The 56,554-nt window shown below is 44.4% G+C and carries 58 protein-coding genes and 1 riboswitch (1 of these 59 cut by a window edge); of the genes, 25 read left to right on the top strand and 33 right to left on the bottom strand.

Features of this window, described 5'->3' with window-relative positions; all coding sequences use genetic code 11:
• From cysN to cysC, 3 genes are all read left to right on the top strand, one after another.
• On the top strand, positions 1–127 hold the 3' end of the coding sequence (gene cysN / locus AB6E08_RS08305; protein ID WP_004735272.1) for a sulfate adenylyltransferase subunit CysN. The gene continues 1,304 nt to the left of window position 1, outside the view; only the last 127 of its 1,431 coding nucleotides appear in the window; the start codon falls outside the window, past its left edge; its stop codon occupies positions 125–127.
• Positions 128–192: 65 nt separating this feature from the next.
• Complete coding sequence (locus AB6E08_RS08300; RefSeq protein WP_017080873.1) at positions 193–1,917, top strand: SLC13 family permease; 1,725 nt, start codon at positions 193–195, stop codon at positions 1,915–1,917.
• Between the two features lie 24 nt (positions 1,918–1,941).
• Positions 1,942–2,562, top strand: a complete 621-nt coding sequence (gene cysC, locus AB6E08_RS08295; protein ID WP_017100019.1) for an adenylyl-sulfate kinase — start codon at positions 1,942–1,944, stop codon at positions 2,560–2,562.
• Between the two features lie 167 nt (positions 2,563–2,729).
• Here the strand turns inward: cysC and AB6E08_RS08290 are convergent, their stop codons facing one another.
• From AB6E08_RS08290 to AB6E08_RS08260, 7 genes are all read right to left on the bottom strand, one after another.
• Positions 2,730–3,638 (bottom strand): TIGR03899 family protein, encoded by a 909-nt coding sequence (locus AB6E08_RS08290; protein WP_017100020.1) that lies wholly within the window; start codon positions 3,636–3,638, stop codon positions 2,730–2,732.
• Between the two features lie 351 nt (positions 3,639–3,989).
• The gene (locus AB6E08_RS08285) at positions 3,990–4,505 is read right to left on the bottom strand and encodes a DUF3299 domain-containing protein (RefSeq protein WP_009847763.1); all 516 of its coding nucleotides are present in this window, start codon (positions 4,503–4,505) and stop codon (positions 3,990–3,992) included.
• A gap of 14 nt (positions 4,506–4,519) precedes the next feature.
• Entirely contained in the window at positions 4,520–5,779 is a 1,260-nt protein-coding gene (locus AB6E08_RS08280; protein WP_009847762.1) for an ABC transporter permease, read from the bottom strand.
• Entirely contained in the window at positions 5,776–6,492 is a 717-nt protein-coding gene (locus AB6E08_RS08275) for an ABC transporter ATP-binding protein (RefSeq protein ID WP_017100021.1), read from the bottom strand. The genes AB6E08_RS08280 and AB6E08_RS08275 overlap by 4 nt, the downstream gene beginning before the upstream one ends.
• 139 nt (positions 6,493–6,631) lie before the next feature.
• A complete protein-coding gene (locus AB6E08_RS08270; RefSeq protein WP_371692652.1) occupies positions 6,632–7,456 on the bottom strand; it encodes a DUF2796 domain-containing protein in 825 nt (274 codons plus the stop codon).
• 41 nt (positions 7,457–7,497) lie between these two features.
• The gene (locus tag AB6E08_RS08265) at positions 7,498–7,788 is read right to left on the bottom strand and encodes a DUF2607 domain-containing protein (protein ID WP_012604884.1); all 291 of its coding nucleotides are present in this window, start codon (positions 7,786–7,788) and stop codon (positions 7,498–7,500) included.
• A gap of 90 nt (positions 7,789–7,878) precedes the next feature.
• Positions 7,879–8,430 carry a YtfJ family protein gene (locus AB6E08_RS08260; RefSeq protein WP_009847759.1) on the bottom strand — a complete coding sequence of 184 codons (552 nt, stop codon included), beginning with the start codon at positions 8,428–8,430 and terminating at the stop codon, positions 7,879–7,881.
• A 252-nt stretch (positions 8,431–8,682) separates the two neighbouring features.
• Between AB6E08_RS08260 and AB6E08_RS08255 the strand changes: the two genes are divergently transcribed.
• Positions 8,683–8,883 (top strand): DUF1107 family protein, encoded by a 201-nt coding sequence (locus AB6E08_RS08255; RefSeq protein WP_004735283.1) that lies wholly within the window; start codon positions 8,683–8,685, stop codon positions 8,881–8,883.
• A 271-nt stretch (positions 8,884–9,154) separates the two neighbouring features.
• Here the strand turns inward: AB6E08_RS08255 and msrA are convergent, their stop codons facing one another.
• Positions 9,155–9,784 (bottom strand): peptide-methionine (S)-S-oxide reductase MsrA, encoded by a 630-nt coding sequence (gene msrA / locus AB6E08_RS08250; protein WP_017100023.1) that lies wholly within the window; start codon positions 9,782–9,784, stop codon positions 9,155–9,157.
• A 212-nt stretch (positions 9,785–9,996) separates the two neighbouring features.
• Here msrA and AB6E08_RS08245 point away from each other — a divergent pair, with 212 nt between their 5' ends.
• From AB6E08_RS08245 to AB6E08_RS08235, 3 genes are read left to right on the top strand one after another with little or no spacing between them, the layout of a single operon-like run.
• Entirely contained in the window at positions 9,997–11,709 is a 1,713-nt protein-coding gene (locus AB6E08_RS08245) for an autotransporter assembly complex family protein (protein ID WP_017100024.1), read from the top strand.
• A complete protein-coding gene (locus tag AB6E08_RS08240; RefSeq protein ID WP_102250213.1) occupies positions 11,706–15,464 on the top strand; it encodes a translocation/assembly module TamB domain-containing protein in 3,759 nt (1,252 codons plus the stop codon). The genes AB6E08_RS08245 and AB6E08_RS08240 overlap by 4 nt, the downstream gene beginning before the upstream one ends.
• 48 nt (positions 15,465–15,512) lie before the next feature.
• Positions 15,513–15,866, top strand: a complete 354-nt coding sequence (locus AB6E08_RS08235; protein WP_017100026.1) for a gamma-glutamylcyclotransferase — start codon at positions 15,513–15,515, stop codon at positions 15,864–15,866.
• A 106-nt stretch (positions 15,867–15,972) separates the two neighbouring features.
• Here the strand turns inward: AB6E08_RS08235 and fbp are convergent, their stop codons facing one another.
• The gene (gene fbp, locus AB6E08_RS08230; protein WP_009847754.1) at positions 15,973–16,983 is read right to left on the bottom strand and encodes a class 1 fructose-bisphosphatase; all 1,011 of its coding nucleotides are present in this window, start codon (positions 16,981–16,983) and stop codon (positions 15,973–15,975) included.
• A gap of 268 nt (positions 16,984–17,251) precedes the next feature.
• On the opposite strand from fbp, the gene mpl reads away from it, so the two are divergent.
• The 5 genes from mpl to thiQ all read left to right on the top strand — a co-directional run bounded on the left by mpl (position 17,252) and on the right by thiQ (position 22,883).
• Positions 17,252–18,610 carry a UDP-N-acetylmuramate:L-alanyl-gamma-D-glutamyl-meso-diaminopimelate ligase gene (gene mpl / locus AB6E08_RS08225; protein WP_372067245.1) on the top strand — a complete coding sequence of 453 codons (1,359 nt, stop codon included), beginning with the start codon at positions 17,252–17,254 and terminating at the stop codon, positions 18,608–18,610.
• A gap of 37 nt (positions 18,611–18,647) precedes the next feature.
• Positions 18,648–19,271 (top strand): flavin prenyltransferase UbiX, encoded by a 624-nt coding sequence (locus AB6E08_RS08220; RefSeq protein WP_372067242.1) that lies wholly within the window; start codon positions 18,648–18,650, stop codon positions 19,269–19,271.
• Between the two features lie 43 nt (positions 19,272–19,314).
• Positions 19,315–19,434: riboswitch (TPP riboswitch) on the top strand.
• Between the two features lie 53 nt (positions 19,435–19,487).
• Positions 19,488–20,480 carry a thiamine ABC transporter substrate binding subunit gene (gene thiB / locus AB6E08_RS08215; RefSeq protein ID WP_372067240.1) on the top strand — a complete coding sequence of 331 codons (993 nt, stop codon included), beginning with the start codon at positions 19,488–19,490 and terminating at the stop codon, positions 20,478–20,480.
• 85 nt (positions 20,481–20,565) lie between these two features.
• Positions 20,566–22,179 carry a thiamine/thiamine pyrophosphate ABC transporter permease ThiP gene (thiP, locus tag AB6E08_RS08210; protein ID WP_017100030.1) on the top strand — a complete coding sequence of 538 codons (1,614 nt, stop codon included), beginning with the start codon at positions 20,566–20,568 and terminating at the stop codon, positions 22,177–22,179.
• Positions 22,179–22,883 carry a thiamine ABC transporter ATP-binding protein gene (gene thiQ, locus AB6E08_RS08205; protein WP_029225386.1) on the top strand — a complete coding sequence of 235 codons (705 nt, stop codon included), beginning with the start codon at positions 22,179–22,181 and terminating at the stop codon, positions 22,881–22,883. The genes thiP and thiQ overlap by 1 nt, the downstream gene beginning before the upstream one ends.
• Before the next feature lie 126 nt (positions 22,884–23,009).
• Here the strand turns inward: thiQ and yjgA are convergent, their stop codons facing one another.
• Positions 23,010–23,534 (bottom strand): ribosome biogenesis factor YjgA, encoded by a 525-nt coding sequence (gene yjgA, locus AB6E08_RS08200; RefSeq protein ID WP_009847748.1) that lies wholly within the window; start codon positions 23,532–23,534, stop codon positions 23,010–23,012.
• 118 nt (positions 23,535–23,652) lie between these two features.
• On the opposite strand from yjgA, the gene pmbA reads away from it, so the two are divergent.
• Positions 23,653–24,996: a metalloprotease PmbA gene (gene pmbA / locus AB6E08_RS08195; RefSeq protein WP_372067234.1), complete on the top strand. Its 1,344-nt coding sequence runs from the start codon at positions 23,653–23,655 to the stop codon at positions 24,994–24,996.
• A gap of 97 nt (positions 24,997–25,093) precedes the next feature.
• On the opposite strand, the gene mgtE is transcribed toward pmbA, so the two are convergent.
• The 12 genes from mgtE to AB6E08_RS08135 form a co-directional block, all read right to left on the bottom strand.
• Positions 25,094–26,449: a magnesium transporter gene (gene mgtE, locus AB6E08_RS08190; RefSeq protein ID WP_012604872.1), complete on the bottom strand. Its 1,356-nt coding sequence runs from the start codon at positions 26,447–26,449 to the stop codon at positions 25,094–25,096.
• 148 nt (positions 26,450–26,597) lie between these two features.
• Positions 26,598–26,873: an HPr family phosphocarrier protein gene (locus AB6E08_RS08185; protein WP_009847745.1), complete on the bottom strand. Its 276-nt coding sequence runs from the start codon at positions 26,871–26,873 to the stop codon at positions 26,598–26,600.
• Between the two features lie 2 nt (positions 26,874–26,875).
• Complete coding sequence (gene rapZ, locus AB6E08_RS08180; protein ID WP_017097544.1) at positions 26,876–27,745, bottom strand: RNase adapter RapZ; 870 nt, start codon at positions 27,743–27,745, stop codon at positions 26,876–26,878.
• 4 nt (positions 27,746–27,749) lie between these two features.
• Entirely contained in the window at positions 27,750–28,208 is a 459-nt protein-coding gene (gene ptsN / locus AB6E08_RS08175; protein ID WP_009847743.1) for a PTS IIA-like nitrogen regulatory protein PtsN, read from the bottom strand.
• 1 nt (position 28,209) lies between these two features.
• The gene (hpf, locus tag AB6E08_RS08170; protein ID WP_009847742.1) at positions 28,210–28,497 is read right to left on the bottom strand and encodes a ribosome hibernation promoting factor; all 288 of its coding nucleotides are present in this window, start codon (positions 28,495–28,497) and stop codon (positions 28,210–28,212) included.
• Positions 28,498–28,587: 90 nt separating this feature from the next.
• Positions 28,588–30,048: an RNA polymerase factor sigma-54 gene (locus AB6E08_RS08165; protein WP_372067229.1), complete on the bottom strand. Its 1,461-nt coding sequence runs from the start codon at positions 30,046–30,048 to the stop codon at positions 28,588–28,590.
• A gap of 54 nt (positions 30,049–30,102) precedes the next feature.
• Positions 30,103–30,828 (bottom strand): LPS export ABC transporter ATP-binding protein, encoded by a 726-nt coding sequence (lptB, locus tag AB6E08_RS08160; protein WP_009847740.1) that lies wholly within the window; start codon positions 30,826–30,828, stop codon positions 30,103–30,105.
• Between the two features lie 2 nt (positions 30,829–30,830).
• A complete protein-coding gene (lptA, locus tag AB6E08_RS08155; RefSeq protein WP_009847739.1) occupies positions 30,831–31,325 on the bottom strand; it encodes a lipopolysaccharide transport periplasmic protein LptA in 495 nt (164 codons plus the stop codon).
• Positions 31,306–31,869 carry an LPS export ABC transporter periplasmic protein LptC gene (gene lptC, locus AB6E08_RS08150; RefSeq protein ID WP_012604869.1) on the bottom strand — a complete coding sequence of 188 codons (564 nt, stop codon included), beginning with the start codon at positions 31,867–31,869 and terminating at the stop codon, positions 31,306–31,308. Before lptC ends, lptA begins: the two co-directional genes overlap by 20 nt.
• Positions 31,866–32,423: a 3-deoxy-manno-octulosonate-8-phosphatase KdsC gene (gene kdsC / locus AB6E08_RS08145; RefSeq protein ID WP_017100035.1), complete on the bottom strand. Its 558-nt coding sequence runs from the start codon at positions 32,421–32,423 to the stop codon at positions 31,866–31,868. Before kdsC ends, lptC begins: the two co-directional genes overlap by 4 nt.
• Positions 32,423–33,394 (bottom strand): arabinose-5-phosphate isomerase KdsD, encoded by a 972-nt coding sequence (gene kdsD, locus AB6E08_RS08140; RefSeq protein ID WP_372067224.1) that lies wholly within the window; start codon positions 33,392–33,394, stop codon positions 32,423–32,425. The genes kdsC and kdsD overlap by 1 nt, the downstream gene beginning before the upstream one ends.
• A 34-nt stretch (positions 33,395–33,428) precedes the next feature.
• Positions 33,429–34,394, bottom strand: a complete 966-nt coding sequence (locus AB6E08_RS08135; RefSeq protein ID WP_004735309.1) for a calcium/sodium antiporter — start codon at positions 34,392–34,394, stop codon at positions 33,429–33,431.
• A gap of 265 nt (positions 34,395–34,659) precedes the next feature.
• On the opposite strand from AB6E08_RS08135, the gene mlaF reads away from it, so the two are divergent.
• The 8 genes from mlaF (at position 34,660) to AB6E08_RS08095 (ending at position 40,155) form a co-directional block, all read left to right on the top strand.
• On the top strand, positions 34,660–35,454 hold the full coding sequence (mlaF, locus tag AB6E08_RS08130) for a phospholipid ABC transporter ATP-binding protein MlaF (RefSeq protein WP_102495610.1): 795 nt from the start codon (positions 34,660–34,662) through the stop codon (positions 35,452–35,454).
• 1 nt (position 35,455) lies between these two features.
• Complete coding sequence (mlaE, locus tag AB6E08_RS08125; protein ID WP_004735312.1) at positions 35,456–36,235, top strand: lipid asymmetry maintenance ABC transporter permease subunit MlaE; 780 nt, start codon at positions 35,456–35,458, stop codon at positions 36,233–36,235.
• A gap of 2 nt (positions 36,236–36,237) precedes the next feature.
• Positions 36,238–36,729, top strand: a complete 492-nt coding sequence (gene mlaD, locus AB6E08_RS08120) for an outer membrane lipid asymmetry maintenance protein MlaD (protein ID WP_017078788.1) — start codon at positions 36,238–36,240, stop codon at positions 36,727–36,729.
• Positions 36,730–36,799: 70 nt separating this feature from the next.
• Entirely contained in the window at positions 36,800–37,429 is a 630-nt protein-coding gene (locus tag AB6E08_RS08115) for a phospholipid-binding protein MlaC (protein ID WP_133151841.1), read from the top strand.
• Entirely contained in the window at positions 37,429–37,737 is a 309-nt protein-coding gene (locus AB6E08_RS08110) for a lipid asymmetry maintenance protein MlaB (RefSeq protein WP_004735315.1), read from the top strand. The genes AB6E08_RS08115 and AB6E08_RS08110 overlap by 1 nt, the downstream gene beginning before the upstream one ends.
• A 13-nt stretch (positions 37,738–37,750) precedes the next feature.
• Positions 37,751–38,005, top strand: coding sequence for a BolA family iron metabolism protein IbaG (gene ibaG / locus AB6E08_RS08105; protein ID WP_004735316.1), 255 nt, complete (start codon positions 37,751–37,753; stop codon positions 38,003–38,005).
• 8 nt (positions 38,006–38,013) lie between these two features.
• Positions 38,014–39,279 carry a UDP-N-acetylglucosamine 1-carboxyvinyltransferase gene (gene murA / locus AB6E08_RS08100; protein WP_004735317.1) on the top strand — a complete coding sequence of 422 codons (1,266 nt, stop codon included), beginning with the start codon at positions 38,014–38,016 and terminating at the stop codon, positions 39,277–39,279.
• A gap of 150 nt (positions 39,280–39,429) precedes the next feature.
• Positions 39,430–40,155 carry a 1-acylglycerol-3-phosphate O-acyltransferase gene (locus tag AB6E08_RS08095; RefSeq protein ID WP_029222177.1) on the top strand — a complete coding sequence of 242 codons (726 nt, stop codon included), beginning with the start codon at positions 39,430–39,432 and terminating at the stop codon, positions 40,153–40,155.
• A 123-nt stretch (positions 40,156–40,278) separates the two neighbouring features.
• Here AB6E08_RS08095 and AB6E08_RS08090 read toward each other — a convergent pair whose 3' ends face one another.
• The 5 genes from AB6E08_RS08090 to arcA all read right to left on the bottom strand — a co-directional run bounded on the left by AB6E08_RS08090 (position 40,279) and on the right by arcA (position 44,876).
• Positions 40,279–40,668: a RidA family protein gene (locus tag AB6E08_RS08090; RefSeq protein WP_004735319.1), complete on the bottom strand. Its 390-nt coding sequence runs from the start codon at positions 40,666–40,668 to the stop codon at positions 40,279–40,281.
• A 135-nt stretch (positions 40,669–40,803) separates the two neighbouring features.
• Positions 40,804–41,265: an aspartate carbamoyltransferase regulatory subunit gene (gene pyrI / locus AB6E08_RS08085; protein ID WP_004735320.1), complete on the bottom strand. Its 462-nt coding sequence runs from the start codon at positions 41,263–41,265 to the stop codon at positions 40,804–40,806.
• Positions 41,266–41,277: 12 nt separating this feature from the next.
• Positions 41,278–42,207 (bottom strand): aspartate carbamoyltransferase, encoded by a 930-nt coding sequence (gene pyrB / locus AB6E08_RS08080; protein WP_372067218.1) that lies wholly within the window; start codon positions 42,205–42,207, stop codon positions 41,278–41,280.
• A 287-nt stretch (positions 42,208–42,494) separates the two neighbouring features.
• Positions 42,495–43,499, bottom strand: coding sequence for an ornithine carbamoyltransferase (locus AB6E08_RS08075; RefSeq protein WP_372067215.1), 1,005 nt, complete (start codon positions 43,497–43,499; stop codon positions 42,495–42,497).
• Between the two features lie 156 nt (positions 43,500–43,655).
• Positions 43,656–44,876, bottom strand: coding sequence for an arginine deiminase (gene arcA, locus AB6E08_RS08070; protein ID WP_017096063.1), 1,221 nt, complete (start codon positions 44,874–44,876; stop codon positions 43,656–43,658).
• Positions 44,877–45,453: 577 nt separating this feature from the next.
• On the opposite strand from arcA, the gene rraB reads away from it, so the two are divergent.
• Together rraB and AB6E08_RS08060 are read left to right on the top strand one after the other, a co-directional pair.
• On the top strand, positions 45,454–45,870 hold the full coding sequence (gene rraB / locus AB6E08_RS08065; protein WP_004735324.1) for a ribonuclease E inhibitor RraB: 417 nt from the start codon (positions 45,454–45,456) through the stop codon (positions 45,868–45,870).
• Positions 45,871–45,994: 124 nt separating this feature from the next.
• Positions 45,995–46,792, top strand: a complete 798-nt coding sequence (locus tag AB6E08_RS08060) for a glycosyl hydrolase 2 galactose-binding domain-containing protein (protein WP_099165094.1) — start codon at positions 45,995–45,997, stop codon at positions 46,790–46,792.
• Positions 46,793–46,886: 94 nt separating this feature from the next.
• Here the strand turns inward: AB6E08_RS08060 and AB6E08_RS08055 are convergent, their stop codons facing one another.
• The 5 genes from AB6E08_RS08055 to pepA all read right to left on the bottom strand — a co-directional run bounded on the left by AB6E08_RS08055 (position 46,887) and on the right by pepA (position 53,543).
• Complete coding sequence (locus tag AB6E08_RS08055; RefSeq protein WP_372067210.1) at positions 46,887–47,792, bottom strand: GNAT family N-acetyltransferase; 906 nt, start codon at positions 47,790–47,792, stop codon at positions 46,887–46,889.
• Positions 47,793–47,871: 79 nt separating this feature from the next.
• A complete protein-coding gene (locus tag AB6E08_RS08050; RefSeq protein WP_017103683.1) occupies positions 47,872–48,276 on the bottom strand; it encodes a DUF2061 domain-containing protein in 405 nt (134 codons plus the stop codon).
• Positions 48,277–48,496: 220 nt separating this feature from the next.
• On the bottom strand, positions 48,497–51,370 hold the full coding sequence (locus AB6E08_RS08045) for a valine--tRNA ligase (RefSeq protein ID WP_372067207.1): 2,874 nt from the start codon (positions 51,368–51,370) through the stop codon (positions 48,497–48,499).
• A gap of 103 nt (positions 51,371–51,473) precedes the next feature.
• Positions 51,474–51,923, bottom strand: coding sequence for a DNA polymerase III subunit chi (locus tag AB6E08_RS08040; protein WP_009847719.1), 450 nt, complete (start codon positions 51,921–51,923; stop codon positions 51,474–51,476).
• 99 nt (positions 51,924–52,022) lie between these two features.
• Positions 52,023–53,543: a leucyl aminopeptidase gene (pepA, locus tag AB6E08_RS08035; RefSeq protein WP_017097529.1), complete on the bottom strand. Its 1,521-nt coding sequence runs from the start codon at positions 53,541–53,543 to the stop codon at positions 52,023–52,025.
• Positions 53,544–53,734: 191 nt separating this feature from the next.
• Between pepA and lptF the strand changes: the two genes are divergently transcribed.
• Both lptF and lptG read left to right on the top strand, forming a co-directional pair.
• Positions 53,735–54,835, top strand: coding sequence for an LPS export ABC transporter permease LptF (lptF, locus tag AB6E08_RS08030; protein ID WP_009847716.1), 1,101 nt, complete (start codon positions 53,735–53,737; stop codon positions 54,833–54,835).
• A gap of 3 nt (positions 54,836–54,838) precedes the next feature.
• The gene (lptG, locus tag AB6E08_RS08025; RefSeq protein ID WP_017097528.1) at positions 54,839–55,909 is read left to right on the top strand and encodes an LPS export ABC transporter permease LptG; all 1,071 of its coding nucleotides are present in this window, start codon (positions 54,839–54,841) and stop codon (positions 55,907–55,909) included.
• A gap of 63 nt (positions 55,910–55,972) precedes the next feature.
• Here lptG and AB6E08_RS08020 read toward each other — a convergent pair whose 3' ends face one another.
• Positions 55,973–56,449, bottom strand: coding sequence for an RDD family protein (locus AB6E08_RS08020; protein WP_012604849.1), 477 nt, complete (start codon positions 56,447–56,449; stop codon positions 55,973–55,975).
• Between the last annotated feature and the right edge of the window lie 105 nt (positions 56,450–56,554).

Below are 56,554 nucleotides of genomic sequence, written 5' to 3'. Positions count from 1 at the left end.
CCGTTTGGACTCTGTTGAACAGCAAGTCGGTAACTTCTCTGCATTTGAACTTGAGTTCAACGCTCTAGTTCGTAAGCACTTCCCTCATTGGGATGCCAAAGATCTAAGCCAACTACTGAAGTCATAAACGACCAAGTAACAGCTTATTGAATCAGGCGGAAACCGATTGTTTCCGCCATAAAGGACGGGTATATGTGGCAACAAGGATTTGTATTAGCGATTTTGCTCGGCATCATTACTTGCCTGCTCGTTACCCGTATTAAGCCAAGCTTTATCTTTGCTGGCGCGGCTTTTATTGCTTTTATGGCTGGTATGATCGACTTGTCGAGCCTAGCCAATAACTTCACTAACTCCTCGTTACTGACTTTAATTCTTCTGATCCTCGCATCAAGTGCGTTGGAGAAAACTCGCTTAATCAGCTGGGTTAGCCGCAATATCTCTGAAGGTAGGCTAGGTACCGTGGTTGCGAAGTTGGGTATTTCCACAGCGCTACTTTCTTCTTTTACTAATAACACAGCGGTGGTTGTCTCTTTGATCGGTGCGATCAAACGCAATCAACAGCACGCGCCATCTAAGTTACTTATCCCTTTGTCATACGCTGCCATTTTAGGCGGAACCCTGACATTGATCGGCACTTCAACCAATTTGATCATCAATAGTTTTGTTGAAGATGCGGGATTGCCAAGCTTAAACTTTTTCACACCAACCTTGATCGGTTTAGCGGTCTTGGTGGGTGGTGTTTTGATTCTTATCCCTCTGAGTTACTTCTTACCAAGCTACGATGATGGGTCGCAGGACGATCTGCCTTACTTTCTAGAGGCGCGAGTTGAACCTGGCTCACCGTTAGTTGGCCGCAGTGTTAGCGAAAATAATCTCAGAGCTTTGAGAAAATTGTTCTTAGCCGAAGTGATTCGCGACGGTAAGACCACGGCTTCGATTGACCCTGATTTTATTCTTCAAGCTCGTGACCGGTTGCTGTTTTGTGGCGACGTTGAAAGCGTAGCGACACTACAAGAAATTCAAGGGTTGACCCTGTTTGGCCAGCATCACCTTAACGGCCAGAGCTTTGTTGAAGTGGTGGTGAGTTCGTCGGCAAGCTTCTGTAATAAAACCCTCAAAACAAGCCAGTTTAGAGACCGTTTCGATGCAGTTGTAGTTGCTATTCGTCGTGGCCATGAGCGCCTTGAAGGTGGGCTAGGGAATATCACATTGACCGCTGGTGATACCTTGATTTTGGTTCCCGGTAAACGCTTTGAAGAACAGCGCCAGCAACACAACAAAGAGTTTGTGTTGATGAATGACTTGGACTCGAGTGCCAAGCTTGATGCCGATAAATCGACGTTTGTGTTGCTCGGCTTTGCCAGTGTGATTGGGTTATCGCTCGCTGATGTAGTCCCTATTATTAAAGGGCTAGCGGGATTTTTATTATTGCTAGTGGCATTTGGTGTAGTACAACTTGGTGAGCTTCGCCGCCGCTTCCCCGTCGATATTGTCGTGATCGTTGGTTCGGCACTCTCTATTGCTCAACTGATGATTTCATCTGGGTTGTCTGAGCGAATGGGGCTGATGTTTATGGAAGCCTTTAATGGCTGGGGCGTGTTTGGAGCGCTAGTCGCGACCTATTTCATGACGTTGGTCCTGACTGAGTTGGTGACCAATAATGCGGCCGCGGCACTCTCGTTCCCAATTGGCTACAGTATGGCTGTCGGTTATGGCGTTGACCCAATGCCGTTTATTATGGCGGTTCTGTTTGGTGCCAGTGCCAGTTTTATTTCGCCATACGGCTACCAAACCAACTTACTTGTTTATAGCGTAGGTAATTACCACCTTACGGATTATCTGCGCATCGGCATCCCAATCTCGATTGTTTATTCGGGTTTGGTGCTGACCCTAATTCCTTATTTTTTCCCATTTTAATGCTGTTTATTTAAAGGACTAATTATGACCGCAGTACTCAAACCAAAAGATGAGAATGTTGTGTGGCATCAACACTCGATTGATAAAACATTCCGCTCTGATCTGAAATCACAAAAGCCAGCCGTGCTCTGGTTCACGGGATTATCTGGTTCTGGGAAGTCGACAGTCGCTGGAGCATTAGAAAATCGCTTGGCACAGCTTGGTTACCATACTTACTTATTGGATGGCGATAATGTGCGTCATGGGTTATGTAGCGACCTTGGCTTCTCTGAGCAGGATCGCCGAGAGAATATCCGTCGTATTGGTGAACTTGCTAAATTGATGGCGGATGCGGGTTTGATTGTATTGTCAGCGTTTATTTCTCCACATCAAGCGGAGAGACAGTTGGTGCGTGATTTATTGCCGGAAGGTGAGTTTCTTGAGGTGTTCGTCAATACACCACTTGAGGTTTGCGAACAGCGTGACCCTAAAGGCCTGTATAAGAAAGCACGTGCTGGAGAGATCCCGAACTTCACTGGTATCAGTTCAGCTTACGAAGCGCCTCAGAGCCCTGAGATAGATCTACCCGCGGGCGAAAAGACACTCGATGAACTGGTCGAATTGTGTATTGAGGCTTTAGAGAAGCGTAATATTTTATCCAATTGAGATCGATGGTATGACTAAGGCTACTCTCCTGTTTATCTGCTTAATTCACTGCGGATAAATAGTGCAGCCTTGGTTTTCCGAGACAAGAACCTTATCCTCTAGATTCTCTTCACTCTTATCAATACTCTTCACAGCGTACACCGTCTATTTTTTACAGTATCGATTGTCTAGACGGTGTAGTTCACACTGCTTTTAACTTCTGTTTGAACCGTAAATTTTTGGCTCAATAGCGCAATCAGCTGGTCGTAATACTGCGTGTTAGGCTTGTTGCCAAGTAAGTTGCAAAGCTCATTGCCTGTTGGACTGAATCGGTAGTAAATCAGCTTTACCCCTTTTGATAATGGTGCCAGTGACATGCCCTTACCTTGATAAGTTAAGTGCAGAGCAGGATCGAAATCAATCTCTCCAGATTCTAGTTCTGTGCCCAGAATAATCCCGAGTTCAATCAAGTGGAGCAAGCTAGAGTAGGGAAGGTTGTGTCCACCAAGATTGATGGTGTTGGTGGTGTCCCTTTTACCAAAGCTGAAGATTCCAGCATGGGATTTAAAGCCGAGTAACAGTTTTCTGCTGTTATCACTACCAAAGCTACAACCAAGTGACGCTGCTCTTTGCAGGGTGAGCGCTTCTTTTGGTGTCATGTCTTTTAAGATCTGCAGCGCTTTCATCGAAGTCGAGCCTGGGTTGGTGACTTCTCGTTTCAGTACTTGAGCCCATAGCCTCTGCATCGATGTATTGTGGATCTCTTGTGCCATATCGAAGAAACGGTATAGCCAGTCCTGATCAGGATCTCCAGCCGCTTCATCCTTACATGAAGAGTGTGCCAACTTTAGAATCTGTTCTAGGTTCTTTTGGCGAAGCTCTCTACGTTTTTTCTCTCGTAATAGTGCCCGTTCGATAAGCGTACTCTCAGCTTTATCGTTTGGCTTTGCACTATGACCAATTAAGGAATCGAGGCCGAAGCTTTGTGCGATGTGCCGCATTCTGCTTGCACTATCGGCAATATGAGGCTTTTTCTCATGCTTTTGCTGTGTATCGCTAGCATGCTCAATGATCACTGGCTGTTTGGTTTCTGACATAAGAGTACCCTAAGGAAACGACTTAACTGTCTAAAATGTAACTCTTTATCTTATTGGTGGCTAGATTTTGCGTGCAGAGTTGAAGGTTTCAACAAAATTTTACTTTTGCTAATGATAATAAAATGTTAAATTTGTTGTAATTCTCAAGGAGGAGTTATGAATCAAGTCAATGATAACAAGCTGAAGAAACAGCTTAGTATAGGGTTATTACTCGCTACTTACGTCGCTGTTCTAGCGTACTTGTCTAATTACATCGCATAATTTAGAATAAAATTATCGTTATTAAACTGTTATTGAATGATCTCACTCGTTCAGTGACGGCAGCTCATCCGTGAGCCACCCTTCTAATGACTACATGTCGTCATATTCTTCAATCGCAGTACCTTCAATAAGATAACCGGTTTGAGCTAAGTCGTGGCTTATTGACTCGGTTTTTAGTGTACCTACTAAATAAATCACATCCCATAGCTGCTGGATTGGAGCGCCTTGTGGGAACTTCACGTAGATGATTTGGTTCGGCGGCGGTGGCGGTACGTGGATACATGCGCCAAAGTACGGTACTAACAGAAACTCAGTGATCATGTTCTCATCGCCTTCCAATGGAATCACAAAGCCAGGAATCTTGACTGTGCTGCCATTCAGCTCTGGGCGAACAGCGCCAAGTGTCGATTGTTGAGGTTTGTCCATACTGTCGTGGTTAACCATAGGCATACCAAATGAGTCGAGTTGTGCTCGCTCTGACTCTGGAATCAAGTCAATCCAATCGAGTGTTAATACCGATTCGTCAGTCTGAGTGGTTTCAGCGTGAGCTGTGCTGATAAATGGGAACATAAGTAACCCAAGTATCAGTAGGAATTTGCGTTGCATCGTAGGTTCCTATTTTAGATTCGGATAGTCATGCCATCAGACAATGACTGACGGTAAGCTCTGAAAGCGGGAATAAAGCCAATAATGATTCCGGCAACTTGCACCAACATAAGCAGTTTCCACTCATGGGGTGTGATTGCGGATACCGATATGTTGATACCATAACTTTGTTGCACAATAGGAGCAACTACTGCGATTAGCGCAAACAACACGGCAACACCCAATGTGATACCGAGGAAGGTTAGGGCACTTGCTTCACTGATCAGTAAACCGAACACATGACGAGGCCTTGCTCCCATCGCGCGCAGAATGGCCATCTCTCGACGTCTTTCTTGCAAGCTAGTGAGTAGACTACTCAGCATCCCTAACAGTCCCGCGATTACCACAAACCCTGAAACAATCAGTAGTGCTTGCTCTGCTACGGCCATCATTCCCCACAATTCGTGAAGCGCAATACCTGGCATAATGGCGCTCAAAGGTTCTTGGCGGTAGTTATTGATTTCTCGTTGCAGTGCAAAGGTTTGGATCTTCGATTTAAGGCCAACCATCATCGCGGTAATCTGCTTTGGTTGGAAGTCACGTTGCTTTAGCGCTTCAGCATTCGGTGTGTGGCCTAGGTTAGCCCCCGATTCCCAACCAACGTGAATCGCTTCAATGGCCTCTAACGAAACATGCACCGTTTTATCTACTGGTGTGCCGGTTGGCGCGAGTATTCCGACAATGGTGAAGGGCAGGTTGTCGTGGCGACTGAAGGCGACATCACTGATACCGTGCGCCAGAATGATGTGATCGCCAATCTTGTAATCTAACTTCTTCGCGACATCGGCACCAATCACGACATCAAATAGCTGATTGAACTCTTTGCCTTGTTGAAAAGTAAGTGGTTGCTTACTTCCATAGCGATAATTATCAAAGTAACTATGGTTCGTGCCCATTACACGAAAGCCTTTATGTGAATCTCCCAATGAGATGGGTATCGCCCACTTTACAGCATTATGTTGGCTAAATTCTTGATAGCTTTTCCAGTCGATGTTGTTGGTTGCATTACCAATCCTAAATACCGAATAAAGCAGTAGGTTTACCTGACCAGAGCGGCCACCAACAATAAGGTCGGTACCTGAAATCGTATTAGCAAAACTGCTCTTTGCTTCGGTTCTTACACGTTCAACACCGAGTAATAGAATCACTGATACTGCCACGGTGAGAATCGTCAGAATAGCGGTGGCTTTACGGTTGAGTACGCTTTTTAGGGCTAAGTGAGTAATTACTTTCATACGACAACCTTAGCTTGGTTAACGGTTTTTAAATCTATGGTTCGAGTGAACAGCTTTTCTAATGTTGGATCGTGACTGACAAATATCAGAGTAGACCCGGCTTGATTTGCTTGCTCTAGTAACAATTCGATGAAGGCTTCTCGGTTGTCATGATCCAAAGCCGAGGTTGGCTCGTCGGCAATAATGATTTTCGGTCGGCCGATCAAAGCGCGAGCGGCAGCAACACGTTGTTGTTGACCAATGCTCAACTCGGTAACAGGCTTGTCCATTAGAGCTTGAGGTAGCTTTAATCTGAGCAACAACTCTTGAGCGGTTGCTTGCAGGCTGTTCTGACTTTCAGTGACTTGCTGCTTACGAATCTTAGAAAACTGGCAAGGAAGCGTCACATTGTCGATCACTGACAAGTAAGGAAGCAGATTAAATTGTTGGAATATATAGCCAATATGATCGGCTCTGAACTTGTCCCTCTGACGAGGTGTTAGCTGTGTGAGGTCTTGGCCAAGGATTGAAACTTCACCTTGTTCAGCTTGGTTGATTCCGGTCAGTAACCCTAGCAATGTTGACTTTCCACAACCACTAGGCCCTTTGATGAAAAGGTGCTCTTGGGCTTGGATATGCAGTGAGGGGATCTCTAGCGTTGGGGGTAATTCAGGCTTCCAACGAAAGCTGATATTTTCGAGTTTGACCACAAGTGATGAACTGTCAAAAGACATATTAGCTCCAATGATTAAAGCGGTGTATTTACTGGACAGCTACTAGAAAAATAAATTCCCAGAACACACCGATTTGCACAACCAAGTAAGTGACTACTTACTTGGCTGCGTATCTACGTTTAATTCAATCTAATACTGATTAGAATCGAAAACTAATACGATCTGCGTTAAGCACTTCTTGAATTTGAGCGCTGTCAGTTAGAAGGTTTACCGTCATTGATTTTGTGTTGCTGAACTTAGAGAACCATTGAGTGCTCACGGTATCTAGCTTCGCAATATCTGAACATTGGTAATGGTACTCGACAGTGAATTCGCCGTGCCCACCTTCTGAATGGTCATGGCCTTCATGGTCATCATGATCGTGTTCAGCATGGTCATGGCCTTTGTGGTCATCATGGTCGTGTTCAGCATGGTCATGGCTTTTGTGGTCATCATGGTCGTGTTCTGCGTGATCATGACCGTTGTGGTCGTCATGGTCGTGTTCAGCATGGTCATGGCCTTTGTGGTCGTCATGATCGTGTTCAGCATGGTCATGGCCTTTGTGGTCGTCATGATCGTGTTCAGCGTGGTCATGGCCTTTGTGGTCATCATGGTCGTGTTCAGCGTGTTCAGCGTGGTCATGGCCTTCATGGTCATCATGATCGCCTTCCAAGGTGTTCGTCACCGACTTGAACTTCAGAGTACAGCTTGCATTTTTGAAACCAAATAGCTCATCTGGCTTGTTTAATTGCGCAATCGCTTGTTCAAATACTTTCTTTTGCTCAGCAGTTTCTGGAGCATGTTCAAAGCCAACCACATCAGCGCCGGGAGCTGTTACTTCAACAAGTAGTTCTTGCCCATCTTGAGCGATGTTCACCTCAACTTTACCGTGCACGTGTGCTTCGTGAGAGCGGAATTCTTCGTTAGCTAGAACATTAGTAGAGACAGTCATACCGATAACAACGGCTAGAATAGTAGGTTTCATGTTTTTTTCCTGAATAAAGGTTAATTAAAAAGTAGTGGTAATTAAGAAATCTTTACAGGAGGTGAACGTGCTAAATAAGCGAAATACAGGCGCTGTAACGAAACGACTGACTCTGTGATAGCGACAGTAAATTCCGAATGGAACTCTGGGATCTGTGGAAGTGAATGCGCCGTTATGAACTGATTTATCGAAAACAGCTCACAATGATGTGAAGAGTGATGATGTGGGTCGATATCCACAATATGTGTCGCTGCTAACACGCTCAACATGAGCATCAGCCCAAGCAAGAAGCCTGTTTTACGTTTCACATTATTAGGTGTGTTTTTCCACATCAGGATGATTAACCACAGAATTAAAAAAGGATACTGTTATAATATAACAATATCCTTTGGTCAGGTCTCGAAAAAGACGCGAATATCTTATTAAAGGCTCGCTTTAATCAACTCAATAACTTGAGTGACTTCTGAGTCGTTTAATGCCCCTTCTTTAACAAACAATATTTTACCTTGCTTGTCTTGAACGATAATCGCTGAGCTCTCTTCTTTTAAAGCCCATGATGACGCTACGGTTCCGTCTTCATCTAGCACCATAGAAGACCATGGAAATTCTTCTTTGCTACTTTCTGCTGACGATTTAACAAAAGACCCAGTCCCCCAAATCGCATCATCTTGGTTGATGATGGTAGTGGTTTGGTAGCTGTCTTCTGCGAATTTCGATGCTGTAATTGCTGCCATCAGTTGTGCGTTGAGCTCTTTCGAGCTGCTACGGCCAGCAATAGCTTGAACGACGCGAACTTTACCTAGAAGATCATTGGTTGCCCAAGCTTGATATCCAGTATTTCCGTCGTTTAGTACGATTTCACCATAGTTGCTAACATCGACAGCAGGCAGAGTTGCACCGACTGATAGATTATGAGCATTGGCGAAAAGTGGAGAGGCTGCGGCTAAAAAAGCCAGTAGAGTTTTGTTTTTCATTATATTTTTGTTCCGCTTATTGGTTTGCTCTGGAAGTATAATATGAAATTTGAAAAATGCCTCTTTAACTTTTTTATCGTACGGTGTAGAAATAAGTTGCAGGCTTGTTACCAAAAGGTATAATGCATCAATATCGAGATGAACAATAGATTATCTTGCTGTTTGCTAAAGGAATTAGCGATTTAATGTGCTTTGAATACGTTGGTGTTCAGGTACGTGGCTGTAGTACTCAAATGGAATTGAGGTTGTATTATGTTAAGAAAATTTTCTACTTACCGTCCACATCAGGTGGCGCGTTTCGTTAAAGTCCTGTTCAAAGGCCAGTTTGCTATAGAGGGTATCGGAGAGTTTCGCTTCGACCAAGGCAAGGTGCTTCTTCCTGAAGTTTCAGACAAACAAAAGCTAACGATTTTTAAAGAGGTTAACGGCACCATTGCTGCGCTGCCGGTGTAACTGACTGTTATAGATTTGCATTTCGTCAAATAGATTTCCATTAAAAAAGGGCTTCCTAGCGGAAGCCCTTTTTTAATGGATGTTGTTCTAGTTTGTATGCCTAATACCAATCGTAGTAAATAACTGTTCATCCTAGCTGGTTAAAACACTCGATAACATCGTTAGAAATTTTGATTGTAGAATAACTACTTATCAAAAATTTCTGCCTTGTTCTCAAGCATTTTTCCTGCGCTATTTATGATCACTTACTTACTGTGATTGGTATAACACATTATTGCGGAGGGAAGCACACACCTGTTCCACCCAATCCACAATAACCATTCGGATTTTTAGCTAGGTATTGCTGGTGGTAGGTTTCTGCGAAAAAATATTTTCCAGCAGGCAGAACTTCCGTTGTGATTTCGTTGCCCAAAGATTCAGTCATTGCTCGTTGGTATTCACGTTTAGAGTGCTCAGCGATAGTCTGTTGTTCTTCGCTGAAGGTGTATATCGCAGAACGGTATTGAGTCCCTAAATCGTTGCCTTGGCGCATCCCTTGAGTTGGGTCATGACGCTCCCAAAAGGTTTCAAGTACTTGAGCGAGAGATGTTTGTTCGCTATCAAAAATGACACGAACGACTTCGGTATGGCCAGTTTGTCCGCTACATACCTGCTCATAAGTGGGGTTAATTGTGTATCCACCAGCGTAGCCAACAGATGTTGAAATAACGCCGTTCAACTGCCAGAACAAACGCTCAGCTCCCCAGAAGCATCCCATACCAAGTAGGACTTCTTGTTGAGAACCCGTAGGAGCATTGAGCAAGTCAGTTTGATTGACGAAATGGCGCTCAGTGATTCGGATTGGGTCAGCATTTCCCGGTAATGCGGTTGCTGCGGAAACCAGTTGTTGTTTGTTTAGCATGTTATATTCCTTTTCGCATACGTTTACCGCGTTAGTTAACATTAGATCTAGGTTTATATTAACTGGAGGCTCATATTAACGGCCGGTTAATATTGATTAAGTCTTTACATTAGACCGTGTTATTGCCGGATTTATTGCAGACTCAATGTCGTTTTAGCGGTATGATTTCTTTTCACTTATTAACGTATTGATAACTTCTTCACCAATTAAACATGATAAGAAAAACTTTACCAGTTCTGATTGGCACTCTACTGTCATCGACGCTCGCTTTTGCTGACGTTTCCCTTGATATTAAAGGGTTGGATGGCGCGCTTGCAGATAATGTGGATGCTTATCTGAGTGCGATTCCTGAAGAAGAGTATTCGGTCTCATTAAGATTTCAATCTCGCTTGGAGTCGATGATCAACGAAGCGTTGAATGCATTAGGCTACTACCAACCTAATATCACATTTACTCATTCTGAAGATGATACCGAATTGACTGTTACGGTTGAGCCGGGAGAGCCGGTTGTTATTTATGCTTCAGATATTGTTCTGACTGGTGAAGCCAAAGATGATCCTGATTTTTTGGCCTTAATAGCTAAGAGCAAGTTGTCTAAAGGTTCGATTTTGAATCATGGTAACTATGACTCTTTAAAATCATCGATCCGCAATCTTGGATTAGCGAAAGGTTACTTCGATGGGGCGTATGATCTTAGCAAACTAGAAGTCGCTCCTGAATTAAACCGCGCTTATGTCCGCCTTCATTATAACAGTGGTATTCGTTATCACTTTGGCTCTACTCAGGTTACTGGTAGCCAAATAGAAGAAGAGAAGGTGCAGTCACTTAAACCATTTGAAGATGGCGAACCTTACTCGATAACCAAAGTTGGTGAATACAACCAAAACCTTTCCAATACGGATTGGTTCTCTTCAGTCTTTGTTGAGCCTGATTTAAGTCAATTGGGTGAAGGTCGAGAAATTCCGATGAAGGTAAGCCTTGCTCCGCAAGCGCGGAACCAAATTGAAACGGGTATCGGTGTATCAACAGACTTGGGTGTAAAAGGTACCCTTAAATGGAAGAAACCTTGGGTTAATGAGAAAGGTCATAGTTTTAATAGTAGTTTATCGATCTCCAAGCCTGAGCAGACGATTACGGCGGCTTATAAAATCCCATTGGATGACGTGCTTAATGACTACTATCAAATTAAGTATGGAATGAAGAATCTGGATAACCGTGATACCAAGAGTTTGGAGTCAAACTTAGCCTTAGAAAGGTACTGGCGTCTAGATAATGGTTGGCAACGCACGGTATTCATTCGATACCTAGTCGAAAACTATAAACAAGGTTTACAAGACGATTTGGCGCAGTTTGTGTTGCCAGGTGTCTCTTTCTCACGCACTCGAACCCGAGGCGGTTCAATGCCGATGTGGGGCGATAAACAAACCATCATGGTTGAAGCGGCTGATGATACCTTGTTATCTGAAACCCAAGTCGTACGTTTTCAAGGGCAAACCGCATGGATTCGAAGCATTGGTAATAACCACCGAGGTTTAACCCGCCTTCAATTCGGCGGAAACTTTGCGGACGAATTTGATAAGTTATCTCCTTCTTTAAGATTTTTTGCGGGTGGTGATAATAGCATCCGTGGTTATGGCTATGAGTCTATCTCTCCTCGAGATGAAAGTGGCGCACTAACGGGGGCGAAATTCATTGCAACCAGTTCGTTTGAATACCAATATCGCTTAGTTGGGAATTGGTGGGGAGCGGCTTTCTACGATATTGGTGATGCATTCAATGACACGCCAGAGTGGAAACATGGTACTGGTGTCGGGATTCGTTGGGCGTCCCCCGTCGGTCCTGTGAGTTTAGATTTTGCTTGGGGTCTAGATGCGAAAAAAGGTGATGAGTTCCAACTGCACTTTAGTTTAGGGCCAGAATTATGATCAAAGTGGTGGGTAAGTGTATAAAGTGGGCGTCGATTTCATTGACGTCTATTTTGTTATTGTTGATAGCCCTACTAGGTTTTGTTTTGTTCACCAATTCGGGGTTGAACACTGTGTTGTGGGGCGCTGAAAAAGCATTGCCACAACTGAAAGTGGAAAGTACTAAAGGCGCTCTTTTCCCAAGCTTTACGCTTAATAATGTCCAGTTCAAAGATGATAGCCTGCATATCGATACCAAGGTTGAAAATTTGGTATTGGCGATCAATCCGCGCTGTCTGCTTGACCCTAAAGTATGTGTTGACCGCTTAGCAATTCAAGGGCTGGACTTTGCACTTACTGAATTGCCACCAGCTTCTACAGAAGAGGCAGAACCTACTCCGCCCGTAACATCGGTAAAAACACCACTACCAATCGTCATTAATCGAATCGCTTTATCTGATATCAAACTGAATATCTTAGGTCATGAAATTGAATGGGGTTTGTTCTCTACTGCCCTGAGTATGCAGGGGGAAAAGCTGACAGTATCGCCAACCTTATTCAATGATCTTAAGGTTAAACTTGCAGAGTCTACTGAAGATCCACAATCAGAAATTGTCGAGCCAGATACTGCAACTAAGACAGCTATCGAGTTGCCTGAAGTTTGGATTCCTTTACAGATTGTGTTGGAGCGTTTTGATCTCAACCGTTTCACTCTAGAACAAGAAGCGCCAATTGTTGTGAATCACCTCGGGTTAGAAGCTCGCGCGGGTAAACACACGGTTGACGTTTCCAGTCTCGAACTCGATATGCCACAAGCAAGCGCGAACCTAACGACGAAGGTTGAGCTCAAGGGCGGCTATCCGCTAGAGCTTTCTTTGGGGGCGTTGGTGAAAGAAACCGATCTTGCTGGTCAGAAACTGTCTCTGAAAGCACAAGGCAGCGTGGCTAAGTTAAGCCTAGAGTCTCAGTTCTCCGAATTGATTGAGGCAAAGTTGTCTGGGGATATTCAACCCTTAGAACCGACTCTGCCATTTGACCTTCTTTTAGAGGGAGGTAAAGCGCAATGGCCTTTGACAGGTAAAAGTGACTACCAAGCTGCAATTGAGAAATTCAAAGCCGATGGTTCATTAGATGGTTTTAATGTGCAGCTTAAAGCTGAAGCCGATGGTAAGGAGATACCTGCCTTAACAATAGATCTACAAGGTAAAGGCACCACGGAACAGATTGAACTTGAACGCTTGAAACTGAATACCTTGGGTGGCGAACTAAATGGTGTAGTTAAAGCTAACTGGAAGAAGCTCGTTAATTGGCAAGCCGATGTGACGCTCAAAGACATACAACCGGGTCTGCAGTGGCCAGAAGCCGAGGGTAACATTAGCGGAAGCATCGTAACTTCGGGTGAACTGACACAAGCGGGTGGTTGGGCGATTGAACTACCTAAGCTCGATATCGAGGGGATCCTACGAGAATACCCTCTGGATATCAAAGGGCAGTTGTCAGCGTCAGATCGCAGCGCGAGCGGTGAACCTAAACTGAAAACCAGTGGTTTGAGCTTGGCTCACGGTGTTAATTCGATTAAGGCTCAAGGGCAACTGGATAAGCAATGGGGTATGGGCGTTGCGATTAATTTTCCACAGTTAGATAAGAGTGTTCCAGAGCTGACGGGTAAAGTGATGGGTAATATCCAGCTTAGTGGCCCAACGAAAGAGCCAAAGGTCGATCTCGCACTTAATGTTGATAAGGTCGATTGGAATAACGAAGCAACACTAGAATCCTTATCGCTTAATGGCTCAGTGGTTCCTCTGCCATTGCCTGAAGCTCAAGCCGATCTTGTATTGAAAGCTAAGAACTTAACCTATCAAGAACAAAATGTGGAAAGCATTGATTTAACCGTGAATGGCGGTGAGAAGCAGCATACCGTAACACTTGATGTGATATCCGATATAGTGTCGACCAGTTTGGCTATCTCTGGAGAATTGATTCAGAAGCCTTCTCTTATTTGGGATGGGTCGTTAGACAGAGTCAGAATTACCACTCAACAGGGACCTTGGGTATTAGACCAACCCGTTGCGATTAAGGCGGATGTCGATAAGCAGTATGCCGACGTTCAAGCGCACTGTTGGAAGCAATCGGGTTCGAGCGTGTGTCTGGATGAGGATATCCGCGCTGGAAAGTCAGGTGAGGCCAAACTGGGCGTTAACCAATTCGACTTTGAGCAGATCCAAGCCCTCATGCCTAAAGAAACGCAATTACAGGGTTTAGTCAATGCGACCGCTCATGCCAAATGGTCGGAACAAGGTGAACCTGAGGTGACGGTAAGCGTCGATATGCCGAAAGGTCAGGCTGTTCAACAAGTTGGTGAGCCAATCACACTCGGTTGGGAAAGCGTTGCATTGAATGCACAGTTGAAAGACAACCAACTGAACGCCGACTTTAAACTGGATGTTTCCGACAATGGTGACCTGTCTGGCTCGGTGTCGTTACCAGACATTCTCGCAGAAGACAAAATGGTCGATGCGGCAATTAAGCTGACAACTTTCCATCTGGACTTCTTACAGCCAATCCTCGGCGAATACAACCTGTTGAAGGCCGATCTTGAGAGTGACCTACAGGTAAAAGGCTCTTTGATGCATCCTCAAGTCTTTGGTCAATTCTCTGTTGATGGTATTCAAGTCAAAGGCGATGTCACACCAGTCGATATTAAAGATGGTCGTATTGACCTCGATTTTGACGGCTACAGCGCGAAGTTAGATGCCAATGTTGAAACACCCGATGGTCACCTTGATATCGAAGGCTCCGGGGATTGGCAGGATCTTAAAGCATGGCACTCTAATGTCAGAGTGTTTGCCGACGAGTTGATGGTTGATATTCCGCCTATGGTTAAGGTGAAGGTCGTGCCTGACATGACCATTGATGTCACTCCAGAGCTTGCAAAAATTACGGGTGATATCGCATTACCGTGGGGACGTATCGTTGTCGAAGACTTACCACCGTCAGCGGTCGGCGTCTCTTCTGATCAAGTTATCTTGAATAAAGATCTTGAGCCAGAGAGCGAAGACACGATTCCATTCAATGTGATGACCAATATTAATATCTCCATTGGTGATGACTTTAAATTGTCAGCATTCGGTCTTGAAGGCGACTTGGTTGGTAAGCTCAATGTGGCTCAAAAAGACCAAGGTCCTTTTATCACAGGTGAGGTAAACATCGTCGATGGTACTTACCAATCCTTTGGACAAGATCTCTTGATCAAAGAAGGTAAGATTCTAATGAATGGTCCTCCAGATCAGCCATATGTAGCGATCAATGCGATACGTAACCCTGATAATACTCAGGATGATGTGACAGCTGGTATTCGAGTGACAGGCCCGGCGACAGAGCCGACCATCGAAATTTATTCTGATCCTGCGATGCCGCAAGCCAATGCGTTGTCTTATATTTTGCGTGGTCAAGATATTGATGGTGAGTCGAATGGTTCAATGACAACGACCTTAATTGGCTTAAGCTTGGCGAAGAGCGGCAAGGTTGTCGGCGAAATTGGTGAGGCTTTTGGCGTACAGGACTTGCAACTGGATACTGCAGGCTCTGGAGATGATTCCCAGGTTACGGTCAGCGGCTACATTCTCCCTGGTTTACAGGTGAAGTATGGCGTAGGTATCTTTAACTCGTTAGGTGAGTTTACTGTTCGTTATCGATTGATGCAGGATCTCTATGTTGAAGCCGTATCGGGGCTAGACAGTGCCGTGGATCTTCTCTATCAATTTGAATTCGAGTAACACTTGAGTCGTGATTGATTAGCGGATGACGAATGCTGAGGAGGGGTTATGCAGCAACTTGTTTTTGTTTATGGAACCTTGAGGCAAGGTCAGTCCAACCACCACTATTTGCAGCAGTGTGAGTGCTTAGGAAGATTTGACACCCCTGAGGAATACGCTCTTTTTGATTTAGGTGCCTATCCAGCGATGATTTCTGGAAAGAAAAATGTCGTTGGCGAGGTCTATATCATTAACGACGAAGTCTTGGCGTCGCTCGATCGGCTAGAAGATGTTCCTGTTGAGTATCGTCGCGAGAAAATAGAGACTATATTTGGATTAGCATGGGTATATTTGTATCAGCTTGATCTAACGGCTAATAAAGAAATATTTTCGGGTGATTGGTGTAAGCGGGACAACCCGTAATAGTTATCTATCCGTAACATCTATGTATTCTGAGTTGTCGAACAAAAAGCCAGCATGTAAATGCTGGCTTTTTTAATGGCGTTAACTTGAAAAATAAGCGAGACGGTTAGTCTCGGTTAAGTTCAAGGAACTCTTCTACTTTTTTCACCATGTTCTTAGAACCGACAAAGAAAGGCACACGTTGGTGCAGTTCTGTTGGTTTTATATCCATGATGCGTTGGGCGCCATCGGAGGCAATACCGCCAGCTTGCTCCATGATGAAGGCTATTGGGTTGCACTCGTACAGCAGACGCAGTTTACCTTGAGGGTGGCTTTGCGTACTCGGGTATAAGTAGATACCGCCTTTCAGAAGATTACGGTGGAAATCTGATACTAGAGAACCGATGTAACGTGATGTGTAAGGGCGGTTGTCGCTTGGCTCATTTTCTTGGCAGTACTTGATGTACTTTTTAACACCCGTAGGGAAGCGAATATAGTTACCTTCGTTGATGGAATAAATCTTACCTTCATCAGGGATCATCATGTTTTCATGAGACAGACAGAAGGTGCCCAGAGATGGGTCGTAGGTGAAGCCATTTACACCTGCACCAGTTGTGTAAACAAGCATAGTTGAAGAGCCGTAAATTACGTACCCCGCGGCTACTTGCTTGTGTCCTGGCTGTAGGAAGTCTTCTTGTGTTGGTGGGGTACCAACAGGCGATACTCGACGATAGATAGAGAAGATTGTACCAACAGATACATTGACATCGATGTTTGAAGAACCATCAAGTGGGTCCATCAGAACGACGTATTTTGCGTTTTTGTTGAGCTCTTTATTGAAGGCGACAGCTTCGTCTTCTTCTTCACTTGCAACACCACAAACTTGATCACGAGCTTCTAGAGCCGCTTTAAACTTGTCGTTCGCGTAAAGGTCTAGCTTTTGCTGTTCTTCACCTTGAACGTTGTCTGTACCAACAGCGCCAGTGATGTCGACTAGACCAGCCTTGTTGATCTCACGGTTAACAATTTTTGCAGCAAGTCGAATAGACGACAAAAGGGATGATAGATCACCGCTTGCATGGGGGAAGTCACTCTGTTTCTCAACAATGAACTCACCAAGGGTGCGCATCTCAGACATGTTATTTCCTTAAACTTCTCTCAATATTAGGGGGATTTGAGCACTATAGAATTTGCCTCTTACTCGGGCTTTATTCATCTAGACGCCTACTTAAATTCTAAAGGTTAGATCTTTTTAATGGTAATGAACTAAGCGACGCAGATCTCACTTACTATGTCGACTAAATTTGTTTTGCATTGCTACTCGCTTTTAATCGCCATTTAATGATAATGAGTGCAGTAGTTTGATTTAGACATGGTTCATTTAGCCAAGCGTTTGGAAGCAATTTATGCATATTCATATCTTAGGAATTTGTGGCACCTTCATGGGAGGTGCTGCGGTATTGGCTCGTCAATTAGGTCACAAGGTTACCGGTAGTGACGCGAATGTTTATCCACCAATGAGCACTTTGCTGGAGTCTCAAGGGATTGAAATTATTGAAGGGTTTGACCCAAGCCAGTTAGAACCAAGGCCAGATCTCGTGGTGATTGGTAATGCGATGAGTCGTGGCAACCCGTGTGTTGAGTATGTATTGGATAACAACCTTAGATACACTTCAGGGCCGCAATGGTTGCAAGAGTTCTTGTTGCATGATCGTTGGGTATTAGCGGTATCGGGAACGCATGGCAAGACAACGACATCGAGCATGCTGGCTTGGATTTTAGAAGACTGTGGCTATGCGCCTGGCTTCTTAGTGGGCGGCGTGTTGGGTAACTTTGGTATCTCTGCTCGCCTTGGTGAAAGCATGTTCTTCGTGGTCGAAGCCGACGAATACGACAGTGCTTTTTTTGATAAACGATCTAAGTTCGTTCACTACCACCCAAGAACCTTGGTAATGAATAACCTCGAGTTCGATCATGCTGACATCTTCGATGATCTTGAGGCGATTAAGCGTCAGTTCCACCACTTAGTGCGCACTGTGCCAGGTAATGGCCGAATTTTCTCTCCTAAAGAAGATACGGCGATTCAAGATGTTTTATCTCGCGGATGCTGGAGTGAGACAGAATCGAGTGGTGAACAAGGTGATTGGGATGCCAAGAAGCTGGTTAAAGACGGGTCTCAATTTGGAGTGTACTTCCAAGGCGAATGCGTAGGAACTGTCGACTGGAATTTGGTTGGCGACCATAACGTCAATAATGCTTTGATGGCGATTGCAGCTGCGCGACATGTAGGGGTGACACCTGATTTAGCGTGTGAATCGTTGGCGAAGTTCATCAACACCAAACGTCGTCTAGAGTTTAAAGGCGAAGTGGCAGGCGTTTCTGTCTATGACGATTTTGCTCATCACCCAACGGCAATTGAACTTACGCTGAGCGGTTTACGTAATAAGGTCGACACGAAAAAAATAATTGCCGTTTTAGAGCCTCGTTCTGCCACAATGAAACGTGGAGTGCACAAAGAAACGCTGGCTGATTCGTTGAAGCAAGCGGATTCTACTTACTTATTCCAACCCGATAACATTGATTGGTCAGTACAAGACGTCGCCGATGCGTGTCACCAACCCGCGCACGTGAGTGATAACATGGATGCATTCGTTGCTAAAATTGTCTCTGAGGCACAAGCGGGTGACCAAATCTTGGTAATGAGTAATGGTGGCTTTGGTGGTATTCACCAGAAACTGTTGGATGGATTGGCACTCAAAGGCTAACGCATCCTCGACCTTATAATTTGAAGTAATTGAGAACATGACAAAACACGATAAAGCGATAACTCTGGCTTTCACTGGCGCATCCGGTGCGCCTTATGGCCTGCGTTTACTTGAATGCCTTTTGGCCGCCGATTATCAGGTCTACTTGCTGATATCATCGGCAGCGCGAGTGGTGTTGGCGACCGAGCATGAACTTAAGTTACCTGCTGGGCCAGATGCTGCGAAACAAGCTTTGGTTAAGCATTTAGATTGCGACCCAGAAAAGCTGGTGGTGTGTGGCAAAGATGATTGGTTCTCACCGGTTGCATCTGGTTCAGCAGCACCGAAGCAGATGGTGGTGTGTCCATGCTCTGCAGGAAGCTTGGCATCGATTGCTCATGGCATATCAGATAACTTAATCGAGCGTGCAGCCGACGTGGTTATGAAAGAGCGAGGACAGTTGTTGTTGGTGGTTCGTGAGACGCCATTTTCTACGTTGCATTTAGAGAATATGCACAAACTCTCGACCATGGGCGTGACGATCATGCCTGCAGCTCCGGGTTTTTATCATCAACCTAAGTCGATTGAAGACCTGGTCGACTTTATGGTGGCACGCATTCTAGACCATCTTGGTATCGAGCAAGGTTTAGTGCCACGTTGGGGTTACGATCAACGTAATTGATCCAAACTTGATGGCTTATTGTTAAAAATCAAATTACAATCCTGAATACTCATCGGGGAGCGAACCATTCAAATAATGAATGCGAGCTGAGATCAAGCAGACACTTGGGACCCGTAAACCTGAACCAGATAATGCTGGCGTAGGAATTGAGTTAGGAACAACCTCTACCGTTCTCCTCCCTCAAACCTGTGCCGCTCAGACCATGGAGAGCGTCCAGTGAAATTAACATTAACAACTCTTGCTGTTACTACAGCCATCTCTTTTTCTGCCTTCGCAGCAGACAACACCTTAACGGTTTACACTTACGACTCTTTTGCTGCGGATTGGGGCCCTCGTCCTGCCGTTGAAAAAGCATTCGAAGAAAAGTGTGGTTGTGATGTGAATTTTGTCGCGTTAGAAGATGGTGTGTCTATTCTAAACCGCTTACGTCTTGAAGGTGGTAACAGCAAAGCTGACATCATCTTAGGCCTAGATAATAATCTCATGGCTGAAGCGAAATCTACAGGCTTATTGGCTGAGCACAGTGTTGATACATCATCTGTGACGCTTCCTAACGGTTGGAACGACAGTACCTTTGTTCCTTATGATTTTGGTTACTTTGCGTTTATCTATAACAAAGAGAAGCTAGCAAACCCGCCAAAGAGCCTGAAAGAACTGGTTGAGCAGCGTGATGACCTCAAGGTTATCTATCAAGATCCACGTACATCAACACCAGGCCAAGGCATGATGCTTTGGATGAAGTCGGTTTACGGTGATGAAGCAACTGCAGCATGGAAGAAGCTTGCTCAGAAAACGGTTACTGTGACTAAAGGCTGGTCTGAAGCTTACTCTATGTTCCTAGAAGGAGAGTCTGATTTAGTGTTGTCTTACACAACTTCTCCGGCTTATCACATTATTGCAGAAAGTGATTCTAAGTACGCAGCTGCAAGCTTTGAAGAAGGTCATTACACTCAAGTTGAAGTGGCAGCCAAGGTAAAAGGTAGCAAGAACGAGAAACTTGCTGATGAGTTTATGGCGTTTATTCTAAGTGACGAATTCCAATCAGCGATGCCAACGGGCAACTGGATGTACCCAGTGACGGACATCGAACTACCAAAAGGGTTCGAGCAGTTAACGGTACCGCAGAAAGCTCTGAGCTTTACGCCTGAAGAAATTGCCGCTAAGCGCAAGCCTTGGATTCGCGAATGGCAGAGTGCACTTACTTTTTAACTTACTATTAAAAAGATGAGCGTCCTGTACTTAAAGGCTCATTCGTGATGTTTGGAATGAGCCATTTACGGTAAATAATTAATTTATGATAAAGAAAACACCTAAGGTCGGGATCTGGGTTGCGATACTCATTACCGCCTTCGTGGTTTCAGCAGTTGGGGCATTGCTTAGCAATGCCCCTTCTCTTGATATCAGCCAAGTATGGTCAGATCCTTACTATTGGCATGTAACGAAATTCAGTTTTTATCAAGCGATACTCTCAACTGTGCTGAGTGTTGGCTTTGCTATACCCGTTGCTCACGCTCTGTGTCGCAGGCAATTTTTTGGACGAGCTTTGTTGTTAAGACTGTTCGCGTCGACTTTGGTTCTGCCTGTGTTAGTCGGTGTCTTTGGCTTGCTCGCGATTTATGGGAATAGTGGTTGGTTAGCTAAATTTTTGGCTAACTTCGACATTGAATTACCATTCTCGATTTATGGTTTGAATGGCATTTTGCTGGCGCACGTTTTCTTTAACCTGCCTTATGCTAGCCGTTTACTTTTACAAGCTTTAGATACCGTACCTGCCGAGCAGCATAAGCTTTGTGCTCATTTGGGTATGAGTCATTGGAACAAATTCAGATGGGTTGAATGGCCTCGTTTAAGACAGCAACTGCCACATGTGTGTGGTTTGGTCTTTATGCTGTGTTTTACCAGCTTTGCTACCGTGATGGCACTAGGCGGTGGACCTAAATCAACCACTATCGAACTCGCTATTTATCAGGCGATTAAATTCGACTTTGACCTGCAGGCTGGTGCCTTGCTCGCTATATGGCAAATGCTGCTGTGTGGTGTGTTAGCTGTGAGCATTCAGCGCCTATCGAAACCTATTTCAGTGACAGCCAGTCAATTGTCGGAAGAGAAATATTTGGTTAAGGACTGCTGGTGGTCAAAAGCTTGGGATAGCTTTTGGATCATCACCGTCTCAATGCTGGTATTGCCGCCATTAGCTATGGTTATCGTCAGTGGCATTAACTCGCAGGCATTAATCGTACTGAGCAGCGAGCCGTTTTGGGCTGCGTTAATTACCTCGGTTAAAGTCGCGTCATTAGCAAGTGTTATCGCTGTTGGTATTGGTATCGCCATACTGCTGACTAGTCGAGCATGGCGTTTACAGAACAAGAATTTTCGAGCCGATAAAATCGAGTTGATTGGCACTATTATCTTAGTGACTCCAGGGCTTGTGATCAGTACGGGGCTCTTCTTATTACTGCGTTCATTCACCGATGTTTTCAGCTTAGCTTTCTTTATCGTGATTGCAGTAAACAGTTTAATGGCGCTTCCTTACGTAATTAAAACCTTGGCTCAACCTATGCTGCATTTGTCTCAGCAATATCAGTATGTGTGCGCAAGTTTGGGAATGATTGGTTTTACGCGTTTTAGGCTAGTGGAGTGGCGCGCATTGCGTAAACCGATGGCACAAGCCTTCTCGATCAGCTTTATGTTGGCAATGGGTGACTTAAGCGCGATTGCTTTGTTTGGTAGCCAAGATTTTAGAACTCTGCCTTTGTACCTATTCCAATTATTAGGCAGCTATCAAATGGAAGCTGCAGCTGTGGTTTCCGTGAGCTTATTGTTACTGAGTGTTGGCAGCTTTAGCCTGATTGAATTTTTATTTACTCGAAGATCTAAGCTCGATGCTAAAGAGTTGAGGAACCGATGATGTTAGTGATGAAAGATGTGGACTACCACTATCACAGAGAGTTGTTTTGCTTTGATTTTCAAGCTGAGCAGGGCGATATTGTTGCGCTTATGGGGCCAAGTGGCGCAGGTAAATCAACGCTGTTGGCACTGGTTGCTGGGTTTATTGAGCCCACTTCGGGTGAGATCTCTGTAGCGGGACAATCACTGATTGGCAAAGAAGCACATCAGCGTCCATTAGCGATGTTGTTTCAAGAGCACAATTTGTTTGCCCATCTCACCGTACGTGAAAATATTGGCTTAGGCTTGCATCCAGGGTTAAAGCTTACGGCAACCCAAAAGCACGAAGTCGAACAGGCCGCTACACAAGTGGGTGTCGCGGAGTATTTAGATAGATTGCCTGAGCACTTATCGGGCGGTCAACGTCAGCGTGTCGCGTTAGCTCGATGCTTTGTTCAGCCTCATGATATTTGGCTGCTTGATGAACCTTTCTCTGCGCTTGACCCTTTGCTTCGTGAGGAAATGCTTAACCTTGTTAGGCGATTAGCCGCCGAGCGAAACATTACGGTATTGATGGTTACTCACCACTTAGGTGATGCACGCAGTATCGCAAATAAGTTCGTTTTTGTAGCGCTAGGTAAGGTGTTGGTTGCAGACTCGATAGAGACACTGACGGCTGAACATCCACAGCAAGAGCTAAGCTCGTTTGTTAAAGCGGGTGAATGATGATTTTTTCACTCCTGTGAGTACTTATTGATATTGAGAGCTTCTTGATATCGAGTGCGTCAAAAACAAAAAGACCTAGCATGCGCTAGGTCTTTTATTATCTTTCTGATTAAAGGGCGGCGAAGATTAGTCGCCTAGCTTTAGCTCTTTTAAGATTTGGAATATTTCACGAGAAGACTTAGCCGGTTTATTTGCCGCTTTCTCTTTGTTAGCTTGACGAGCGAGCTGACGAAGACGTTGACGGTCAGCTTCCGGGTACATTTCCATAACGTCTGAAATGGCCGCATCGCCTTCTGCAACAACACGATCACGCAGTTGTTCTAGTTTGTGCAGTTCAACTGTTGCTTGAGAGTGTTTGTTGCGAATCTTATCTAAAGCCGCTTGAATTGGCTCTGGATCGACACTGCGCATTACTTTACCAATGTATTGAAGTTGACGGCGCTTCGCTTCATTTTTAAAGCGTTGTGCATCTTTAATCGCTTGTGCCAAATCTTCAGACAGCGGAAATTTGTCTAATACAGAAGGCTTTAGGTCAACAAGCTCTTCTCCCAGCTTTTGCAGGGCGTCCATGTCCGTTTTCATTTCTGTCTTACTTACCCAGATGATTTCTTCTTCTGGTTCCCATGGGGCTTTTTGGTTTTTGCGAGCCATCTTTTCTGCCTATGTCACTATCTCAAACGAATATATTGCCTATTTTAGCAAGAATCTTGGGGAGAAAGCGAAATTCTTGTTATCCTACGTAATATTGACCTAAAAAATTAGAATAGATATGGATGTAAAACAGCAAGTCGCCCAACAACGAGTTGAGCTAGAAGCCGCAGTAGCTAAAGCGTTGGATATGGCATCAGTGAGTGCAGACGCCGCTGAGGTTGCTATTACTAAGTCAACGGGTTTAAGTGTTTCAACACGTATGTGTGAAGTGGAAAACGTTGAATTTAATAGTGATGGTGCTCTAGGTATTACTGTTTACCGCGGTCAGAAAAAAGGCAGCGCATCTACATCTGATCTGAGTGAGAAGGCAATTGCTCAAACAGTCGCGGCTGCGCTTGATATCGCTCAGTACACTTCTGAAGACCCGTTTGCTGGTCCTGCAGCAAAAGAATACATGGTAAAAGAAATTCCAGACTTGGATCTTTTCCACCCAGATGAACCAAACTCTGACTATGCCGCTGAGATTGCGATTGCAGCTGAGAAGCAAGCTCTAGCTTATAGCGATAAGATCAAGCAAAGTGATGGTGCAAGCTACGACAGCCATTATGGCGTTAAAGTTTATGGTAACAGCCATGGCTTACTAGCTAGCTACGCATCAAGCCGCCATAGCACGAGCTGCTGTGTGATTGGACAAGGCGCTAACGGTGAGATGGAGCGAGACTACAGCTATACCGTTGCACGTCACCGTGATGAGCTATGGACGCCTGAGCGCGTAGGTCAAGAAGCAGCAGAAAAGACAATTAGCCGTTTGGATGCGAAAAAGCTACCAACAGGCCAATACCCAATCATGTTTGCTAACGATGTCGCGACTGGCTTGATTGGCCACCTTGTGATGGCGATCAGTGGTGGTAACTTATACCGTAAGTCATCGTTCTTATTGGATCACCTAGGTCAGAAAATTCTACCTGATTGGTTTAACATTTCTGAGCGTCCTCATATCTTACGTGGTTTGGCTTCAAGCCCATTCGATAGCGAAGGTGTGTTCACTCAAGATCGTGAAATCATCACTGATGGTGTGTTAGCAACTTACCTGCTAACCAGTTATGCCGCACGTAAAATGGATATGACACCAACAGGTCATGCTGGTGGTATTCATAACTGGTTCGTTAAATCAACGGGTCAAAACTTTGAGCAGATGCTAAAAGAACTAGGCACCGGCTTCCTTGTGACTGAAGTAATGGGTCAAGGCGTGAATACCGTGACCGGTGATTATTCACGTGGCGCAGCAGGTTTCTGGGTTGAGAATGGAGAAATCCAATACCCAGTATCTGAAGTGACGATCGCGGGTAACCTAAAAGACATGTTCACTCAGATTGTTGCGGTTGGTAACGATGTTGAAACGCGTTCACAAATTCAAACGGGCTCTATCTTGCTTGAGTCGATGAAAGTCGCGGGTGAGTAATGAAGTTAGCGCCAATATGATGAATTAAAAAAGGGAGCCGATGGCTCCCTTTTTGTTTTCTGTATTTCGCCAAAAATAGGCTAGCTGCTTATGATAACTAGATTAGTATGGTTGCTAAGCCTAAGAACACCGATAGGCCAATAACATCGGTTACTGTGGTCAGTGCCATACCGCCTGCCAATGCCGGGTCGATATTCATCTTTTTCAGCATTACCGGGATGGTTACACCGGCGATACCAGCGACAATCAAGTTGGTCATCATCGCTGCTGAGATGATGCCTCCCAGTATCCAGTTACCTTTCCAAGCAACCACAATACCACCAATGATAACAGCCCATAACACGCCGTTTAGGAAGCCGATGGCCGCCTCTTTGAGTAGTAGTTCGCGTTTGTTACTGTCACCGATATGACCGAGTGCTAAACCACGAATCACAAGCGCAACGGTTTGGTTACCAGCAACCCCGCCCATTGAAGGTACGATAGTCATTAGAACCGCAATCGCTGCCATTTGGTCGAGTGTTGCTTCAAACATATTGGATACAGATGCAGCAGCAAGTGCAGCGAGTACGTTGGCACCCAACCAGACACTACGACGACGAGCAGATTTTACGACTGGAGCGAAGGTATCTTCGTCATCGTCCATACCCGCCATGCTCATCATTGAGTGCTCGGCGTCTTCACGGATAACATCAACCACGTCATCGATAGTGATACGACCAACAAGATGCTGGTTACTATCAACAACGGGTGCAGAAACCCAATTACGACGTTCGAACAGACTGGCAATATCGGAAGCACTGGTTTCAACCGCGATCGCTTCGTCAGCATCTTCCATCACTTCGGAAACCGGAACATCGGGCTGAGTCGTTACTAGTGTGGTAAGCGATAGGTTACCGATCAGACGTTCTTCTTCATCAATAACATACAGAGCATCGGTTGCATCGGGCAATTCGCCACGCATACGCATATAGCGCAATACAACGTCGACATCGACGTCGCCACGAATCGTGATTACGTCGGTATTCATGATCGCACCCGCTGAATCTTCTGGATACGAAAGGGCGGTTTCTACTAATGCACGATCGACGGAGTCCATTTGAGAAAGGACTTCGCGAGAAACATCGTCGGGTAGGCTTCGAAGTACGTACGCGACGTCATCGGTTTCCATACCTTCTGTTGCTTCTGCCAAGGTTTCTGGTGCCATTTTCGACACAAGCGCATCTTTGACGTCTTCGTTTAGTTCATCAAGAATTTCACCGTAGTCTTCTGGATCGGTGAGTTGCCAGAGTACGTCACGACTTTTGCGAGGGGAGGCTTCTAAAAGGTGTGCAATATCTTCAGGTTCCATGTCCTGAAGTTGTCGACGTACGTGAACAAATCGGCCGTTTTCTAGGGCTTCGCTGACTTCTTGGAGGGTTTGGTGAGCTTGGTCGAATTCTAATTGCTCTGCCATATTTTCCTCCTATTTTTTTATTCTAACAATGCTTGGGATAGTAACTTAATTCTGGGGCTTATTTAAATCATAAACTTAGCTAGAACTAAGATTTAATACTGGTTGGTTCGAAGTTTGAGTCTTCAGTGTTGTGAGTGACTTGTTTTCGCTACTCACCTTCATCAAACTTGTCTTCAATGAGGTGGCAAACAGCATCAAGTGCTTGTTGTGAATCGGTGCCTGTAGCTTGGATCGTGATGTGTTGCCCTTGCGCTGATTCCAGCATAAGCAACCCCATCACACTGTCTGCAGTTGCGATTTTATCTTCTTCGCTATGGATCGTGATAGTTGCATCAAAACTTTGGGCAAGCTCAACCAATTTTACAGCTGCTCTAGCGTGAAGACCCAAGCGATTTTGGATCAGTACAGTTCGAGTTAATTCCATGGTTAGCCTTGTTGGTGCTTCTCTAGGGAGGCATGTCTGATTTGAACTTGATGACCGAGTTGTTCGAAGTATTCACCAATTTTCTGAGTTAGATAAACTGAGCGGTGTTTGCCGCCAGTGCAACCAATCGCGACCGTTAGGTAACTGCGATTATTCTTCTCTAACATGGGTAACCACTGCTCAACAAAGCCTTGAATTTGTTGCTTGAGTTCAAGAACTTCAGCGTGTTTCTCTAGGAAAGAGTGAATTGGAGCATCAAGTCCCGTCAATGGTCGTAGTGCCGGTTCCCAGTGAGGGTTTGGCAGAAATCGAACATCAAACACATAATCGGCATCACTTGGTAGGCCGAACTTAAAGCCGAAAGACTGAAAAACGATAATGAGTTCTTGTTTTTCTTTGCCCTCAACTTTGAAACGAACCTGTTCACTCAATTCGTAGAGGTTACAGTCACTGCTATCAATCACAATGCTGGCTTGCTCTACAAGAGGAGTCAGAAGTGTTTTTTCTAAATCAATCGCTTGTTCAAGAGAGAGTTTTTCTTGGCCGATCGATAAAGGATGAATTCTGCGTGTTTCGCTGTAGCGCTTGAGTAGCGTCTGTTTACTCGCGTCTAGAAATAAGACGTTTAGGTCTATATCTGTGGCGGCTTCTAACTGGTCTAGCGTTTCTGTAACTAACTGAGGCTCTTTTGGTAGGTTACGAATATCAATGCTAACAGCGACGTTTTGATTGATCTCGCGTACCGATTCGACGAAGTCGTTGAGCAGGTTTACTGGTAGGTTATCAACACAGTAATACCCCAAGTCTTCAAGAACTCGTAGCGCAACACTTTTCCCGGCTCCTGACTGGCCACTAACAACGATTAATCGCATGTTATTACTCGCAAGTTGGCACTTGAATCATGATGTCGTAAAGCTCTTGATCGCTTTGAGCATTACGCAACTGTTTAAGAGTCTGCTTGTCGTTAAGTCGCTCTGCCATACAAGAAAGGGTTTTCAGATGCTCTTTACATTGTTCACTAGGAACAAGTAGAGCAAACAGTAGATCAACTGGGCGGTTATCGATAGCATCAAATTCGATTGGGTCTTGGCATTGTATTAATACAGCAATCGCTTTATCACTGACATTCATGCGTGCATGGGGAATCGCAATACCGTTACCGATACCTGTACTGCCCATTTTTTCACGGCTCAGCATGCACTCAAACAGTTCTGTTGAATCTTGACCGCAGCTTTCTGCTGCGATTTGACTGATCAGCTCAAGGGCTCTTTTTTTGCTTGTGCATTGGACTGCACTTTTAGTGCAGTCCAATGAAAGTACTTCGCTTAATTGCATGTTAGTGACTACTTAGTTTTTCTTTGTGCTTGTTGAGTTGGCGAACAAGTTTATCAACCAATGAATCAATCGCGGCATACATGCTTTCATCTGTTGCTGTCGCATGAATTTCCCCTTGATTTATATGCAGGGTAGCTTCTGCGATTTGATTGATTTTCTCAACTTTTAAAACAACTTGAACACTATTGATATGATCAAAGAAGCGCTCAAGTTTGTCGAATTTGGTGTGAACATAGTCTTGCATTGAATCGGTAAGATCAACGTGATGGCCTTGAATATTGATTTGCATAGACTTTCCTTTTCAATTGGTTGCCAGGTTACAACTAAATTAATAGTTAACTAATCAATCGTTAATGAATAAAGAGCTAACTACTTTAGTTTATAGCAGGCGTTTACGCTGACTCGATGGGGCAATGCCCAGAGATTCACGGTATTTCGCTATGGTACGTCTAGCTACCTGAATTCCTTGGTCAGCCAGTAAAGCAGCAATCTTACTATCACTTAGAGGCTTTGCGGTATTTTCCGCTGCGACAAGCTTCTTAATGAGTGCGCGAATTGCTGTAGATGAACATTCACCGCCATTGTCAGTGCTGACATGGCTTGAGAAAAAGTACTTGAGTTCGAAGATGCCACGCGGTGTGTGCATGAATTTTTGAGTCGTCACACGAGAGATCGTGGATTCGTGCATATCAACAGCTAAAGCCACATCATTCAATACCATCGGCTTCATGGCTTCTGCGCCATGTTCGAAGAAACCGCGTTGATGTTCAACAATACACCGAGCGACTTTTAGTAGCGTTTCATTTCGGCTCTCTAGGCTTTTAATTAGCCATTTTGCTTCTTGCAAATTTGAGCGGATAAATTGGTTGTCAGCGCTACTGCCTTTGCTACTAAGGGCCGCATATTGTTGATTCACTTTTAGTTTTGGCACGCTATCTGGATTGATGGTGACCAACCATTTCCCAAGCTCTTTGAAGACGGATACGTCAGGAACCACATACTCGGTTTCGTCTGGCGTGATCTTACTGCCAGGGCGAGGGTCCAGCTGTTGGATTAATTGCAAAACTTCGCGTAGTTCCGCTTCTTTCAACTTAGTCTCTTTGATAACCAGTTTATAATCGCGATTGCCGAGTTGGTCGATATGGCTAGTAAGTACTAACTTAGCTTCGTTAAGCCAAGGGGTATCTTGTGGGAAGGTCGCCAATTGCAGTAACAAGCAATCTTGCAGATTCACAGAACCGACACCTAACGGATCAAACTGCTGAATTCGTTTACGAACGGCTTCAATTTCATCAAGCTCGATCTCTTCGTTGTCGAAGTTCTCAAGGATGTCTTCACAAGATACGGTCAGGTAACCGCGGTCATCGATAGCATCAATTAGCGCAAAAGCTATGCTGCGGTCAGTTTCAGTGAATGGTGTTAAATCGAGTTGCCAGAGCAGGTAATCGTATAGACTTTGTGTGGTTTCGCCTTGATAAACGGGCATGTCGTCATCAATCGCAATGCCAGTGTTACCTGTGTTTGCGCTGTAAACGTCTTCCCAAGTTGTATCGATTTCTAGTTCGTCGCCGATCTCTGATTTTTCGATCAAATCGGAGCTATCAGGTAAGTCTTGTTCTACTGTTTCAACTGTTTCTTTCTCGTCACTGCTAGGTTTTTCTTCCGATGTTGGCGTATCTTCATTGCCGTCTTCGACATCGAGTAGTGGGTTCGATTCAAGTGCTTCTTGAATCTCTTGTTGCAAATCCAAAGTAGACAATTGCAACAAACGAATCGCTTGTTGCAATTGAGGAGTCATTGCTAACTGTTGGCCTAGCTTAAGTTGTAATGAGGGTTTCATTCAGTGTTACTTACCTAGTTATTATTCTAAGAACTCTCGATACTCTCTATCTAATCATAGACGGAATTGTTCGCCTAGATAAACTTGTTTAACTTGTTCGTTATTGAGAACATCTTCAGGAGTTCCCTCAGCTATTAGATGCCCTTGACTTACGATGTAAGCTTTTTCACACACGTCTAATGTTTCACGAACGTTGTGGTCGGTAATCAAAACGCCTAAGCCGCGATCGCGTAAGTGAACAATGATTTTTTTGATATCGATAACCGATATAGGGTCAACACCGGCAAAAGGTTCGTCCAGAAGAATGAACTGAGGGTTTGCTGCTAGCGCACGAGCAATCTCAACACGGCGACGCTCACCACCTGACAAAGCCATACCATTACTCGCTCGAATATGTTGGATGTGGAATTCTTCGAGAAGATCTTCCAGCTTATCTTGACGTTGTGCGTTAGTCATCTCATCGCGCGTTTGCAAAACAGCCATGATGTTGTCTTCAACTGACAATTTACGAAAAATGGATGCTTCTTGAGGAAGGTAACCGATACCAAGACGAGAACGACTGTGCATTGGTAAGATACTGATGTCTCGGTCGTCAATGCTGATAGTACCTTCATCACGCGCAACCAGACCCACTATCATATAGAAAGAGGTGGTTTTACCTGCACCGTTTGGGCCAAGTAGCCCGACGATCTGACCTGACTCGACTTGCAAGCTTACGTCTGTTACAACTTTACGTTTTCCGTAGGTCTTCGCTAGGTTCTTTGCTGTAAGGACTGCCATGATTACTTATTCACTTCCGCTGGTTGTAAAACCGTTGATACTCGCTCACTGCTATCACTATCGGCAACCAATTTTTGAGAGGTGATCTGATAGGTAATCTTAGAGCCACGAATGATACTGCCATCTTGAGATAGCATCGCGTTCTTAGTCATGATCAATCTATCGGCAATCAGCTGGTAATGTAAATCGTCAGCTTCACCATAGAGTGTTTTCCCATCGTCAGTAAGTTGAGAAAAGGTTGCGGGCTTTCCGAAACCTTGTATTTCTTCAATTTCACCGTTGACGGCATTACGTGTAACAATGACCTTATCGGCATTGATATTGATGCTACCTTGTTTAAGGTTCACATCGCCAAGAAAGGTTACTTGATTGCTTTTCATATCTAATTGCTGACTGTCTGAATCAATATAGACAGGCTGCTCGCTATCCGAAGATAGAGCATAGACATTAGACGCCGCAAGGGTCAAAGCCAATAAACTAAGGTGTGAGAGTTTCATATCTACCCTGAACAGAATTAAAGAGAGTCGCATTGTTGGTACCGAAGTTCCCTTTCATTGCTTGCCCCTCATTTTCAAAAAATGTACCGATCATATGGACCGGAGTGTCTGAATAAAAATCTCGACTAGTCAGTTCAACAACCATTTTATCTGTGGTCATTGTATCGAAGCTAGCATCTGGCAACAGGTTTTTCGCCACAACATTGTCATAAAAAGTGATGACTTGATTTTCATCCATAATTGCGCGATCAGCGGTCACTCGCCATTCTATCGTATGCCCTTCACGGAATACTGAAAGAATAGGGTCTTGAAAGTGCGTATCGCCAACGACCGAGTAGTGCTCTAGATTAGTTGATTCAACTCGGTAGCTACGAATACCGCTTTCGCCATAGCTAATGTTATCAAGATTCTTTCCGCTAAACGCAGGCAGTTCCAAGTTTGGATCTACTTGTATCGTCGATGTTTGCTCTTTGTCGTACAAGTAATAGGCCGACCAAGAGGCAATAAAGATGAGTATTAAATAGATAATACGATTAAAACTCATATGCTTAAACCTTTGTGCACGTCGAGTTCGTTTCTTGCTTGTAAAATAAGGTCGCAGACTTCACGAACAGCACCGTAACCACCATTAATGGTGGTTACGTAGTTGGCTCTTTGTGCAAGCAATGGGTGGCCGTCTGCCACACATACCTTCAAGCCAACCTTTGCCATTACAGGCCAATCGATTAAATCGTCTCCGATATAACCTGTGTTTTCAGGATTGATTGAAAGCTTATCGCAAATATCTTGGTAGGCTTTAACTTTATCATCCTGACCTTGATAAATTAGCTTAATACCGAGAGCGGTCATTCGATTTTCAACAATTTTAGATTTACGGCCAGTGATGATCGCGATTTCAACGCCCGCGTTCATCAACGATTTAATGCCGTAACCGTCGCGCGTATGGAAAGTTTTTAGCTCTTCACCATTGTTACCCATGTAGATGCGACCATCTGAGAACACGCCATCGACATCGCAAATAAGCAATTTGATCTCTTTTGCTACGGCAAACACTTCTGAATCTACCGTGCCGTATAGGGTTTCGACTGTTTGTGACATTACATTACTCCTGCTTTCAGTAAGTCATGCATATTTAAAGCGCCTACTAATTTGCCACTATCACACAACACCAAGCCATTGATGCTCTTAGCTTGCATCAAATTTAAGCCCTCAACTGCGAGCATGTTTGGTTCTGCTACCGTTGGGTTCAGTGTCATTACATCGCCGATCTGCGTGCTATGAATATCAATACGTTTATCTAAGATACGGCGTAAATCACCATCGGTAAAAATGCCCTTCATTTGGCCATCTTCACCGACGATTGCCGTCATACCCAAGCCTTTTTGAGATATCTCTAACAGGGCATCTCGAACTAGTGCATCCGGAGCAACAATTGGGAGTGAATCGCCGGTGTGCATGATGTCGTCTAGTTTCAACAGCAGTTGACGGCCCAAAGCACCACCAGGATGAGACAGTGCAAAATCTTGAGCGGTAAAACCTCTTGCCTGTAAAAGTGCAACGGCTAATGCATCACCCATAACCAAAGTAGCGGTAGTACTGGTTGTTGGTGCTAAACCTAGAGGACACGCTTCTTCTGGCACTGATATTTGTAAATGAATATCAGACAAAGTCGCCATGTTTGATGCTGGCTTACCTGTCATGCTGATAATCTTGATGTTCAAACGCTTCAATACCGGGAATAAGCTTAGGATTTCACCTGATTCGCCAGAGTTGGATATTGCTATCACAACATCGCCAGCCCCGATCATTCCTAAGTCACCGTGCGCAGCCTCCCCTGGGTGTACGAAGAAAGCGGATGTCCCAGTACTTGCTAATGTTGCTGCTATTTTTTTGCCGATGTGGCCAGATTTTCCCATGCCCATCACAACCACTTTTCCTTTGTTGTTCAGGATAAGGTCGCAAGCATTGCAAAAGTCATCATTAAAATATTGGTCCAATTGAGTAAGACCTGCAACTTCGGTTTCCAAAACTTGCTTTGCAACACTACGATAATCGAATGACTGAGACATTAAATACTCCAAGTACGGGAAGTTAAATCAATAATTAAGCTGACATGTTCATAAGTAGGTAAGCTTGGTAGGCCACGAATGTCACTATTAACACACCGCCTTCAATACGATTCACACTACGTGATTTACCTAGCGCCATGACGACAAGCAGTAGCGATACACCTAGCATTACCCAGAAATCACGACCCATCGCAAACTCGCTCAATACTGAAGGGTTGAGGATGCCAGGGATACCCATAACAGCAAGGATGTTGAATACGTTCGAGCCAATGATATTACCCACGGCCATATCATCCTCCCCCTTCATTACGCCAGCAAGTGATGCTGCTAGCTCAGGCAGGCTTGTACCAACGGCAATAATGGTTAAACCAATCACAAGGTCGCTCATGCCAAAAAATTTCGCGATAACAACGGCGTTATCAACCAACATGTTGGCAGCTAGAGGCAGAATAATCAGACCAACTACCACCCACATTGCGGCTTTAGGGTTGCTCACGCCTTCAGGAACTTCAGATTCTTGTTCTTCAAGGAAGGCATCGCCGTTCTTTTTCTCACTGCGGCTGATTTGCAGCATCGCGAATAAGAATGCTGCAAAAAGAACAAACAATAATACGCCTTCGTAGAACCCTAAATGGTTGTCCCACAGCAAAGCGCCCGCTAGTAGAGTGACACCAATCATCAATGGTAGTTCACGGCGAATCACACCAGAGCTAATTGATAGCGGTTTGATAAGCGCTGTAATACCCAAAATCAGTGCGATGTTGGCGATGTTTGAACCGAGAACGTTACCTACAGCCGTATCTGTTTTTCCATCAAGAGCAGCTGTTGCTGAAACCATCATTTCAGGAGCCGAAGACCCCATTGCTAGAATCGTCATACCGATAACTAATGGTGAGATACCAAAGTTGCGAGCAAGAGCAGCGGCGCCGTAAACTAGCTTATCTGCACTCCACACTAAAAAACCTAGACCGATAATAAGAAACGCAATCGCTTCAAGCATGATGATTCCTAAAAAATTAATAAAAAACGGAGAATTAACCGCTAATTTTGACCTGTTGCTAGATAAAAGGGAAGTCACTCGGCAAATTAATTACCAGTTAGCAGGCAAGAAAGAGAGCTCAATAGATAATTTTCTAATGCTTTCAAATCCCTGCATAGATTCCTGTTTAATATGAATTAATTGAACAGTGCTTTTAATTCTAAAGTAGACTCATTATTATTGCAGCCATAATTGGCGTATTTTAAAGCAAGGAAACAACAAAAATATGTTGAACACTGAGCTTGTGAAAGTTAAGAACCTCAGCTTCTCACGCGGTGAGCGCGTTATCTTTGATGACATCAGTTTAGAGGTGCCTCAAGGCAAAATAACCGCAATCATGGGCCCGTCAGGGATCGGTAAAACGACCTTGTTGCGTTTGATTGGCGGACAATTACCGCCAGATGAGGGCGAAATTTGGTTTGATGGCGACAATATCCCTGCATTATCACGTCGTAAGCTATATCAAGCCCGCAAGAAAATGAGCATGCTTTTCCAATCGGGTGCACTTTTTACTGATCTTAATGTCTTTGATAATGTGGCGTTCCCGCTGCGAGAGCACACTGAACTTAATGAAAAATTCATTCGTACCATCGTATTACTTAAGCTTGAAGCTGTAGGGTTACGAGGCGCTGCGCATTTGATGCCGAGTGAATTGTCTGGTGGGATGGCGAGACGTGCTGCGTTGGCCCGTGCGATCGCATTGGATCCTGAACTTATCATGTACGATGAACCGTTTGTTGGCCAAGACCCGATCACTATGGGCGTCTTGGTTGAGCTGATCCGTAATCTCAATCAAGCTTTGGGCTTAACCTCTATTGTCGTTTCTCACGATGTGCCTGAGGTGATGAGTATTGCCGATTGGGTTTATCTGATGGCTGATGGAAAAATCATTGCCGCTGGTGCGCCTGATGAGTTGTACAACAACAGCGATCCGAGAGTGCAGCAATTTTTGCAAGGTGACGCGGATGGCCCTGTGCCGTTTAGATTTCCTGCGAAGAGCTTAAAAGAGGATTTGTTTTAATATGATTGTTAAAGCTATTGCGGGTGTCGGTAAGCGAACACTTGCGATCTGTGAGTCATTTGGTCGAGCAAGCCTGATGTTATTTGGGGCTTTGTTTGGCATCCCGAGACTAAAGAATTTCCCTTTATTCGTTAAACAACTTTATAGCGTTGGTGTTCAGTCATTAGCTATCATTTTAGTTTCGGGTTTGTTTATTGGCATGGTGCTCAGCCTGCAAGGTTATGTCGTGTTAATCGACTACGGTGCTGAAGGTAACCTTGGTCAAATGGTCGCGCTTTCACTGTTACGTGAGTTGGGCCCAGTGGTGACTGCGTTATTGTTTGCAGGCCGCGCAGGTTCAGCATTAACGGCTGAGATCGGCTTAATGAAAGCAACCGAACAGATCTCTAGCCTTGAAATGATGGCCGTCGATCCTCTCAAACGCATTATTGCGCCACGCCTTTGGGCCGGGCTTATCTCAATGCCACTGCTCGCGATGATCTTTATGGCGGTCGGGATTTGGGGGGCTCAGTTAGTTGGTGTTGATTGGAAGGGCATTGACCACGGCAGTTTCTGGTCAGCGATGCAGTCTTCCGTTGAGCTAGGTCGAGATATTGGTAACAGCACGATCAAATGTATGGTCTTTGCTATCACAGTAACTTGGATCGCACTTTTTAATGGTTATGATGCGGTACCGACCTCAGAAGGTATTAGTCAGGCAACCACACGCACTGTAGTGCACTCTTCTCTAGCGGTATTAGGGCTAGATTTTGTTCTTACCGCATTGATGTTTGGGAATTAATCATGCAACAAACTCGAAAATTAGAATTATGGGTCGGCACCTTTGTTATTGTCGGAATTTGCGCAATCTTAATCATGATCTTTCAAGTCGCTGACGTAAAAGGCTTAGGTTCGAACCATACTTACAATCTAAAAGCGACCTTTGACAACATTGGTAGCCTAAAAGTTCGCTCTCCAGTGAAGGTGGGTGGCGTCGTTGTCGGTCGAGTTAAAAGTATTGAGCTTGATACCGAGAGCTACCTTCCTGTCGTTGAATTATCGATTGATGCGAAGTACTCACAATTTCCAGATACCTCTAGTGCTCAAATCTTAACGTCTGGCTTAATCGGTGAGCAGTACATCAGTCTGGTTCCTGGCTTCATTTTTGATGATGAAGAGATGTTGGTTGATGGTGATTCTATTGAAGACACCAAGTCAGCATTAGTACTAGAAGATTTGATTGGCCAAGTGCTGTATAGCGTTGGTGGCTCTGATGACAGCGAAGCTAAGGAGTAAGATGATGTTGAAAACTATTAGTCATTTAAAAGATATTAGTCATTTAAAAGCTATCGGTTACTTGAAATCAATGTTTATGGCGGCAATGGCGTTGCTTATTTCTACTCCAGCATTTGCTGCAGAATCGATTGATCGCACTCAGCCTTATCAGATGATGACGCAAGTTGCAGAAGTGGCGTTTGATCGTTTGAAGAGTGAGCAAGAGAATATCCAGCAAGATCCTGAGTTATTGAAGGTCATTGTGGAAGAAGAGTTGATGCCCTATGTTAATGCTCAATATGCGGCTCTTAAACTGCTAGGTCCAAACTTGAAAGGCGCGGATAGAAAAGACGTGGGCGTGTTTATCGATGCGTTCCGTAAATACCTTGTTTCTTCTTACGCTCAAGTACTGACTCAGTACACAGATCAGACGATTGAATTTGGTCCAGAACCAAAAATCAAAGCAGATAGTCGTATTACCAGTATTAAGGTTAGTATCATAGATACGCCGCGACCAAACATTAAGCTTGAATTTAAGTTACGCAAAGACAAGAAGTCGGGCGAGTGGAAGGCGTTTGATATGGTTGCTGAAGGTATTAGCCTATTATCGAGCAAGCAATCAGAGTGGAATACTAAAATTCGTCAAGAAGGCATCTTACAAGTTGCCGATGAATTAGAGAAACTTGCAGCACAACCGATTCGTTTTGAGAGTAATAAATAATGAGCCACTCTCAATGGCAAGCACTAAGCTCTAAAGAGTATCAGCTGCTCGGTGACATAGACCGAGACAGTGTCCCTGCAATCTGGCGTATATTGGAAAAGTGGCAAACGACGGAATCGAGCGTTGAAATTGACCTTAGCCATATAAATCGAGTCGATTCAGCAGGAATGGTGATGCTAATTCACTTATTAGAGCATGCAAAAAATCAAAACTGTCATATAATGCTCAGTTTCGTGCCAGAACAATTACGAACGTTGTTCCAATTGAGCAATATCCAGCCAATGATGGCAGAACACATAAAAAATTAGGCAGGAGCTATTTGTGGACAGCACAAAAGTACAAGAATTATTAGCAGCGGCACTGAACCTTCAGGAAATTTTCGTGAAGGGTGAAGGCAGTCATTACGAAGTTGTTGCGGTTGATGCATGTTTTGACGGCATGAATCGAGTTAAGAAGCAGCAACTAATCTACGGCCCACTAATGGAATACATTCAACGCAATGACATCCATGCTCTTTCTATTAAGGCTTTCACGCCAGAAGAGTGGGAACGTGATAAGAAACTGATGTCACTTTAAGGTTTATGATGGAAAAGTTTCGAGTTATTGGATCGGATAAGCCGTTAAGCGGTGAAGTGACGATCTCAGGCGCAAAAAATGCAGCGCTACCTATTTTATTCGCCTCAATCCTTGCTGAAGAACCGGTTGAAGTGAGTAATGTTCCTCACCTACGTGACATCGATACTACGATGGAACTACTTAAGCGTTTAGGCGCAAAAGTATCACGTAACGGTAGTGTTCATGTTGATGGCAGCGAGATTAATGAATTTTGTGCGCCTTATGATTTAGTTAAAACAATGCGTGCTTCTATTTGGGCTTTAGGTCCTTTAGTCGCTCGTTTTGGTGAAGGCCAAGTGTCACTTCCTGGTGGTTGTGCAATTGGCGCTCGACCTGTTGATTTACATATCCATGGCCTAGAGCAACTAGGTGCGACCATTAAGTTGGAAGATGGTTATGTAAAAGCAAGTGTTGACGGCCGTTTGAAAGGCGCGCACATCGTGATGGATAAAGTAAGTGTGGGTGCCACCATTACTATCATGTGTGCAGCAACGCTAGCGGAAGGTACAACTGTATTAGATAACTCAGCGCGTGAGCCTGAGATTGTTGATACGGCTGATTTCCTAAACAAACTAGGTGCTAAGATTTCTGGCGCAGGTACAGACACGATTACTATCGAAGGCGTTGAACGTCTTGGTGGTGGTCATCACTCTGTGGTTGCTGACCGTATCGAAACGGGGACGTTCCTTGTTGCTGCTGCTGTTTCTGGCGGTAAAGTGGTTTGTCGCAACACCAACGCTCATCTTCTTGAAGCTGCATTAGCGAAGCTTGAAGAAGCGGGTGCGAAGGTTGAAACGGGCGAAGACTGGATCAGCCTTGATATGACAGATCGTGAGCTGAAAGCGGTGAAAATCGTAACAGCACCTCACCCAGGTTTCCCAACCGATATGCAAGCACAGTTTACTCTGCTCAACATGATGGCGAAGGGCAGTGGTGTTATCACTGAGACTATCTTTGAAAACCGTTTTATGCACATTCCTGAGTTACAGCGAATGGGCGCAAAAGCGGAAATCGAAGGCAACACGGCTATCTGTGGTGAAACTGAGAAGTTAAGCGGTGCTCAAGTAATGGCAACGGATCTTCGTGCATCTGCGAGTCTAGTTATTGCTGGCTGTATTGCCCAAGGCGAAACTATCGTTGACCGTATTTATCACATCGATCGTGGCTACGATAAAATTGAAGATAAACTTTCAGCTTTAGGCGCAAACATTACACGATTTAGCGAGTCGAACTAACTTAGGTTAGTGGATTCATGAATCAGTAAGATGAAAACATAAAAGTCGGAACCTTGGTTTCGGCTTTTTTATAGTTGTATTTACCGCAAGTGAATCTATTGCCTATTTTGTGTGAATAGATGAATCAACTTGGCGGTTGTGAGGAGCAAAATGATAGCAATATTACGTATTTTCGCAGTGGCGATATTTGCGATTCTTATGTTTGTATTTGGTTGTGGCTATTGTCTATTAAGCCCACGTAACCCGAAACACGTATTTACCTTTGGCCGTTATTTCGGTCGCATGTCGAAAATCTTTGGCATGAAGTTAGAGCTTCGCATCCCGGAAGATGCTTACTCTCGTGGCCAACATGTTTACGTTGCAAACCACCAAAACAGCTGGGATCTATTCACGATTTCATCAGCGGTAACACCTAAAGTTGTGACAGTAGGCAAGAAAAGCCTAGCGTGGATGCCTCTTTTTGGTCAGCTATACTGGTTGACGGGTAATATCCTAATCGACCGAGCTAACCGCAGCAAAGCGGTAGGTACGATTGACCAAGTGGTTACTAGCCTTAAAGAGAGTGATGTTTCAGTATGGATGTTCCCTGAGGGGACTCGTTCTCGTGGTCGTGGTTTGTTGCCATTCAAAACGGGTGCTTTCCATGCTGCGATTGGCGCTGGCTTACCTATTATCCCTATCGTGTGTAGCTCAACTGGTGGCGTGAAGCTGAACCGTTGGAACAATGGTCATGTGATTGTTGAAATGCTGCCACCAATCAGCACTGAAGATTACGATAAGTCTAATGTTCGTCAACTGGCTAACTTAGCCCGTGAGCAGATGGCTGCTAAGCTTGAAGAGTTAGACAAAGAAGTGATTGAGCTTAATAAGAAGTAATCATCTAAGTGAAACGATGAACAATAAAAAAGGTTGCCAATTGGGCAACCTTTTTTGTATCTGATAAACGCTCAGCTTCATGCCAACTTGTTTACTAGAAACCGTTTATTCTAGAGGAAGAACCTATTTGCGAACCGCAATAGCTTCGATCTCGATACCTACATCTTTTGGTAGACGAGCTACTTCAACACATGAACGTGCAGGGTAGTTTGCAACACCGTGCTCATCAAAGAACTTACCGTAAACTTCGTTTACTGTGCCGAAGTCGTTTAGGTCTTTAACGAATACCGTTAGTTTTACGATGTCTTTTACAGTCAGGCCAGAAGCTTCAACAACCGCTTGAACGTTGTCTAGAGATTGGCGAGCTTGCTCTGCGATATCAGCAGATACTTCACCAGTTGCTGGGTTTACTGGGATTTGACCAGAAGTCAGAACCATATTGCCAAGGTCAACACCTTGTACGTATGGGCCGATTGCAGCTGGAGCAGATTCTGTGTGAAGTACTTTAGTCATTGGTTATTCCGTCAGTTATTGGATAAAAAGCAATTTTTAGTGTGCCTTCAAACTCAGGATAGGTAAAGAGCAAAATACCCCGCACAGGCGAGGTATTGAATAGTTTTTGCGTTCGATCGGCGTTGCCGTATGACGTTATCTTTCTGTCACGATCTCACGAGAGAATACTTTTTCGCAGTACTTACACTTCAATCGAATATCTTCTTTCTTTTCAAAGATCTTAAAGCTGCTTTCTACGGGCTCATTGTGAGTAATACAGTTGGTGTTTGGACACTCAAACACATCGTTGATTTGCTCAGGAAGTTCTAGTGGTAGCTTCTTAACCACTTCGTAATCTTCGATTTGGTTTACCGTTGCGTGAGGTGCGTAAAGTGCTAACTTGCTCGCCTGTTCTTCAGTGATAAAAACATTCTCTATCTTGAGTAAGTCTTTGCCGCCTAGAGCAGAAGATGGCAGGTTTAGGCCAATCGTTACTCGCTGATTTGAGTTATGCATGTCGAACAGTTTGAGTACCTTGATCCCGATGTTGGCTGGGATATGGTCGATAACCGTTCCGTTCTTGATTGCTTCAACTTTTAATTGAGTCTCTTTAGACATGATATCTCTCCTCTACAGTGCTTCGTTAAGAACAAGGGCTAGCAGTGCTTCACGTGCGTAAACACCGTTCTCTGCTTGCTGGAAGTAGTAAGCGTAAGGTGTTTTATCGACATCGACAGTAATTTCATCAACACGAGGAAGAGGGTGAAGAACCTTTAGGTTATCACGTGCATTTTCCAGCATCGGAGCAGTCAGGATGTACGCTGATTTGATGTGCGCATATTCCGATTCATCGAAGCGCTCTTTTTGAACTCGAGTCATGTACAAGACATCAAGCTCTGGAATGACATCTTCCATGTCTGTCAGCAGTTGATACTTGATACCCGCTTCATCAAGTTCTTCGCAAATGTAGTCTGGCATCGCCAGTGCTTCTGGAGCAACGAAGTAGAAACAGATGTTATCGAACTTCGCTAGCGCTTGAGTCAACGAGTGAACCGTACGGCCGTACTTAAGGTCACCAACGAATGCAACGTTGAGGTTGTCTAGGCGGCCTTGTGTCTCAGCGATAGAGAATAGGTCTAATAGCGTTTGTGTTGGGTGTTGGTTTGCGCCGTCACCTGCGTTAATAACCGGTACACCGTTAGAAAACTCAGAAGCCAGACGCGCAGCACCTTCTTGAGGATGACGCATTACGTAAGCATCAACGTATGAAGAGATAACCTGTACCGAGTCCGCTAGCGTTTCGCCTTTCTTCGCCAGTGAGGTGTTACCACCACTGTCGAAACCAATCACATCACCACCGATGCGTTGAATAGCCGTTTCAAAAGAGAGACGAGTTCGCGTTGAAGGTTCGAAGAAGCAGCTGGCAACAACTTTGTTCTTGATGAGTTCTGGGTTTGGTTCAGCCTTTAGCTGACCTGCCGTTTGAACAATTAATTCTAGCTCTTCACGAGAAAGCTCTGGAATTGAGATGATGTGCTTTTGATAGAGCGAATTCGCCATGATCTTCTTCCCCACAATAATGTATTGGCCATAAAAAAGCCCCCCATAATGGGAGGCTTTAAAAAAGTGCTGAAAAGCAGAATAGACGGCCTGGCAAGCATGCTAGCTTGCGAGCAATATTTGGTGTTTTCACAATTTTATTATGTGTTTTCACAATATCATTATGCTTTATCACAACATTGCTTGGCGTCATTTTCACTACTCTCAGACAAATTGCCGAGAATTATACGCTTTCAATTTGTGAGCGCAAGCGATTACATCAACCTTTTGTTTACTTTCAGTATTCGCTATTGGCCCAGAGTCGCAACCATTACCGCTTTGATGGTATGCATGCGATTCTCTGCTTCATCAAATACAATTGAGTAATCCGATTCAAAGACTTCGTCAGTGACTTCTAAGCCGTTCATTCCATATTTGTCTGCAACTTGCTGGCCGATCACGGTTTCATTGTTGTGGAAAGCGGGTAGGCAATGCATGAATTTCACTTGAGGGTTACCTGTGAGCTTAATGACATTCATATTCACTTGGTAAGGTGTCATGACAGCAACACGTTCGTCCCAAGCTTCTGGCGCTTCACCCATAGAAACCCAAACATCGGTATAAAGGAAATCACAGCCTTTAACACCTTCGGCAACGTCTTCTGTCAGCGTGATTTTTGCACCTGTACTTTGCGCGATAGCTTGGCACTCTTCGACAAGGTGCTCTTCTGGCCAAAATGCTTTTGGCGCGACAAGGCGAATATCCATGCCCATTTTCGCGGCACCCACTAACAGAGAGTTACCCATGTTGTTACGTGCATCACCAAGGTAAGCAAAGCTGATTTGGTGTAGATGTTTACCGCGACCATGCTCAAGCATAGTGAGGAAATCAGCCAAGATCTGAGTAGGGTGGAACTCATCGGTTAAGCCATTCCAAACCGCTACACCAGCATAAGCGCCTAGGTCTTCGACAATGCTTTGGCCAAACCCTCGGTATTCAATGCCATCGTACATGCGACCTAATACACGCGCCGTATCTTTCATTGATTCTTTCTGACCAATCTGAGAACCAGAAGGGCCTAAATAAGAGACTTGAGCACCTTGATCAAAAGCAGCTACCTCAAAAGCACATCGAGTTCGAGTGGATGCTTTTTCAAAGATCAAAGCGATGTTTTTACCGTTAAGCTTTTTCTGCTCTGTACCTGCATACTTAGCTTTTTTAAGGTCTGCAGACAGGTCGAGTAAAAACTGAATCTCTTTAGGAGTAAAGTCGAGAAGTTTTAGAAAGTTACGATTGCGAAGATTAAAGGCCATCTCTCGCTCCTTGCGTATATAGAATCAATGAAGAACTCAGTTAAACATAAAAATGCTATATTTGTGAATATTTATTTTATTAATTTGATAAAAAAGGCCAGTACAATGGTACTGGCCTAGATAAGTTAGTGTGTTCGCTTTATTGAGTTTTGTGGCTTAGATACCGTCTCTTTCGATAGGACAACTCATACAGCGAGCGCCACCTCGGCCACGACCTAGCTCATTGCCCGGAATCGTCAGAACTTCGATACCTGCTTTGTCGTATTTCTCATTGGTGTAAACATTACGCTCATAACCGATAACCGTACCCGGTTTCACCGTCAGTACGTTGTTAGCGTCATTCCACTGCTCACGTTCAGCTTCGTAGTTATCACCACCGGTTGTGATGATCTTCAGTTGATCGAGATCCAGTGCGCCTTCAATCGCTGTTAGGTAGTTTTCAGCTTTCTCTACTCGCATTTCGCCATTTTCTTTTGGCGTTAAGCGCCAAGTATCTAGGTCTTTACGAACGATCTCTGGATAGACTGAGAATGTGTCGATATCCATGTGTGTCATTACCGTATCAAGGTGCATACAAGAGCGGTGCTTTGGTAAATCAATCGCAATCACTTCGGTTGCTTGACCGGATTTGAATAAACTAGCGGCTAGGTTTTCAACACCTTGTGGCTTAGTACGCTCTGAAATACCGATAAGCACGGCACCTTTACCGATGACCAGAACATCTCCACCTTCAATATTCGCATTGTCATAGTGAAGATCTTCATCACCGAAGTGCTTAATGAAATCTTGGCCTGCGAATACAGGGTGCCAGCGGTAAATTGCTCGCAAGTGATTCGTTTCTCGTTGACGGGCAGGCATCATCATCGGGTTAAGAGAGACACCTCCATAAACCCAGCAAGAAGTATCGCGGGTAAATAGATGGTTAGGTAGCGGCTCAATAACGAAATCAAGTGGGCGGTGCATCTTCGGTAGCATTGAAGAAGATTTAATAGGAAGCTCAGAATAGGCTAAACCACCAAGTAGGATCGTCGCCAAGTGCTCATTGTCCATTTGAGCAAGGTACTCTCTTAAATCACGTGCGAATGTAGGGCCGTAACGGAAATCAGAGATTTGAGTATTAAGCAGCCACTCACGAGCTTGTGCTACAGCGAGTGTCTCAACCAGTAGGTCATGCAGTAATAACACTTCAACGTCTTGGTTACGAAGTGTTGTCGCAAAGGCATCGTGTTCTTCACCTGCTGCTTCTACTGCAAGTACATCATCAAAGAGTAGCTCATGACAGTTAGAAGGGGTGAGGTGGGTGAGTGCCCTTTCAGGCCTATTTAGGAGAACTCGTCTTAATTGACCGACTTCGGAGCCAACGTACAGCTTACTCATTTTGCATCCTTACTATTAATCCAGCGTCTATTTATGACAAGCTTGTTCGTAATATGCAAGTTTTGAAACTTGTGTAAAGGTTATGTTATTTTGATATTTTTGGTTTTAAATGCTGAGTTGTATGGGATTGTTAATATTAAAACCCAACCGAAAGGCTGAGTTCTGGAACAAACTTTTTGCGGATCTATGCTCTAATTTCAGTGATTTGAGAATCCACTTTGCTTGGTGAACGTGATTTTTCATTCAAAATTTATGCAGTTACTTACTTATAAGTGAGGTTTTATGCATCGATGAAGTGATCGGCAGTATGCATCTGATATGACTAACCACTCAATTTTGAAGGAGTAAGGCTAAAAGTAACAATAAAAATGAAATGCTAAAATACACGATGGTTAATAATATGTTGAAAATTTGTTTCTGTGATTTTGATTTCACTTTTTAATTGATATCCCTTCAGTTATCTAGCGATAAACTTACTCTTCTACACCTGATCTAGGTGGCTTTTCTAGGCGATCCGTGCCATATTTCGTGGCAATCAAATTTGATCTTTTCATAGTCAACACTCTGGAGCAGACACATGTCTCACGAAGATGAATATCTATCAGTAGCGGAATTAATTGAATTTCAAAAAGGCGAGACTCGCGACATCATTGAAGCATTAATCGAAGATGGTAGCGATCCTGAAGCTCTATACGATATCGAGCATCACCTTTTTGCTGAAGATTTCGCAGTACTTGAGAAAGCCGTTGTTGAAGCATTCAAAATGGGCTTTGAAGTGCTTGAAGCTGAAGAGACAGAAGACGAAGATGGCAACAAGCTACTTTGTTGTGATGCAACGATGCAGTGTACTCTGAACGCAGAAGCGATTGATGAGCAAGTTGAGAAGCTTGTAAATCTTGCAGAGAAGTTTGACATTATCTACGACGGTTGGGGCACTTACTACGAAGGTGAAGATGCTATCTACCCTGACGAAGATGATGAAGACGAAGAGTAATCTCTCCCAGTTTTAAAGAATGCCAGCCTTGAGCTGGCATTTTTTTGTCCTCAGAAAAATAAATGTCTTTATATGCATTCATTCATTATAATGCGGTCAAAATTGATCTAGCTCAAGGAATGACATGCGGCTACCTCTCGATGGTCTTTGGCAAATTTCGCCACTGACGGATCTCTCTATCCCACAAGATGACATTACCTTTCCTGCTCCATTAAGCTCAAAGCTCCCTAATAGCTTGAGTGAAGAGGAAATCGCAGAGCAAGAATGGCACCTGATGCATGACATCGAAGTGGATGATGCCATGTTGGCGTGCCCATTTGTTGAGCTAATCGTCGCAGGCGTTGACTACTTTGCAGAAGTGCGACTCAATGGCGTTGCCGTGTTTGACTGTGATGGCAGCGAAGCTGAATATCGTAAAGACATCCGCCCTTATATGCAGCCTGGTCGAAATCGTTTTGAGATCCTTTTCCTTGAAGAAGAGGAGAGCCTGTTGCTTGAAGAGGATATGGATGACTCTATCCCTTCACAGGTCGTCGCTAAATCAGATTCTCGGATTGGAATCTGGCAAGCTCCATATTTGCAGTTCGTTCGTAACGTCAAGCTTGAGCAAGTCGTCACCGAGCAAATCTGGCATCACGGTGGTGGCTGTGAGTTTAAAGTAGATGTTATCTATCAAACGCTAAAGCCAGGGTTAATATCGGCATCAATCAAGTTTAATGGTATGACTCTCGTGATGCCGATTGATGTGCGAGCAGAACATACGGGTGTTGTGTTTCAGGTTGAGGCTCCAATGGTATTTAACCTTGAGAAGCCCAATCCTAAGCATTTATATCAGTTAGAAGTGGAACTTGATGGGCAAAAAGAGAGTTCTTTCGTAGCCTTGAATCCAGCCTCTTGCGTGAGTAACTTTTTGCGTAACTAGCGGTTATTCAATTAGCCCGTTACGTAATGAATCAATTCGCTCACTCGCTTGTCATCTAATGAACTGCCGACGCTAACCCTATTTCAAAAACACATTATAGCGTTTTGGCCATGACAACCTCACAAGCGTCATGGCCTGTTTCTCCCCAAGCTGAATCAAGGTGTTCAAAGCCCAATTTTTCGTAAAGTTTAACGGCGGCATTAAGGCATTCGGTCGTTTCTAGATACATATGTTGATAACCCAGTTCCTTAGCTTTCTCCATCGACATATTAACCAACTTCTTCGCTAAGCCTTTGCCTCTGGTTTCTGGCAAGAAGTACATCTTTTGCAGTTCACAGACTTCTGGCATACTGGCTAATGGTGCAAATCCACCACCACCGACAACCTTTCCATCAAGTTCAATCACCCAATACTGAGATCTTTCATTGTTATAAACACTGAACATGTCTTCTAAGGTGGGATCTGCAACACCATAGCCTTTATCTTCAGTTAGCCCGTTTTCATAAGAGACTTGGCGAATCACATTGGCCACTACGGTGTTGTCTTCCTGTAGTAGGGGGCGAACCACCACATCGATTGAAGCGTGGCTTTGTTGCAGTGCTTTAAGGTAGTGCTCGATTCCCCCCGAAACTTGTTGAGTTTCCGCTTCCGTTAAACGCTCAAGTACCGAGTCATAAAATTGATTTTGTTGATTGTGAAGTTTGGCAAGAGTGTTTTTCCCTTGCTCTGTTACTGAAGCCACAACACTGCGCTTATCGTTGGGGTGTGGTGAGGTTTGAATTAACGAGTTCTTCGCTAGATTGTTGACTGCTCTACTGGCGTTGGACTTATCAATATTGAGCTTATCCGCTAATTGGTTCACGGTTAATGGCTGCTGTTCTAGTTCAATCAGTGTATGAGCTTGAATCGGAGGTAGGGCAATATCACCACAATCTTTGTCGAGCATTCCAAGCTGTCGAACGAGTTGACGTGATAATTCTCTAAGTTGTGCTGAAGTCATGTTGCCTCTCAATATAGTTGCGATGTACAACTATAATTTGATTGCAAATCGCAACCATGTCAACAGTGAACTGTTTAGGTTAAGCATGTTGGTGCAAACAAAACTGTGGTTGTGCTGCTTTGCTTTCTGCTTTTCGTAACCACACCTTCTCATGGAAATAGTAAGCCACAGTATTCAAAGCGGGTTCTAACGTTGCCATCACACCACCAACAAAGGCGTCGCCCGTCAATAAATAGACAACGGTAAAGGCAACACTAAAGTGGATAGTAGCGAAGCTTGCTGTTTTTAACTTTGTCATCCACTGACGAGCTTTAAGCGCTGGAACTTGAGCCCACGCCTTTTCATGAAAATAGAAGGCGACGGTATTCACAGAAGGCTCAATCATAGCGATTAAGCTACCAATTAAGATGTCGCCAGTTAGTACGTAAGCGACACTAAATGCGATAGTAAAATGTAATGCAGCAAAGGTTAGTGTCTTTTTCATGATAATTACTCAGTCGTTGTGTTGTTTCGATAGAACTATTATTGAGAATTATTATCATTAAATCTAATGGGAAGTTAAGATTGTTTTGATAGGCAAAAGCTATCAATAAGCTGGAGTGAGGTTGATTGGACTGGAACTTAGGGCACAAAAAAAGGCTGACCATGAAGGCCAACCTTTTTGTCTAGAGCGGGAGGTTCGAAACCTCCTCGTTCATTCAGTTTTAAAGAGCAGCGATTGTCGCTTTTTGCTCTTCTAGCTTAACAAGAGTTTCTTGGTAGCCTTCAAGCTTTTCACGCTCTTTCGCGATAACCGCTTCTGGTGCTTTAGCAACAAAACCTTCGTTACCTAGCTTACCTTCGATACGCTTAATCTCACCGTGAGTCTTCGCTACTTCTTTATCTAGACGAGCAAGCTCAGCATTTTTGTCGATAAGACCCGCCATTGGGATCATCAGCTCAGATTTGCCAACAAGTTTAGTTGCACAAGCTGGAGTTGCTTCGCCGTCTGCTAGAACTTTAATATCGTCTAGCTTAGCTAGAGAAGTAAGAACGATCTTATTTGCTTCGATACGAGCTGCATCTTTCTCATCAGCGACTTTGATCATTACTTCTAAGCCTTGGCTTGGTGCAATGTCGTATTCCGCACGTAGGTTACGGATAGCTGTGATGAAAGTTTTAACCCATTCGATGTCGTCAACGATCTCAGCATTGAAGTTAGCTTCATTAAACTGAGGAAGCGCTTGAGTCATGATGGTCTCGCCTTCAACGCCGTCTACTAGCGGCTTAACGCTTTGCCAGATAGATTCAGTGATGTAAGGAAGAACAGGGTGAGCAAGACGTAGAGTCTTCTCAAGAACCGTGATAAGCGTGTAACGAGTCGCTTGTTGTTGAGCTTCAGTACCTTTCCAAAGAACAGGTTTAGTTAGCTCTAGGTACCAGTCACAGAATTGGTTCCAGATGAATTCGTAAAGCGTATTTGCTGCCATGTCTAGACGGTAGTTGTCTAGGTGAGCATTAAACTCTTTCGCTGCAACTTCAAACTGAGATTCAATCCACTTGTCTGCTAGAGAGAATTCCATGTTTGCACGGTCTTCAACAGACAGTGACATGCCACAATCGTGCTCTTCTGTGTTCATCAGTACGTAACGGCTTGCGTTCCATAGCTTGTTACAGAAGTTACGGTAACCTTCAAGACGCTTCATGTCCCAGTTGATGTCACGGCCAGTTGAAGCCATAGCAGCAAGAGTGAAACGCAGTGCATCAGTACCGTACGGTTCGATACCATCTTCGAAAGTTTTACGCGTAGCTTTTTCGATCTTAGCAGCCAGTTTAGGTTGCATCATGTTGCCACAACGCTTTTCTACTAGCTCTTCAAGGCCGATGCCGTCAATCATATCGATTGGGTCAAGTACGTTACCTTTCGACTTAGACATCTTGTCGCCGTTTTCATCACGGATAAGGCCCGTCATGTAAACTGTTTTGAAAGGTACTTGAGCCTTGCCGTCTTCGTCTTTCACGAAGTGCATGGTCATCATGATCATACGAGCAACCCAGAAGAAGATAATATCAAAACCAGATACTAGTACTTCTGATGGGTGGAATGTTTTCATTGCTTCAGTATCTTCAGGCCAGCCTTGTGTGCCGAAAGTCCAAAGTGCAGAAGAGAACCATGTATCAAGAACGTCGTTGTCTTGCTTAAGAACAATTACCGGTGAAAGGTTGTTCTTTTCACGAACTTCTTCTTCAGTGCGACCTACGTAAACTTTACCATCGTTGTCGTACCATGCTGGGATACGGTGGCCCCACCAAAGTTGACGAGAGATACACCAATCTTGCACGTCACGCATCCACGCGAAGTACATGTTTTCGTACTGTTTAGGTACAAATTGGATCTCACCATCTTCAACGGCTTTAACAGCAGGAGCAGCAAGAGGCGCTGTGCGCACGTACCATTGGTCCGTCAGCATTGGTTCGATAACCACACCACCACGGTCACCGTAAGGAACGGTTAGGTCGTGATCTTTGATTTCTTCAAGTAGGCCTAGCTCTTCAAATTCAGCAACCGTTGCACGACGAGCGGCAAAACGCTCCATACCTTGGTATTTAGCTGGAAGATCTGTTGAGTACACATCGCTTTCTTCACCGTTCGTTGTGAAGATTTCAGCCGCATCACGGATATCACCGTTGAACGTTAGGATGTTGATCATTGGTAGGCTATGGCGCTTGCCCACTTCGTAATCGTTAAAGTCATGAGCTGGCGTGATTTTCACACAACCCGTGCCTTTATCCATGTCAGCGTGCTCATCACCTACGATAGGGATAAGACGATTTACGATAGGAAGCAGGATTTCTTTGCCGATAAGATCTTTGTAGCGAGGATCTTCAGGGTTAACTGCAACGCCTGTATCACCAAGCATGGTTTCAGGACGTGTAGTTGCAACGACAATGTAGTCTTTGCCATCAGCGGTTTTAACACCATTCGCTAGTGGGTAGCGGAAGTGCCACATGAAACCTTTTTTGTCTTTGTTTTCAACTTCAAGATCAGAAATTGCAGTGTGCAGTTTAGGATCCCAGTTTACTAGACGCTTACCACGATAGATTAGGTCTTCTTCGTATAGGCGAACAAATACTTCTTGAGTCGCAGCTGATAGGCCGTCATCCATAGTGAATCGCTCACGATCCCAATCTACAGAAGCACCAAGACGACGAAGTTGTTGAGTGATCGTGCCACCAGATTCGCCTTTCCATTCCCAGATCTTGTCGATGAAAGCTTCACGGCCGTAGTCGTGTTTTGTTTTGCCTTCTTCAGCAGCGATCTTACGCTCAACAACCATTTGAGTTGCGATACCAGCGTGGTCAGTACCCACTTGCCAAAGCGTGTTTTTGCCTTTCATACGTTGAGCACGGATAAGCGTATCCATGATCGTATCTTGGAACGCGTGACCCATGTGTAGGCTACCAGTGACGTTCGGTGGCGGGATCATGATGCTGTAAGCTTCTTTTGATGTGTCACCGTGTGGCTTAAAGTAGCCTTTCTCTTCCCAAGTCTTATACAGAGCTTGTTCGATTGATGTTGGGTTGTATGTCTTTTCCATAGTGCTCTTATAACGGATACTGTGAATGGTTAATCGTCGTCAAACTTCATAAGTGAAGCTTCTTGAATCTAAATCCAAAGATAGCTTTAACTATGAGGTTTGACTATGGATGTTGAATCTCGATAGTTTGTAGCTGATATCCAGCCTGACGGTAAATTTTATACCTTTCTCGAGCGAGTTGCTTAGCTTTTTCTTCGCAAGGAACGAAGTCTATCACCTGAGCAAAGGCGTTCGCAAAGGTTGTATGATTATCGGCCAGATTTATTACCAATTGGCGGTTCCAATTAGGTTTGACTCCTTGATGGCCTATCTCAATATTCGTTGAATATTTTGGACCTTCGCCAACCAAGTTGTGCGCGATAAATTCAGTAGGCTCTACCTGCCAAAAAACTTCAGCGATACGCTCAGCATGAACTTTATCGTTACAGTTGAGATAAAGTTTAGCGCCTTGTTTTGCAAAATGCTGAGCAAGAAACAACACGTAGTGAGCAAAACCCTCTTCGCCGGCTTGTGGGCTGTCTGAAGACACAATGTAAAATGTGGCAGTCTGCATACTGAATACTCGAACTTGGAATCGTGGAAACCAATCATACTTGGTCAACAGGAGCTAGCAAATAACGCTTATTAAAAAAGGGCCCGTAGGCCCTTTCTATTATTTTGAAGATTGCTCTTCAGTCTCATGGCCGCTGCGGTTCAATAAGAATTGGACAAGCATTGAGACAGGACGACCTGTCGAGCCTTTCGCTGCGCCTGACTTCCAAGCTGTGCCGGCACTGTCAATGTGTGCCCAGTGGTACTTTTTAGCAAATTTAGATAAGAAACATGCTGCTGTGATTGTACCAGCAGGTCGGCCACCGATATTTGCCATATCTGCAAATGGACTCGTTAGTTGCTCATGGTATTCATCGGCCATTGGCATGCGCCATGCTCTGTCACTTGCTTGCTCAGAAGCATTCACTAACTCGTGAGATAGTGGGTTGTGATTAGACAGTACAGCACTGATGTGGTGACCTAACGCCATCACACACGCGCCAGTGAGTGTTGCTACATCGACAACACAGTCTGGTTCAAAGCGTTCAACGTAAGTAAGCGCATCACATAGAACCAAGCGACCTTCAGCATCCGTGTTTAACACTTCAACTGTTTGGCCTGACATGGTCGTTAGGATATCACCTGGGCGGTAAGCATTGCTGCCTGGCATGTTTTCACAACCTGCTAGGATACCAACTACATTAATCGGTAGGTTCAGTTTAGCTAGTGCCTTCATTGTACCGAATACAGAAGCCGCACCACACATGTCGTACTTCATCTCATCCATACCTTCACCAGGCTTAAGCGAAATACCGCCTGAATCGAAAGTAAGACCTTTACCGACTAGAACAATCGGTTTTGCATCTGGGTCAGCAGCACCTTTATATTCCATGATAGACATCATAGATTCGTTCTTAGAACCACGGCCTACCGCTAAGTATGAAGTCATACCCAGCTTTTCCATCTCTTCTTCGCCAATGATCTTAGTTTTCACTGTCTCGTAATCATCGGCCAAGCGACGAGCTTGAGAAGCAAGGTAAGCAGGATTTGCGATGTTAGGTGGCATGTTGCCTAAATCTTTAGACGCTTTCACACCTGAAGCAATCGCAAGACCGTGAGAGATTGCTTTCTCACCAAGGCTCAATTCACGACGAGTTGGTACGTTGAATACCAGTTTACGTAGTGGACGACGAGTCTCTGGTTTATTACTCTTGAATTGATCAAAAGTGTAAAGGCCATCTTTAGTCGCTTCTACTGCTTGGCGAACTTTCCAGTAAGTATCACGACCTTTAACGTGCAGTTCAGTCAGGAAACATACTGCTTCCATAGAACCCGTTTCGTTTAGTGTGCTGATGGTTTTTTGGATAATTTCTTTATATTGACGCTCGCCTAGCTCACGTTCTTTACCGCAGCCTACAAGCAGAACACGTTCTGAAAGTACACCAGGTACTTGATGCAGTAGTAGCATCTGGCCAGGTTTACCCTCTAGATCACCGCGACGAAGCAGTGAACTAATATAGCCATCGCTAATCTTATCTAACTGCTCGGCTACTGGAGAAAGGCGGCGCGGTTCGAATACACCGACAACGATACATGCGCTGCGCTGTTTCTCTGGGCTGCCACTTTTTACACTGAACTCCATGCGTACTCCTACATCCTGAAGACAAATCGAACTAAATGTTGGATAATGGGTTCTTACTTGTTGGATCCTATAATGGAACTGACCTTAAAGAAGAACGTTAACACTTAGCTAAAAATTTAAAAAATAAAAGGTTCAACGGGAAATTATAGTGATTCAATCAAAAAAACAAGTTTTGTATAGGTAATTTGAGCGTGATTATTGTTAGATATTTGATCCGAGAGACAATCAAGAGCCAATTTGCGATATTTTTTGTTCTCTTTCTCGTGTTTCTCAGCCAAAAGTTCATCAGTGTTTTAGCCGACGCCTCTGATGGTGATATTCCAGCAAGCCTTGTATTATCGATCGTGGGTCTAAATATGCCAGCGATGGGGCTCTTGATGCTTCCACTTAGTATCTATATTGGCATTTTGCTGACTTTTGGCCGCCTTTATGCCGAAAGTGAGATTGTGGTGATGAATGCTACGGGTATTGGCAATAAATTCCTCATCCAATCAGCACTTTATCTGGCGTTGATTACCGCAACTGTCGCTGCTTTTAACTCCTTTTGGCTGTCTCCGTGGTCACAAGATAAAGTAGAACAAATGTATGAGGAAGTGGCTGCAGAGAACAGCGTCGATTTACTACCCAAAGGCAAATTTGCAAGGACTCCCGATGGTTCTTCAGTTGTGTTTATAGAGGGTATCGATGGTAATCAATTAGACAATGTGTTCGTTTCTCAAATGCGACCTCGTGACTCAGTGCTTCCTAGTGTGATGTTCTCTAAGTCGGGAGACGTAAAAGAATTGAGCGATGGCCGCCAAGTTATTGTGATGTACGATGGTACTCGTCATGAAGGAGTGCCTTCTCGCCTTGATTATAGAGTGACGCACTTTGAAGAGTATGAAGGCTTAATTGGTCAGCGTGAAGTAGAGAAGAAAGGTCGAGAGTGGGAAGCGATTCCAACTATTGATCTTATTGGAAATCAAGATAATCGTGCCAAGGCTGAATTGCAGTGGCGCATGTCACTGGTGTTGTGTATCCCATTGTTGACTATGCTCGTTGTACCGCTGTCAGCAGTTAATCCACGACAAGGTCGTTTTGCAAAAATAGGTCCGGCAATCCTGATTTATTTGACTTACTTCTTGGCAATCAGTGCAACCAAATCTTCAATTGAAGAAGGGGACATTCCTGCTGCAATAGGCATGTGGCCAATCAATGCATTATTATTGTTTGTCGCGATTGGTGCCAACTTTATGGATAGTGTGCCGGTTAGGCGTTTGAAAGAAAAATTCAAGAATAAGAGGTTGGCTTAAGCCGTGTTTAAGATTCTCGATTTATATATAGGCAGAACCATCATCGCGACCACGTCACTGGTATTGGTGACGTTTGTCGGTCTCTCTGGAATTATCAAGTACGTTGAGCAATTGCGGAAGGTAGGTCGTGGTACATACGATCTATTACAAGCGTTGTATTTCGTTTTATTGAGTATTCCTCGTGATATCGAAATGTTCTTCCCAATGGCGGCATTGCTTGGTGCATTGATTGGGCTTGGTATGCTTGCTGCGAGTTCTGAGCTTGTGGTTATGCAAGCCGCGGGTTTCTCTAAGTTAGATATTGGTTTATCGGTACTTAAGACTGCGATTCCGTTAATGGTGATAGTGACATTACTTGGGCAGTGGGGAGCTCCGCAAGCGCAGAAGATGGCTCGTGACTTAAGAACCATCTCGGTTGCTGGTGGTAGTATTATCTCTACTCAAAGCGGTGTTTGGGCTCGAGATGCCAATGACTTCATTTTCATTGTTAAAATAGACGATGATAAGCTCTATGGTTTGAACATGTGGCGCTATGATGAGAACAAGGCTCTGAAAACGGCCATATATTCAAAAGAAGTCGATTACGTTGGAAACAACGTTTGGACAATGCGCGATGTTGAGGTCACCTCTTTTGAGAATGATATTCAGGTCACTAAAGAGAGTTTACCGACTTTTTCTTGGGAAACATCGTTAGCTCCAGACAAACTCGCGATAGTGACGGTGAAACCGGAGGAGCTGTCGTTAAGTGGGCTGTATGACTATGTTTCTTATCTCAAAGCATCAGAACAAGATGCAGCACGTTATGAGCTAGCATTGTGGCGAAAGATAACTCAACCTATTTCGATAGCGGTCATGATGTTGATGGCATTGTCGTTTATCTTTGGTCCTTTACGTAGCGTGACCATGGGAGCAAGGATTCTCTCTGGTGTGATTGCTGGTTTTACTTTCTATATATCCAGCGAGTTCTTTGGGCCAATCAGCTTGGTTTACCAAATACCACCTGCTTTTGGTGCGATAGCCCCTAGCGTGGTGTTCTTCGGAATTGCCATTATGCTTTTGAGGCGGAAACTATAAATAGAAGAAAGGAAGGCATTGCGCCTTCCTTTTTTGATCTTGCTTTAAGTTCGCTTAATAGCGTTATTGTGCTTTTGGCAACACAACGACTTCGGTCTTTGCCCAGATATCGTGAAAGCCACGTTTCTGAGGATCGAATGGAACACATAAGTTTGCAAGTCCAAACCCCGATGTACCTAAACGTATTAGCGCTTGAGTTATTGTGATCGCAGAACCATCTTTGTTTTGAACTCGTAGCTTCCAAGCTCTCATTCCCAGAGTTTGACCTGCTCTGGTCCAGAAGAAGACAAAGAAGTAAACCCAAACGACGACTAAGTAAAAAGTATACGCAGGGCTCCAAATCGGATGATTAGTCAAGAAGTCACTGACATCGGCATACCCGCCATGGTTAAAAATACCAAGAGCCATGAGTGCGTGCAGTAGAGCAACAATGATGCCGGCAGCCATCATTTCAATAGCGATTACAATGAGTGCGTCATAGAACAAGGCACCAAATCGGCGCATTACTCCGGCTGGTGGCAGAGTGTTTATTGATGTCATGGTGTTATTACTTCTTTAAAAATTGAGGCGTCAGAATATAGTTTAAGGCCTAGCCTGAAAAGAGACATGACGCACAGCTTATGACTTAGTGGCGAAATTATCGGC

Origin of the sequence: Vibrio sp. 10N.247.310.24 (assembly GCF_041467175.1) — a bacterium.
GTDB classification, from domain to species: domain Bacteria; phylum Pseudomonadota; class Gammaproteobacteria; order Enterobacterales; family Vibrionaceae; genus Vibrio; species Vibrio tasmaniensis_A.
Note: the sequence above shows the minus strand (reverse complement) of the source record. Positions and strands in the feature narration are given on the sequence as shown.

What these genes read in the sequence shown, in the direction of transcription:
- AB6E08_RS08300 (WP_017080873.1), top strand. Translation starts at nt 193, where the DNA reads ATGTGGCAACAAGGATTTGTATTAGCGATTTTGCTCGGCATCATTACT.
- cysC (WP_017100019.1), top strand. Translation starts at nt 1,942, where the DNA reads ATGACCGCAGTACTCAAACCAAAAGATGAGAATGTTGTGTGGCATCAA.
- AB6E08_RS08290 (WP_017100020.1), bottom strand. Translation starts at nt 3,638, where the DNA reads ATGTCAGAAACCAAACAGCCAGTGATCATTGAGCATGCTAGCGATACA.
- AB6E08_RS08285 (WP_009847763.1), bottom strand. Translation starts at nt 4,505, where the DNA reads ATGCAACGCAAATTCCTACTGATACTTGGGTTACTTATGTTCCCATTT.
- AB6E08_RS08280 (WP_009847762.1), bottom strand. Translation starts at nt 5,779, where the DNA reads ATGAAAGTAATTACTCACTTAGCCCTAAAAAGCGTACTCAACCGTAAA.
- AB6E08_RS08275 (WP_017100021.1), bottom strand. Translation starts at nt 6,492, where the DNA reads ATGTCTTTTGACAGTTCATCACTTGTGGTCAAACTCGAAAATATCAGC.
- AB6E08_RS08270 (WP_371692652.1), bottom strand. Translation starts at nt 7,456, where the DNA reads ATGAAACCTACTATTCTAGCCGTTGTTATCGGTATGACTGTCTCTACT.
- AB6E08_RS08265 (WP_012604884.1), bottom strand. Translation starts at nt 7,788, where the DNA reads ATGTGGAAAAACACACCTAATAATGTGAAACGTAAAACAGGCTTCTTG.
- AB6E08_RS08260 (WP_009847759.1), bottom strand. Translation starts at nt 8,430, where the DNA reads ATGAAAAACAAAACTCTACTGGCTTTTTTAGCCGCAGCCTCTCCACTT.
- AB6E08_RS08255 (WP_004735283.1), top strand. Translation starts at nt 8,683, where the DNA reads ATGTTAAGAAAATTTTCTACTTACCGTCCACATCAGGTGGCGCGTTTC.
- msrA (WP_017100023.1), bottom strand. Translation starts at nt 9,784, where the DNA reads ATGCTAAACAAACAACAACTGGTTTCCGCAGCAACCGCATTACCGGGA.
- AB6E08_RS08245 (WP_017100024.1), top strand. Translation starts at nt 9,997, where the DNA reads ATGATAAGAAAAACTTTACCAGTTCTGATTGGCACTCTACTGTCATCG.
- AB6E08_RS08240 (WP_102250213.1), top strand. Translation starts at nt 11,706, where the DNA reads ATGATCAAAGTGGTGGGTAAGTGTATAAAGTGGGCGTCGATTTCATTG.
- AB6E08_RS08235 (WP_017100026.1), top strand. Translation starts at nt 15,513, where the DNA reads ATGCAGCAACTTGTTTTTGTTTATGGAACCTTGAGGCAAGGTCAGTCC.
- fbp (WP_009847754.1), bottom strand. Translation starts at nt 16,983, where the DNA reads ATGTCTGAGATGCGCACCCTTGGTGAGTTCATTGTTGAGAAACAGAGT.
- mpl (WP_372067245.1), top strand. Translation starts at nt 17,252, where the DNA reads ATGCATATTCATATCTTAGGAATTTGTGGCACCTTCATGGGAGGTGCT.
- AB6E08_RS08220 (WP_372067242.1), top strand. Translation starts at nt 18,648, where the DNA reads ATGACAAAACACGATAAAGCGATAACTCTGGCTTTCACTGGCGCATCC.
- thiP (WP_017100030.1), top strand. Translation starts at nt 20,566, where the DNA reads ATGATAAAGAAAACACCTAAGGTCGGGATCTGGGTTGCGATACTCATT.
- thiQ (WP_029225386.1), top strand. Translation starts at nt 22,179, where the DNA reads ATGTTAGTGATGAAAGATGTGGACTACCACTATCACAGAGAGTTGTTT.
- yjgA (WP_009847748.1), bottom strand. Translation starts at nt 23,534, where the DNA reads ATGGCTCGCAAAAACCAAAAAGCCCCATGGGAACCAGAAGAAGAAATC.
- pmbA (WP_372067234.1), top strand. Translation starts at nt 23,653, where the DNA reads ATGGATGTAAAACAGCAAGTCGCCCAACAACGAGTTGAGCTAGAAGCC.
- mgtE (WP_012604872.1), bottom strand. Translation starts at nt 26,449, where the DNA reads ATGGCAGAGCAATTAGAATTCGACCAAGCTCACCAAACCCTCCAAGAA.
- AB6E08_RS08185 (WP_009847745.1), bottom strand. Translation starts at nt 26,873, where the DNA reads ATGGAATTAACTCGAACTGTACTGATCCAAAATCGCTTGGGTCTTCAC.
- rapZ (WP_017097544.1), bottom strand. Translation starts at nt 27,745, where the DNA reads ATGCGATTAATCGTTGTTAGTGGCCAGTCAGGAGCCGGGAAAAGTGTT.
- ptsN (WP_009847743.1), bottom strand. Translation starts at nt 28,208, where the DNA reads ATGCAATTAAGCGAAGTACTTTCATTGGACTGCACTAAAAGTGCAGTC.
- hpf (WP_009847742.1), bottom strand. Translation starts at nt 28,497, where the DNA reads ATGCAAATCAATATTCAAGGCCATCACGTTGATCTTACCGATTCAATG.
- AB6E08_RS08165 (WP_372067229.1), bottom strand. Translation starts at nt 30,048, where the DNA reads ATGAAACCCTCATTACAACTTAAGCTAGGCCAACAGTTAGCAATGACT.
- lptB (WP_009847740.1), bottom strand. Translation starts at nt 30,828, where the DNA reads ATGGCAGTCCTTACAGCAAAGAACCTAGCGAAGACCTACGGAAAACGT.
- lptA (WP_009847739.1), bottom strand. Translation starts at nt 31,325, where the DNA reads ATGAAACTCTCACACCTTAGTTTATTGGCTTTGACCCTTGCGGCGTCT.
- lptC (WP_012604869.1), bottom strand. Translation starts at nt 31,869, where the DNA reads ATGAGTTTTAATCGTATTATCTATTTAATACTCATCTTTATTGCCTCT.
- kdsC (WP_017100035.1), bottom strand. Translation starts at nt 32,423, where the DNA reads ATGTCACAAACAGTCGAAACCCTATACGGCACGGTAGATTCAGAAGTG.
- kdsD (WP_372067224.1), bottom strand. Translation starts at nt 33,394, where the DNA reads ATGTCTCAGTCATTCGATTATCGTAGTGTTGCAAAGCAAGTTTTGGAA.
- AB6E08_RS08135 (WP_004735309.1), bottom strand. Translation starts at nt 34,394, where the DNA reads ATGCTTGAAGCGATTGCGTTTCTTATTATCGGTCTAGGTTTTTTAGTG.
- mlaF (WP_102495610.1), top strand. Translation starts at nt 34,660, where the DNA reads ATGTTGAACACTGAGCTTGTGAAAGTTAAGAACCTCAGCTTCTCACGC.
- mlaE (WP_004735312.1), top strand. Translation starts at nt 35,456, where the DNA reads ATGATTGTTAAAGCTATTGCGGGTGTCGGTAAGCGAACACTTGCGATC.
- mlaD (WP_017078788.1), top strand. Translation starts at nt 36,238, where the DNA reads ATGCAACAAACTCGAAAATTAGAATTATGGGTCGGCACCTTTGTTATT.
- AB6E08_RS08115 (WP_133151841.1), top strand. Translation starts at nt 36,800, where the DNA reads ATGTTTATGGCGGCAATGGCGTTGCTTATTTCTACTCCAGCATTTGCT.
- AB6E08_RS08110 (WP_004735315.1), top strand. Translation starts at nt 37,429, where the DNA reads ATGAGCCACTCTCAATGGCAAGCACTAAGCTCTAAAGAGTATCAGCTG.
- murA (WP_004735317.1), top strand. Translation starts at nt 38,014, where the DNA reads ATGGAAAAGTTTCGAGTTATTGGATCGGATAAGCCGTTAAGCGGTGAA.
- AB6E08_RS08095 (WP_029222177.1), top strand. Translation starts at nt 39,430, where the DNA reads ATGATAGCAATATTACGTATTTTCGCAGTGGCGATATTTGCGATTCTT.
- AB6E08_RS08090 (WP_004735319.1), bottom strand. Translation starts at nt 40,668, where the DNA reads ATGACTAAAGTACTTCACACAGAATCTGCTCCAGCTGCAATCGGCCCA.
- pyrI (WP_004735320.1), bottom strand. Translation starts at nt 41,265, where the DNA reads ATGTCTAAAGAGACTCAATTAAAAGTTGAAGCAATCAAGAACGGAACG.
- pyrB (WP_372067218.1), bottom strand. Translation starts at nt 42,207, where the DNA reads ATGGCGAATTCGCTCTATCAAAAGCACATCATCTCAATTCCAGAGCTT.
- AB6E08_RS08075 (WP_372067215.1), bottom strand. Translation starts at nt 43,499, where the DNA reads ATGGCCTTTAATCTTCGCAATCGTAACTTTCTAAAACTTCTCGACTTT.
- arcA (WP_017096063.1), bottom strand. Translation starts at nt 44,876, where the DNA reads ATGAGTAAGCTGTACGTTGGCTCCGAAGTCGGTCAATTAAGACGAGTT.
- rraB (WP_004735324.1), top strand. Translation starts at nt 45,454, where the DNA reads ATGTCTCACGAAGATGAATATCTATCAGTAGCGGAATTAATTGAATTT.
- AB6E08_RS08060 (WP_099165094.1), top strand. Translation starts at nt 45,995, where the DNA reads ATGCGGCTACCTCTCGATGGTCTTTGGCAAATTTCGCCACTGACGGAT.
- AB6E08_RS08055 (WP_372067210.1), bottom strand. Translation starts at nt 47,792, where the DNA reads ATGACTTCAGCACAACTTAGAGAATTATCACGTCAACTCGTTCGACAG.
- AB6E08_RS08050 (WP_017103683.1), bottom strand. Translation starts at nt 48,276, where the DNA reads ATGAAAAAGACACTAACCTTTGCTGCATTACATTTTACTATCGCATTT.
- AB6E08_RS08045 (WP_372067207.1), bottom strand. Translation starts at nt 51,370, where the DNA reads ATGGAAAAGACATACAACCCAACATCAATCGAACAAGCTCTGTATAAG.
- AB6E08_RS08040 (WP_009847719.1), bottom strand. Translation starts at nt 51,923, where the DNA reads ATGCAGACTGCCACATTTTACATTGTGTCTTCAGACAGCCCACAAGCC.
- pepA (WP_017097529.1), bottom strand. Translation starts at nt 53,543, where the DNA reads ATGGAGTTCAGTGTAAAAAGTGGCAGCCCAGAGAAACAGCGCAGCGCA.
- AB6E08_RS08020 (WP_012604849.1), bottom strand. Translation starts at nt 56,449, where the DNA reads ATGACATCAATAAACACTCTGCCACCAGCCGGAGTAATGCGCCGATTT.